The organism is Nocardia sp. CA-151230 (genome assembly GCF_050942175.1).
Lineage (GTDB): Bacteria > Actinomycetota > Actinomycetes > Mycobacteriales > Mycobacteriaceae > Nocardia.
Genome location: NZ_CP192061.1, coordinates 2,337,305 through 2,394,008 on the forward strand (window position 1 = coordinate 2,337,305; position 56,704 = coordinate 2,394,008).

The window sequence follows — 56,704 nt, forward strand, 5'->3', positions numbered from 1 at the left end:
GCTACGGCGAGTCCGTCGGCGCGCACATCGAGGACGCGGATTCCGAACACATCGTGCCGGCCGAGCGACCCGAGCAGGTCGCCGCCGCGGTCCGGCGGCTACTGGGCGGCTGAGACCCACACGCCGCAGCCCCCGCCGGGTGGTTGGATACCGGCGAGGGCTGCGGCTGTGCGCGATCAGGGTGCGACAGAACCCCAATCGGCGAATCCGGTCGGATCGTGGCGACCCATGGTGCCGTGCTCGAACAGTCCCCAGCCCTCGGCGTCGCCGCAGCGCGCCTTGCCGACGTGATCGATGACGCCGAACGGAATGCGTCCGGCAATGGCCGGGTCGGTCAGGTCGTAGAGCTTGCTCTCGGACCAGCCGCGGCCCTTCCATTGGCCGTGCTGCCAATCGGGGTCGCCGCCATAGCCGCAACCGACATTGAGGGCCATGAAGGTTCCGGCCTCGACCTCGACCTCGAGCGGCTTGCCGTCGGGCGTGGTGAGATCCAGGCGCACCCGCGTCGGGATGCGCGTGCCGGACTTGTACGTCAGATGCACACGGGGCCAGCCCAGTTGCTCGACTCGCCCGTCCTTCCAGATCCGGGTGGCGTCGTTGAGCGTGCGGAACCCGTTGGGCTCCTCCTGCACGATGACGATGATGGAGAACTCGTCGAACAGCAGCGGCACGTACAGCCACCAGAAGCCTTCGGACGGTTCGGCCGCCAACCGGCCGGGGTGATCGGATTCGCCGACCGGGCGGATCCCCCAGGAGCGGTCGCGGGTGCCGCACCATGCGGACGGGTCAACGCTGATATCCGTGCCGTCGACATGCAGTGTGCCCGACCAGGTTCCGACCTGGGCGAAGCGCTGCGCGTCGATGATGGGCCGGTGCACGCCGGTGAGGATGGTGTGCGGCTGCTCGGCCATGGCCGGGAAGGAACCCTCCCAGGTCAGGTCGAAGGACAGGTCCTCGTGTTCGCAGAGCACGCGGATCTTCTGCAGCGGTTCGGCGATCTCGATCCGGTAGCCGCCGACCTTGGGCTCGAGGCTGCGCTCGGCCAGGGCGTCGGAGAACCGCACGGCCCGTTGGGTGTCGCCGCGGCGCACGGTCGCGAACGCGTCGGTCACGCCCAGGTTCGGGTACACGCCGAAACCGGTGACCAGGAAGGTGTCACTGCCGGTGTCGAGGGCGTTGAAGTAGTTGCGGTCGTAGAAGTTCCGATCGCTGGTCCCGACCCGCGACATGGACAGCGGGGTCTGATGGATCGGATATTCGTCGAGCGAGTTGATCTGATTCTGCGTCATCTCTCAATCCCACGAGTAGGTGCCGTCGAGCATGGCTTCCAGCAGATGCCGGTGCATCACGTAGTCGTCGCGATCGTCGTTGTCGGCTGCCTCACCGAAGTGGATCATCCGCCGCCGGATGCGGGCCATCACGATGCCGTGCCGCAGCGCGGCGTACATGAGGTACCAGTCCAGGTCGCGCACGGCGTGCCCGCTGGCCTCCTCGTAGAGCTTCTCCACATCGGAACGCCGCATGTAGTCGGCCAGGCCCGGCTGGTCGAACCGCGTGGCGATATCCTGGAAGAACCGGTGGATGAGAATCGTCCAGGCCACGTCGAGTTCCCGCGGGCCGATGGCGGCCATCTCCCAGTCCAGTACCGCGACCGGATCGAAATCGTCGAACATGACATTGCCCGGCCGGGCGTCGCCCCAGCTCAGCACGTCGGATCCGGTATCGGTGGGGAAGTTCTCCTCGAGCCAGTCGAAGGTGCGCTCCAGCAGCGGGATTCGGAAGCCGTCGCGGGCGAGCGCCCAGTCGTACCACGCCCGCTGGGCCTCGAAGTGCCGCCGCAGCGCCGAGCCCTCGCCCGCCAGCATCGGGAACCGCTGCTCCGGATCGGGAATCGAGTGCACCCTGGCGATGATCTCGATGGTCCGGCGGGTCACCTGATAGCGCTGCTCCGGGGTGGCCTCGTGCAGCCAGCCGACGAACACGTACGGCGGATTGTCCTCGGGCACACGACCGTTCACGCGTCGCATGACGAAGAACGGTGCGCCGAGCACATTGTCGGAGCCGGTTTCCAGCCAGCACAGCGGCGGCACCGGCAGGTCGGTGGCCTCGGCGACACCGGCCATGACCGCGAACTGCGTTGCCAGGTCGTAGTTCTCGAATACCGGGAAGGAACTCTGATCGGGCGCGAGCCGCGCCACGAAGGATCCGCCGGCCGCCTGCCCCTGCTCGGTCCACTCGGCGTCGAAGAGCAGCGTGGTGCTGGACATGCCGCCGGCCTGCGGCCGGGTGATCGAGGTGACCTGCGGCGGCTCGTCGGCCTCGACCTTGGTCCCGAGCCACTGCGCGAGTTCGGTCGCGAGTTCGTCGAGGTTCTGGTCGGAGACGGTGAGTTCCATCCGCTGGTTGGGATCGGCGTGGGCCGAAGTCATGGGGTCCTCCCTGCGCGGGTGTAGCGGAGTGCCTGGGGCTACCGGATGCGGCCGAGTCGCCGCTGTGGTAAGTCCGGTCGGCACGTTGGGTGAAATGTAACGCGTTCTAAATAGCTCCGGAAGGGGATCGGCGAGACCCGTTTCACCAGTACCGGTGAACGGGATGTGGCTTGGTCGCCGCGTCGTGGTCGTGCTGACACGTACTCCTCGAGAAGTAGTTCCTATCAGGCATATTCCGGGTCGGCTCAGGGTGATTCCGGAAGCGTGCGGGCCGCCGGACCGCCTACCGTCGAAGCTTCCGAATGGAAGCGAGGGACGGGGCATGAGCGTGCAGACAATCGATACCGCGATCGATCGGGAGGGGAGGGACACCGAACCCGCACGGTCCTGGAATCCGATCGGACGCATTCTTTTCCGCTTCGGATTCCTGTACTTCGGGCTCTTCTGCGTCTTCTACCCGCAAATGTTGATCGACTTCGTGGGACCGCTGCAACGCTGGCTCCCGGACGACTGGCCCCGCCTCTGGATGAGCGTGTCCCTGCCCGTGGTGAAGTGGGTGGGCCACACCGTCTTCGGGACCGATGTGGCGCTGCACACCTCGGGCAGCGGTGACCAGGCGGTCTTCTGGATCCTGGTGTTCTGCCTGCTCGTGATCGCGGCGGTCGGGACCGTGCTCTGGACGATGCTGGACCGCACCCGGACCGGGTACCACCGCCTGTCCGCGTGGTTCCTGTTCTTCATCCGGTTGTGCCTGGCCGGTCAGATGCTCGGATACGGGTTCGCCAAGACGATTCCGACGCAGATGCCCGAGCCCGCGCTCACCACGCTGCTGACCCCGTACGGCGACTTCGCGCCCATGAGTGTGCTGTGGAGTCAGGTCGGCGTGTCACCGGTGTACGAAAGCCTGCTGGGTACCGCCGAGGTGCTGGGCGGTGTGCTCCTGCTGCTGCCGCGCACCCGGTTGGCGGGTGTGCTGCTGAGCCTGGTGAGCATGGCGCAGGTGTGGGTGCTGAACATGACCTTCGATGTGCCGGTGAAGCTGCTGTCGTTCCATCTGATGCTGCTCTGCCTGGTCCTGCTGGTGCCCGAGGCGCCGCGGCTCACCGCGCTGCTGTCCGGCCGGGCCGCCGGTCCGGCCGCCACCCCAGAGCCGTTCCGCACTCGCCGGACGCTGCGCTGGGCGGCCGCCGCGCAGGTGCTGCTGATCATGTGGTTGTCGGCCGGCTACGCCTGGATGGGGGCGGACAACTGGCACGAATACGGCGGTGGCAGCCCGAAATCCGAGCTGTACGGCATCTGGACGGTCACCGACTTCACCCGCGACGGCCAGCCGGTGCCGCCGCTGCTGACCGATGAGAGCCGCTGGCGGCGAGTGGTTTTCGACCAGCCCACGATGGCCGTCGTGCAGCGCATGGACGATGAGTTGATGCCGCTCGGCGCGCAGATCGACACCGGTGCACACCGGTTGGTGCTCCGCGGCGCGCAGGCGACCACGGACCTGGCCGATCTCGGCTACGAGCAACCGACGCCGAACCGGCTGGTGCTCGACGGCCGGCTGGACGGCCACCCGGTCACCATCACGCTCGATCAGGTCGACCTCGGCCAGCTGCCGCTCCGGAAAGGCCGTGGCCTGCACCTGATTCAGGAAGACGCGAACTTCGGCAAGGTCATGGGGTAGTGATGTCGCTGATCTGGTTGGTCCACAGCGGATTCGGGGCGAGGAATTCGCCGGATCCGGCCGCGAACGCCCGCTGGGCGTCGGCCCTGCCGAGCAGCCGGGCGACCAGCCAGGCGGTGGGATAGCCGAGATAGCCGGAGACGCCGGAGGTGCACGGCCAGGAGGCGTCGGCGCAATCCGGTTGGCCCTGAACATCATTGTGATTCGGGCCGACCAGGGTGCCCCACGCCTTCTGGACACCGGCGGGCACCGCGTCGTAGAAGGCTCGTAGTGATTGCAGGCCGACGGCCATCGGCGGCAAGGTCTGCTCGGAGGGTGAGATGACGGTGTCGGCCGAACCGTTCACGAAGAACACCGAGCCGCCGGCCAGTCCGTGGGTATCGGGGCACGAGACCAGCAAGCACGACAGTTGGACGGGCAGTTCGATCGGCACCGCGGTCTTGATCCGGCCGCCCGAACGCATCATGGCATTGAGGACGCCCGTCGCCCCCTGCGAATGCCCCACCGCGCCGATCGCTTCCGGGTCGAGCCGGTCGTGGAAGACGCTGCCCGGGTCCGCGGCCAGGGACAGCAGCGTGTCGACCGCCCCCGCGATGTCGATCCCCGACCCGGTGGCCGAATTCTCGGTGGCGATCACCACGAACCCCCAGGACGCGAAATGCCGCAGCAGATACGCGTATTGGTTCGGATGCGCGTTGGTCCCGTCGCCCCAGGTGATGATCGGATGCCGGAACCCGTTGGCCCCCAGTTCGGTCGGATACCAGATGTCGTAGGCCGCCCCGGTGGAGTCGCAACAGGTGAAGGCGCGCTGTTCGGTCACCGCCCAGGACCCCGGCTGCGCATAGACGGCCTCCACCGGCGGGTCCGCGTGACCGATTCCGAAGGGAATGCCGAGCACCACCAGTGCGGCGAGCAGGCAACAGCGAACAAGCACGGCGGCACTGCGTGTCATAGCTATCGAGCATAGAAATGACCGGCGCGTTCGAGGCGCACGATGACCGCGACCGTTGTGAACTCTGTATCGATTGCCCCCCGGACGCCGGGCGATTGTCGTGCGCCGCCGCCCACGCCGTACCCTGAATCCTTGTGCAGAACCCCGTAGCCACCCCCGATGACCAGCCGGTTCCCGAGTCCCGGGTCGACACTGGCGATCCGAACTACCTGGTCGGCCTCGATCTGAACGGTCGCCGCGTGGTCGTGGTCGGCGGCGGCACGGTGGCGCAGCGGCGGCTCGGGCTGCTCATCGCCTCCGGCGCGGATGTGCACGTGATCAGCCGTGAGGCCACGCCCGCGGTCGAGGGCATGGCCACCTCGGGACAGCTGACCCTGGAGTTGCGCGCCTACGCCGACGGCGATCTCGACGGCGCCTGGTACGCCATGGCCTGCACCGACGAGCCCGAAACCAATGCGGCCGTGGTCGCCGAGGCCACCCGCCGCCGTGTGTTCTGCGTTCGCGCCGACACCGCACGGCTGGGCACCGCGGTCACTCCGGCTACCGCGCGCTACAACGGCATGACGCTGGGCGTGCTGGCCGGCGGTCAGCACCGCCGCTCGGCCGCGGTGCGCAACGCGCTGCTGGAAGCCCTGCAATCCGGTGTGGTGACCGATGATTCGGCCCCCGTAACCCCGGGCGTGGCGCTGGTCGGCGGCGGCCCCGGCGATCCGGATCTCATCACCGTGCGCGGCCGCCGCCTGCTGGCCCGCGCGAATCTCGTTGTCGCCGACCGGCTCGCGCCGCCGGAGCTGCTGGCCGAGCTCGGGCCGGAGGTGGAGGTCATCGACGCGGCCAAGATTCCCTACGGCCGGGCCATGGCGCAGGAGGCCATCAATGCCGCGCTCATCGAGGGCGCGAAGGCGGGCAAGTTCGTGGTGCGGCTCAAGGGCGGCGACAACTATGTCTTCGGGCGCGGCTACGAGGAACTCGAAGCCTGCGTCGACGCCGGTATCCCGGTGACCGTGGTTCCCGGTGTCACCAGCGCGATTTCGGTGCCCGCCCTGGCCGGTATCCCGGTCACCCACCGCGGTGTCACCCACGAGTTCGTGGTCGTCAGCGGCCATGTCGCCCCCGACCACCCGGATTCGCTGGTCGACTGGCCCGCGCTGGCCCGGCTGCGCGGCACCATCGTGCTGCTGATGGCGGTGGAGCGGATCGAGAAGTTCGCCGACGCGCTGATCTCGGGTGGCCGTGCCGCCGATACCCCGGTCACCGTCATCCAGGAGGGCAGCCTGCGCACCCAGCGCATCCTGCGCGCCGATCTGGCAACCGTCGCCGAACGGGTGCGGGCCGAGGGCATTCGCCCACCGGCCATCATCGTCATCGGCCCGACCGCAGGCTTCACGGCGGGCGCGCCGCACCAGGACAACTCCTGACGGCGCGTCATGAGTTCGGTTCGCCGGATAGCGCATCCATTACAGTGGGCGGGTGCTCGATAACCCCGCTGCGACGATGCAGTATCCGGTGACCAAGCGGGCGTTCGGGCTCGCAATTCTCGTCCTCAGCGGGCTTCAGCTGATGGTCGTGCTGGACGGCACCGTCATGATCCTGGCGCTGCCGCGACTACAGGAACAGCTCGGCCTGTCCAGCGCGGGCAGTGCGTGGACGGTCACGGCCTACGGTCTTCCGTTCGCGGGCCTCATGCTCCTGGGTGGGCGTCTCGGCGACTCGTTCGGCCGCAAGCGCATGCTCATCCTCGGCGTCGCGCTGTTCACCGTCGCCTCGGCGCTGTGCGGCACCGCACAGAACGAGGCCTGGCTGATCGCGGCCCGCGCCCTGCAGGGCACGGGCGCGGCCATTGCCGCGCCGACCGCCTTCGCGCTGGTGGCGAGCACCTACGCGCCCGGCCCGGCCCGCAATCAGGCGATCGCCATCTTCGGATCCATGGTCGGTGTCGGCTCGGTCGGCGGTCTGGTCATCGGCGGCGCGCTGACCCAGGTCGACTGGCGCTGGATCTTCTGGATCAATGTGCCGATCGGCATTCTCATCGTCTGGGGCGCGATCTACCAGCTGCGCGACACCGCGCACCACCGCATGTCCATGGATGTGCGCGGCGCCATCCTGGGCACGCTGGCCTGTGTGTCGATCGTCTTCGGCGCGACCGAGGGACCTGAAATGGGTTGGGGCAGCCCGGTCATCCTGGGCGCGGTGATCGGCGGCCTGATCCTGCTGGTGGTGTTCGTCTTCGCCGAGCGCGATGTGGCGAACCCGCTGCTGCCGTGGTCGCTGTTCAAGAGCCGCGATCGCGTGATCACCTTCGCGGCCATCTTCCTGACCTCCGGCGTGCTCGGCGCGACCACCTTCTTCGTGGCGCAGTTCCTGCAGAACGTGTTGCGCTACAACCCCTTGCACGCGGGTCTGGCCAGCATCCCGTTCACCCTCGGCGCGGGCGTCGGCACCGCGGTCGCCTCCAAGGCGTGCATGTATGTTCGGGCGCGCTGGCTGCTGCTGGCGGCGGCGGTGGTGCTGGCGGGCGCGCTGTATTTCGGGTCGACGCTGGACAGTTCGGCCGACTACTTCCCGACGCTGCTGGTCATGATGTCGGTCGTCGGCTTCTGTGTCGGCACCGCCATCGTGATCCTGCCGTTGTGCGTGCTGGTCGGCGTGGACATGGCCCACATCGGCCCGCTGTCCGCGGTGGGGCAGATGTTCATGAACATGGGTACGCCGTTCGCGGTCGGCATTCTGAGCCCGGTAGCCCTGTCGCGCACGCTGTCGCTGGACAAGGGCGCCACGGGCAAGGTGAGCGAGATGTCGCAGCACCAGATCGACGCGCTCGGCAGCGGGTACACCTTCGTCCTGCTGGTGTGCGCCATCGGCACGGCCGTCATGGGCCTGCTTGCGTTGACGTTGCGGTACACGCCGACGCAGCTGGCCCAGGCGCAGCACGCGCAGGACGAGGCTCAGAAGAACTAGGGCACCGCGGTGACCGCGATCGCTGATTCGCTCAGGCTGCCGAGGTAGATCACCCCGTCCTGTTCGGCGACCCCGGTGACCATGGCGTAGTCGGTGCCCTCGCGCTGCAGGTCGTGGACGAGATTCCCGTCGAAGTCGAAAGCCTGCACCCACACGGTGCGCGCCGGTTTCGGTTGCAGCGCTTCGGGAATCGCCCACACCAGCCGGCGCAGTACGCCGGGCAGCGGAAGCAGTATGTCCAGCAGCGGATTTCGCGGCGACACCAGCGCCACCCAGGCCAGCCCGTCGCTGCCGAGGCCCATATTGTCGGGGAAGGCGGGCAGGTTCTCGGCGAAGTAGTCGTGGGTGCCCGCCTTCGGCCCGGTCAGCCAGTAGCGGGTGATGCTGTAGCCGCCGGTCTCGGCGACCAGCACGCACGAGCGGTCCGGGGCGAGCACGATGCCGTTCGCGAATTTCAGCCCGTCGACGAGGGTTTCGACACTGCCGTCGGGATTGCGGCGCAGCAGCCGACCGGTCTCGGAGTGCTCGAGCATGTCGCCCATGTATTCCCCGAGCGACCAGTGCCGGGTGGATTCGGAGAAGTAGACGGTGTCGCCGTCGGCGACCACATTGCTGGTGAAGTTCAGCGGCACGCCGTCGACCTCGGACACCAGCACCTCGACCTGCCCGCCCGGCTTGTCCAGGCGCAACAGCCCACGGTTGGCATCGCAGATCAGCAGCGAGCCATCGGGGTTGGCGTGCAGTCCCAGCGGCCGCCCGCCGGTGTGCCCGATCCGCTCGACCGTGCCGTCGGCCGGGTCGACCGCCACCAGGGTGCCGTCCGCGAGTCCCGCGACGACTCTGCCGTCCGGGGCGATCACCACATCCTCGGGCCCGTCTCCGGGCACCTCGAGTCGCCGCACGGGCGGCATGGGTGGCGCACTGTGGTTTTCGTGGGCGCGGGCCGTCGCCTTGGGCGGCGTCCAGCGCTTGGGCTGCATCGACATGGCTCACTGTAACCCGGCCCTTGGTAGTCAACAGTTGTTGGCCTACACTTGTGGGCATGACTGTGGAGACGGGTCCGCGGCGGTCGGATGCGACCCGCGCGGCGATTCTGGAGGCGGCGCGTCGCCGCTTCGCCGAGGACGGCTACCGGAAGGCGACCATTCGGGCGATCGCGGCCGACGCCGGGATCGACCCGTCGATGGTGATGCGCTACTACGGCAACAAGGACGGATTGTTCGACGCCGCACTGGATATCGACCTGGAGCTGCCGGATCTCGGTGCGGCCGAGCCGGATTCGCTGGGCGCCCTGCTGGCCGCGCGTTTCCTGGAGCTGTGGGAACAGCCGCCGACCAGCGAGATCCTGCTCACCCTCATCCGTTCGTCGCTGACCGACGAGGACGTCGTGGAACGCACCCGGCGCATCTTCGCCCAGCAGCTCATGCCGGCCGTGCTGCGATTCGGTGATCCGGCCGACGCACCGCATCGCGCAGGCCTGATCGCCACCCAGATCCTGGGACTCGCCCTGTGCCGCTACGTCTTACGACTGGAGCCGGTGGTGGCGCTGAGCTCGGAGCAGATCGTCGCCGACATCGGACCCACCATTCAGCGCTACCTCACGCTCGGGAACGCTTGACCTTATGTGCCAGTGGTGAAAACCACGCTGCCGGAGGGGTTTTCACCGGACCGAAGATTGGGCACACTGCCCGGATGGGGATGAGCCTGGACGCGGATCTGCTGGACCGCTGGACGAAATTGGCCGGGCCGCAGGCGCGCGCGGTGGGGGAGGACCTGGTCCGCCGCTACCGTGAGCCGCACCGCCGCTATCACACCGCCGAGCACCTGGCCGCCATGCTGGCGGTCATCGACGATCTCGCCGCCGACGCGGAGGATCTGGACGCGGTGCGCTACGCCGCCTTCTTCCACGACGCGGTCTACGCCGTCGACGGCACCGACAACGAGGAGGCCAGCGCCCGCCTGGCCGAAACCGCCCTGCCCGCACTGGGAGTCGGCGCGGACACGGTGGCGGAGGCCGCTCGGCTGGTCCGGCTGACCGGCGGCCACCACCCGGACCCGTCGGACCGCAACGGCGCGGTGCTCTGTGATGCCGATCTGGCGATCCTCGCGGCCGACGCGGCCGCCTACGCCGCCTACACCGCCGCCGTCCGCGCCGAGTACGCCCACGTCCCCGACCCGCTCTTCCGCTCGGGCCGGGCGGCCGTGCTGGCTGCGCTCGCCGGGCAGCCCGCCCTCTTCCGCACGCCCACCGCCCGGGCCCGCTACGAGTCCGCGGCGCGCGCCAACCTCGCGGCCGAACTCGCCACGCTCACCGCAGAGCCGCCGGCGGGCGCACCCGGAGCCGAGTGAGGGTTCGCGCGCCGGTCAGCGGGTGCCGTACTTGTAGGTCTGCTTTCGCAGCTTGAGGTACACCATGATCTCGGCGTGCCGGACCCCGGCCAGCCCGCGAATCCGGTTGGACACCAGGTCGAGCAGGGCTTCGTCGTCCGGGCACACGGCCTCGCAGAGGATGTCGTAGCGGCCGGCGCACACCACGACATAGTTGATTTCCTCGATGGCTGCCAAGGTGTCGGCCACCTGCTGCACCGGCCCGTCGACGGTGATGGCGATCATGGCCTGCCGGAACAGCCCGACCTGCAGGGGGTCGGTGACCGCCACGATCTGGATCACTCCGGCATCGGCCAGCTTCTGCACGCGCTGGCGGACGGCGGCCTCGGAGAGACCGACGGCCTTGCCGATGGTGGCGTACGCGCGTCGCCCGTCTTCCTGGAGCTGGGCGATGATCCGCTTGGAGATGTCGTCGAGGATCGGCGCTCCCCGGCCGGAGTTCTGGTCGATCACGAGATCATCCTTCCTCATCGCGGCTGGTCGGGCGAACAGCCGACCGGCGGTCGCGAGCGCGCGGGTATGTTGGGATCGGTCGCCGGGTCCGGCGGTTTTCGGTCCGACAAGGATGATCTCCCGTGAAGTACGTTCCGCGCGCGGTTCTGTTCCTCGGCATTCCCGCGCTCCTGTTCGCCCTCCCCTGGTGGCTGCTGGTCTACACGACGATGTCCGGGACAAGGTTCTGGCTCGGGTCGGCGGTGTTCCTGCTCGGCTATCTGGCGCTGCCCGCGGGCATGCTGCTCGGGCACGGCCCGCGGCAGTCCGACGCGGCGTCGCTGGTGGGCGACACCATGCTGGGCGTCATGTGGGTGGTGTTCACCTGGTCGGTGATCGGCGCCGCGGTCCGGGGCGTGCTCGCGGTCGCCGGGGTGGACGATCCGGTGCGCTCGCGCGTGGTGGCCGCCGGGGTGCTGGCGGTGTCGGTCGTGCTGTCCGCCTGGGCGATATACGAGGCGCGCCGGGTGCCCCGCGTGCGCACGGTCGAGGTCGAGATCCCCGGTCTCGGTGCGGGTTTGGACGGTTTCCGGCTCGTGGTCGTCACCGACACCCACTACGCCGCGACCGATCGGTTGCGCTGGTCGGAGCGGGTGGTCGAGGAGGTCAACGCGCTACATCCCGATATCGCCTGTCACGCGGGCGATCTCGCCGACGGCTCGGTGGAGAAGCGGAGGGCGCAGGTCGATCCGCTGGGCAAGGTCGTGGCCGAGTTCGGCCGCTTCTACATCACCGGCAATCACGAATACTTCGGCGACGCCCCGGGCTGGATCGACTACATGTCCGGCCTGGGCTGGCAGCCGCTGCGCAACCAGCACGAGGTCATCACCCGGGAGGGCGACAGCCTCGTGCTGGCGGGCATCGACGACCCCACCGGTAGCGGCCTGCCCGGCCACGGCCCCGATATCACCGCGGCCCTCGCCGGCGCCGATCCGGCACTGCCGGTCGTCCTGCTGGCGCATCAGCCCAAACAGGTCACCGATGCGGTGTCGGCCGGTGTGGCCCTGCAGATTTCGGGCCACACCCACGGCGGGCAGATCTGGCCCTTCCGGTATCTGGTTCGCCTGGATCAGCCCGTGGTGGCCGGGCTCAGCCGCCACGGCGAGCGCACCCAGCTCTACACCAGCCGGGGCACCGGCTTCTGGGGTCCGCAGCTGCGCCTGTTCGCGCCGAGCGAGATCACCGTGCTGATCCTGCGCCGGCCCAACTGATCCCGGCTGCTCAGCTGTCGAAGCCCAGGCCGGTGTAGTCGAGGGTCTTCAGCCACAGATTGCGGCGTCCCTGGTGCGCGTCCGCGCGGGCCAGGGACCAGCGGGTGAGGTGAATTCCCGCGGAACGCAACGGTTCCGGTGGCAGCGGCAGCGGCCGGGAGCGGACCATGCGCAGGCGGGTCCGCTCGGTGTCGCGGCCCCACAGCTGGTCGAGCATGACCTCCGCTCCGAAGCGGGTCGCGCCCACACCGAGCCCGGTGTAGCCGGCGGCGTAGACCAGCCGGCCCTTGTAGGCGGAGCCGAAGAAGGCGCAGAACCGGCCGCAGGTGTCGATGACCCCGCCCCAGCGGTGGGTGAAGCGCAGGCCGTCGAGCTGCGGGAAGATCTGGAAGAAGTGCTGGGCGAGGGTTTCGAAGGTGGCCTCGTTGTATTCCAGGGCGGGGGCGATGCGATTGCCGAAGTGGTAGATGGCGTCGTAGCCGCCGAAGAGGATGCGGTTGTCGCTGGTCAGGCGGTAGTAGTGGAAGCGGTAGGAGGCGTCGCCCAGACCCATGCGGGTGCCCCAGCCGATGCTGTCGAGCTGTTCGGCGGTGAGCGGCTCGGTCATGAGCGCGTAGTCGTAGACCGGCACGACATGGCGTGACACCTTGGGCACCGGGCCCGCGAAAGCGCTGGTGCACAGGGCGACCCGGGGCGCGCGGACCTCACCGTGCGGGGTGTGCAGGGTCAGCGTGCGGCCGTGGGATTTCGAAAGACGTTGCACCGGAGTGCCTTCGAAGATGCGGACGCCGGAATCCAGGCAGGCGCGCCGTAGTCCCCAGGCCAGCCGGGCCGGATCGAGCATGGCGACGCCGTCGCGGTCCCACCAGCCGCCGAGATAGGTGGGAGAGTGCACCATGCCCTGTACCTGGCCGGCGTCGAGCAGTTCGGTGCGGTAGCCGAGGGCTTCGGCGGCATCGTGGCTTTCCTGCAGCCACTCGATCTCGTGGGGCGCGGTGGCGACCTCCATTTCGCCGGTGCGCTCGAAGTCGCAGTCGATGCCGTACCGGAGGATGGCCTTCTCGATGTCGTCCAGGTTGGAGCGGCCGAGGCGTTCGAGCTGGCCGATCTCGTCGGGGAAGCGTTCCATGCCATTGGCCAGGCCGTGGGTCAGGCTGGCGGAGCAGAATCCGCCATTGCGGCCCGAGGCCGCGTGTCCGCAGAGACCGGACTCCAGCAACACCACATCGATGCCGGGATCACGTTCCTTGGCCAGCAGAGCGGTCCAGAGTCCGCTGTAGCCGCCGCCGATGACGGCCAGATCCGCGGTGGTGGCGGTGGTGAGGGGATCGGTGGGGGTCGGCCGCTCGGGCCGGTCGGTCCAGTACGGCGTCGGCGCTGCATCGATGAGTGCCGACGCCCACAGTTTGCTTCCTTTGGCCGACATGGCCGATCAACTCCTTCTCTCTCGTGCCGATACGGCGAACGTTCGCGCCTGCGTGCTCGGGGTACGTGGAAGCCGCCGATGGTCACCCGTGAGGACGGGGACCAGTCGGCGGCTTTCGAGAGAGTCAGCTGGTGGCGGCGCGATCCTCGGAGCGGCGGGGCATGCGCACGGTGGACCGCAATACCTGCGTCGGCGACGTCGGCCGGTCCATTTCCGCCTCCTCCTGTGTCATGAGGATAGCCCAGAAATTCGCGGGCGGGCCCGTTCGGAGCCCGCCCGCGTGATTTAGCTGCCGTTTACCCGGCCCGGAAGATGATGTCGTGCCAGGGCTTGTGCGCCGTGCCGGTGATATCCGACATGACGTGCTTGATATTCGTGTACTCCTCGAATGCGTAGGCGGACATGTCCTTTCCGAATCCGGAGGACTTGTACCCGCCGTGCGGCATTTCGCTGATGATCGGAATATGGTCGTTGATCCACACGCAGCCGGCCTGAATTTCCCGGCTCGCCCGCTGGGTGCGGAACACATCGCGGGACCAGGCGGAGGCGGCCAGCCCGTAGACGGTGTCATTGGCCAGGGCGATGGCCTCGTCGTCGGAGTCGAAGGGCAGCACGACGAGCACCGGGCCGAAGATCTCGTGCTGCACGATCTCGGAGTCCTGGGCCGCGCCGGTGATCAGGGTCGGCTCGAAGTAGGAGCCCGCCGTCGAGGTGTGTTCCGGAATTCGGCCGCCGCGTACGATTTTCGCGCCGGATTCGCGGGCGCGTTCCACCATGCCCAGCACTTTGTCGCGGTGCGCACGCGAAATGAGCGGTCCCATATCGGTTTCCGGGTTCTCGACCGGACCGAGCACCACCCGGTCCATGAGATCGGCTACGCGGCCGACGAATTCCTCGAACAGCGGGCGTTGCACATAGGCGCGGGTGGCGGCCGTGCAATCCTGGCCGGTATTGATGAGCGCGCCCGCGACCGCGCCCCGCGCCGCGGCTTCCGGGTCGGCGTCGTCGAAGACGACGAAGGGGGCCTTGCCGCCGAGTTCGAGATGGACCCGCTTGACCGCACCGGCGGCGGTGGCGGCCACCCGCTTGCCGACCCCGGTGGAGCCGGTGAACGACACCATGGCCACGGCCGGATGCTCCACCAGCGCCTGTCCCGCCTCGCCGCCGGTGCCGGTGAGCACATTGATGACGCCCGGCGGCACGCCCGCGTCGGCGGCGGCCTCCGCGAACAACAGAGAGGACAGCGGGGTCAGCTCGGAAGGCTTGAGCACCACCGTGTTTCCCGCGGCCACAGCGGGCAGGATCTTCCAGGCCGCCATTTGCAGCGGATAGTTCCAGGGCGCGATGGACCCGATGACCCCATGGGGTTCCCGCCGGATCGACGAGGTGTGGTCACCGGAGTATTCGGCCGCCGCCTTGCCTTCCAGGTGCCGGGCGGCGCCGGCGAAGAAGGCCGTGTTGTCGATGGTGCCGGGCACGTCGAATTCCGCGGCGAGGCGAATCGGCTTGCCCGCGTTGACACTTTCGATCGCGGCGAGGTCCCCGGCACGGACACGCAGGATCCGCGCCCATTCGTGCATGAGGTCCGACCGGGCGCCCGGGGTGAGCCCGGCCCAGCCGGGGAAGGCCGCCCGGGCCGCGGTCACCGCCGACTCGACGTCGGCCGCGTTCGCGCCGGCGCCCGAGGCGATGACCGCGCCCGTGGCCGGCGCGATGATCGACAGCCGCGCACCCGACCCGGATCGTCGTGCGCCGCCGATGAATTGCAGTTGTTCCTGACCCACCGCGCTCCTCGCGTTCTCGAAAGTCACCGTCTCCGGGTCACACGGTATGGGCGTCGGCCACCGTGAGCGCCTGGTCGAGGATGGCGAGTCCCTCCTTGGCCTCGGCCTCGCTGATGGTGCAGGGCGGGACCACGTGCAGGCGGTTGAAGTTCACGAACAGCAGCAGTCCGGCGGCCTTGGCGGCGGCGACCGTCTCGTTCATGGCCGGGCTGGTGCCGCCGTAGGGCGCCAGGGGTTCGCGGGTGGCGCGGTCGCGGACCAGTTCCACGGCCCAGAACACGCCGAGTCCGCGGACCTCGCCGACGCTCGGGTGCCGCTCGGCCAGTTCCCGCAGGCCCGGGCCGATGACGCGCTCGCCCATGTCGGCGGCGTTCTCGACGATGCCCTCCTCGCGCATGGCGGTGATGGTCGCGACGGCCGCGGCCGTGGCCAGCGGATGCCCGGAGTAGGTGAGCCCGCCCGGATAGGCGCGGTCGTCGAAGGTGGCCGCGATGTGCGGTGCGATGGCGACACCGCCCAGCGGCACGTAGCCGGAGTTGACGCCCTTGGCGAAGGTGAGCAGGTCCGGCGCCACGTCGAAATGGTCGATGGCGAACCATTCTCCGGTGCGGCCGAAGCCCGCCATCACCTCGTCGGCGATGAACACGATGCCGTACTTGTCGCACAGTTCTCGCACGCCGGCCAGGTATCCCGGGGGCGGCACCATGATTCCGGCCGTGCCCGGCACCGATTCCAGGATGACGGCCGCGATGGTGCTCGGCCCCTCGAACGCGATGGTCTGCTCGAGGTGCTGCAACGCCCGTTCGGTCTCCTCGGCCTCGGTCGTGGCGTGGAACTGCGAGCGGTACAGGAACGGTCCGAAGAAGTGCACGACCCCCGCATTGCCGTGGTCGTTCGGCCAGCGCCGCGGGTCACCGGTCAGATTGACCGCGGTCTCGGTGCCGCCGTGATAGGACCGGTAGCGCGCGAGCACCTTGTACCGCCCGGTGTGCAGCCGGGCCATGCGCACCGCGTGCTCGACCGCGTCCGCGCCGCCATTGGTGAAGAAGATCCGGTTCAACTCACCGGGGGTGCGTTCGGCGATGAGCCGCGCCGCCTCCGAGCGGGCGTCGTTCACGTACGCCGGGCCGATGGTGCACAGCGTGGCCGCCTGCTCCTGGATGGCGGCCACCACCTTCGGATGCTGGTGTCCGATATTGGTGTTCACCATCTGCGAGGAGAAGTCGAGCAGCCGGTTGCCGTCGCCGTCCCACACGTAGCAGCCCTGGGCGGCGGTGATCACCATGGGATCCAGTGACTTCTGTGCGGACCAGGAGTGGAAGACGTGCTCGCGGTCCAATTCGTAGGCGCGGGCGGCTTTTTCGCGGGCCGCCTCCGGGGTCAGCCCATTGGGCAGGGTCATCGCGGACTCCGTTCAGTGGTTCTGGGGGAAGCCGAGGTTCAGGCCGCCGTGGCTGGGATCGAGCCAGCGGGTGGTGACGGCCTTGGTGCGGGTGAAGAAGTGCACGCCGTCGGTGCCGTGCGCATGCGAATCGCCGAACAGGGAGTTCTTCCAGCCTCCGAAACTGTAGTAGGCCATGGGGACCGGAATGGGGACGTTGATGCCGACCATGCCGACCTCGACCTCGTTGTGGAAGCGCCGGGCCGCGCCGCCGTCATTGGTGAACAGGGCGGTGCCGTTGCCGTAGGGGTTGGCGTTGATGAGGGCCAGCGCCTCGTCGTAGCTGTCCACGCGGACCACCGACAGCACCGGGCCGAAGATCTCGTCGGTGTAGACGCTCATGTCGGTGGTGACGTGGTCGAGAATGGTGGGGCCCAGCCAGAATCCGTCGGCAGCGCCGTCGGCGGCCACCACGCGGCCGTCGAGAACCACAGTGGCGCCGGAGGATTCGCCCGCCGCGATGTAGGCGGCCACCTTGTCGCGGTGCGTCTCGGTCACCAGCGGGCCCATATCGGTGCCGCGGGTGCCGTCGCCGGTGCGAATGGTCTTGGCACGCTTGGTGATCCGCGCCACCAGATCGTCGGCGATGTCGCCCACCGCCACCAGCGCGCTGATGGCCATGCAGCGTTCACCGGCCGAGCCGAAGCCCGCGTTCACGGCGGCGTCGGCGGCCAGGTCCAGGTCCGCGTCGGGCAGCACCACCATGTGGTTCTTGGCCCCGCCGAGCGCCTGCACGCGTTTGCCGGCGGCGGTGCCGTGCTCGTAGACGTACTTGGCGATCGGGGTGGAGCCGACGAACGACACCGCCTTGATGGCGGGGTTCGCCAGCAGTTCGTCCACCGCCACCTTGTCGCCCTGGACCACATTGAAGACCCCGTCGGGCAGCCCGGCCTCGCGCCACAGCTCGGCCAGCCACAGCGAGGGCGAGGGGTCCTTCTCGCTCGGCTTGAGCACCACGGTGTTGCCGGCCGCGATGGCGACGGGGAAGAACCACATGGGCACCATGGCCGGGAAATTGAACGGCGAGATGATGGCCACCGGGCCCAGTGCCTGCCGCACGGAGAAGATGTCGACCTTGGTGGAGGCGTTCTCGGTGTAGCCGCCCTTGAGTAGATGCGGTATGCCGCAGGCGAATTCGACGACCTCGAGCCCGCGGGTGACCTCGCCCAGCGCGTCGGCGAGCACCTTGCCGTGTTCGCTGGTGATGAGGGCGGCCAGCTCCTCCTTGCGCTCGTTGAGCAGTTCGCGGAAGCGGAACAGCACCTGGGTGCGCTTGGCCAGTGAGGCGTCGCGCCAGGCGGGGAACGCGGCCGCGGCGGATTCGATCACGGTGCGAACGTCGGCCGCGGAGGCCAGGGTGACCTGCCCGGTCACCACGCCGGTCGCGGGGTTGGTGACCGGTGCGGTCGCTGTGCTGGAACCGGTGAAGGACTTGCCGTCGAGCCAGTGTGCGATGGTCTGCATATCTCCTCGATTCCGTGAGTGTCCGTCCCTACTCTGCGCCATTACCCGCCGGTTGATTCCCGACGTTGTGTATCCATTTTCCAACTTCGTATTACGATTCGTCGGTGCTCCTCTCCGTTGCTGATGTGCTGGCCATGCCGGTCGTGCGGGCCGGGCAGCCGCAGGTCGTGGGCGGCGGTCCGCTGGATCGGCCGGTGCGGTGGGTGCACGTGAGCGAACTGCTGGACGTGGCGAAACTTCTGGTGGGACGGGAATTGATTCTCACCACCGGACAGGCGCTGGCCGGTAGCGACGCGGCCACCGTGGCCTACCTGGAATCGCTGGCCGCGGCCGGGGTGTCCGGGCTGGTCATCGAATTGGGCACCTACGTGCGGGAATTGTCGCCGGTGGTGGCCGAGACCGCCGACCGGGTGGGGTTGCCGATCGTGGCGCTGCACCGGGTGGTGCGGTTCGTGGAGGTCACCGAGGCGGTGCACCGGGTCATCGTGGCCGACCAGTACGCGGAGCTGGAATTCGCGCGCACGGTGCACGAGACGTTCACGGCGCTGAGTGTGCGGCGGGCGTCGCTGGCCGAGATCGTGAAGACGGCTGCCGGGATGCTGGACGCCTCGGTCGTGCTCGAGGACCTGGCGCATCGCGTGCTGGCCCTGACCGCGCGCCACACGGGCACCTCGGCCCTGCTCGAGCACTGGGAGGCCACCTCCCGGCTGCTGCCCGACACCGATCCGAATGTGGTTCCGGTGGGCCCGCATACACAGCGCTGGGGCCGGCTCATCCTGCGTTCCAGCCGGGTGCCCACCACCCGCGCGCGTATGGTGCTCGAACGCGCCGCGCAGACGCTGACCCTGCACCGGATGATCGAGCGCGACCGTTTCGGGCTGCACCGGCAGGCCCAGACCGGGCTCATCGACGATATGGTCAACGGCCGCCTCACCGACGAGCGTGACGCCGTGGCCCTGGCGGCGGCGCTCGGGCTGGCCCGCCGCGCTCGCTATGTCCCGCTCGCGGTGGAGGTCGCGGCGGCGGCCGAAGCGGATCCGGTGGCGCAGCAACGCCGTACGGCCGCACTGCTGGACGCGGCGCTGCACGGGGTGGCGCTGGCCAAGGCCACCGCGCTGGCCGCGCCCGACCACGGCAATCGGGTCACCATCGTGCTGGCTGTCTCCCGGAGCGGCGACCTGGACAGCGCGCTCACCGCGATCTGCTCGGCCATGCTCGCCGAGATCCGCCGCGTGGCGGGTGTGGAGCGCGCGGTCATCGGCGCCGGCGGTGAATCGGACTCCCTCCTCGACACCGCGCGCGAGCTGGCCCAGGCCGCGCACGTCGCCGAAGTCGCTCTCTCCCTGGACCCGTCGGTCCCGCGCCCCTTCTATCGCAGCGGCGACGTCCGGCTGCGCGGCCTGCTGTCGCTGATCCGCGACGAGCCGGGCGTCCAGCGCTTCGCCGAGACCGAGCTGAGCGCCCTGCTCCGGCACGACATCCGCAATGCCACCGACCTCGCCCGCACCCTGCGCCAATTCCTCGACCTGGCGGGCAACAAGACCGAACTCGCCAAGCGCCTCAATATCAGCCGGCCCACCCTCTACGATCGCCTGTCCCGCATCGAACGCATCCTCGACGTCGATCTCGACAACGGCGAGACCCGCACCTCCCTCCACGCCGCCCTGCTCATCCGGGACCTGGTCGCTGCTCCCGAATCCCGCTGACCGCAGCTCGCACGGGATCTCCGACGTGTATTCCGGGTGCGGGCCGAGCCCGAGAAGCACTGTGCGCCAGCACATTCTCAAATGCGGCGATCCGGATCGCCACACCGGATCGCCGCCCCTCATCCAGGTATGCCGTCGCCCGGGCTTCGAGCTGGCGATGCTTCCGGCGGCGGTCGGTGGAGTCCGGACCGAGCGCACCGGAATGACCGGGAGTGGCACAGGTCCGCGCGTTGGGAGCCAGGCTTGGCCAAGGGCATACTGGCCGCGTGGAGTTCGGGATCTTGGGTCCGATCGAGGCGCGGCGGGCCGATGGGGGCCCGTTTCCGATCGGGGGTCCGCAGGTGCGGGCATTGCTGGCGGTGTTGGCGTTGGATGCCGGGCGGGTGGTCGGGCGGGAGCGGCTGATCGACGACCTGTACGGGTCGGAGCCACCGGGGGAGGTGGGACATGCGTTGCAGTCGCAGGTGTCGCGGCTGCGGCGGGCGCTGCGCACCGGTGTCGGGGACGGCGAGTTCGTCGAGTCGGCCGGGGCTGGTTATCGATTGGCGGTCGACCCGGAATCGGTGGATGCGCTCCGATTCGCGCGGCTTGCCGAGCAGGGGCGGAAAGCCCTGCGGGACAGGGATTCCGGCGCGGCGATGACGCTGCTCGACGAGGCGCTCGGATTGTGGCGTGGTCCGGCGCTGGCCGATGTGCGGGACGCGCCCTTCGCCGAGAGTCAGGGCGCGCGGCTGGACGAGGCGCGGCTGGCCGCCGAGGAGGATCGGGCCGAGGCGGCGCTGGCGGTGGGGGATCCGCAGGCGGTGGTGGCGACACTGTCGGAATTGGTTGCGGCACATCCCCTCCGGGAGCGGGCGCGCGCTCTGCTCATGCGTGCCCTGTACGCGGCGGGCCGACAGGCCGAGGCGCTGGAATCCTTCGAAGCGGGACGGCGGCTGCTCGCCGACGAGCTCGGGGCCGATCCCTCGGCCGAGCTCATGGACGCCCACCTGGCGATCCTGCGCGCGGATGAGGTTGCGGCCGTGTCGAATCGGCGGCTGCCCACCCCGCTCACCAGTTTCGTCGGCCGGGAGGACGAACTCGCGCGGCTGGTGCCACTGGTCGCCCAGACCCGCCTCGTCACCCTGATCGGCCCCGGCGGCACCGGGAAGACGCGCCTGGCGCTGGCGGCGGGCAACCGGGTTCGCGGCGACGTCTGTTTCGTCGAACTGGCGCCGCTGGTGGACGGTGTGCAGGCGGCCCAGGCGATCGCGAGCGCCCTGGGCTGTCGCGACCTGTCGGCGCATGCGGCCCCCGGACCACGCGATTTCGAGTCGCAGCTGGTCGCCGTGCTCACCGATCGTCCGCTGCTGCTCATCCTCGACAATTGCGAGCACGTCGTCCTCGATATCGCCCGCCTCGCGCACCGCCTGCTGGTCGCGTGCCCGGGCCTGCGCATTCTCGCCACCAGCCGCGAGGCGCTGCGGGTCACGGGCGAAACGCTGTTCCCCGTCCCCCAATTGCCCATGGCCCCACCGGATTCGGCGCTCGCCGACCAGCTGGCCGCCCCGGCCGTGCGCCTGTTCGCCGACCGGGCCGCCGCGGTCCGTCCCGGCTTCCTCCCGGATGCGGGCAGCATCGCCCTGGTCGCCCGCATCTGCCGCCGCCTCGACGGCCTCCCGCTCGCCATCGAGCTCGCGGCCGCCCGCCTGCGCAGCCTCGATCTCCCCGAGATCGACGCCCGCCTCACCGACCGCTTCCGCCTGCTGGCCCGCGGCGACCGCACCGCCGAACCCCGCCACCAAACCCTGCAGGCCGTAGTGGCCTGGAGCTGGGAACTCCTCGACCACGCCGAACAGCAACTGGCCCAGCGCTTCTCGGTCTTCACGGGCGGCGCGACCGCGGAACAGGCCCGCCGGGTGTGCGACATCGACGATATCGACGACCTCCTCGCCGACCTCACCGACAAATCCCTCCTGGACATCGCCGCCGGCCGCTACCGCATGCTCGAAACCATCCGCGAATTCGCCCGCGCCCGCGCCATCGAATCCGGCGAGCACGAGAAAACCCAACGGGCCCACGCCGAATACTTCGCCGACACAGCCGAGACCACAGACCCCCTGCTCCGCACCGCCACCCAACTACAGCACCTGGCCCGCCTCGCCACCGACCACGACAACCTCCAGTCCGCCCTGCACTGGTCCACCACCGCCGACCCCGCCCTCGCCGCCCGCCTCATCGCCGCCCAAGCCTGGTACTGGTGGCTCACCGGCCACTCCGGCGACGGCCCCGCCCTGGCCAACCGACTGCTCTCCGAACTGTCCCGGCCCGAGTCGCCGATTGCCGTGGACGCCGAGCAATACGCGGTGGCGGTGGCGGTGGCGGCGCGCGGGCGGGATGATCTCGCGACCGAGGTCGAGCGGGCGGCGGCGAGGGTTGCGGCACAGGAGCATCCGATGCGGCAGCCGCATCTGATCTTTCTGCTCGCGCTCGCCGGCGGGATGCTGCCCGGGGAGCCGGCGGAGTTGCGCCGGCTGTTCGGGGCGGATGACTGGTCGCAGGCGTTTCTGCGGCTGGGGGACGGGATGGGGTTGTTCATGTCCGGGCGGATCGACGAGTCCGAGCCGGAGTTCGCGGCGGCGCTGGCGGGGTTCCGGCGGATCGGGGACCGGTGGGCGATCGCGGCCGCATTGGACAAGCTGGCGGCGGTGGCCGAGCGGCGCGGCGATCGGGCCGGCTCGCTGGCTCTGATCGATGAGGCGATCGCGGTGAACACCGAATTGGGTTGGGCCGCGGACACTGCCGACCTCTTGACCCGTCGCGGCGACATCCATCTGGGCGGGGTGGCGGAGCGGGATGCCGAAGCGGCCCGCGCGGATTATCAACGGGCAGTCGAGCTGTCGCGGACCCACGGCGCGATCGACATGTACGCCGGTGCACTTCGCGGCCTGGGGGATATCGCTCGTGCCGAGGACCCGGCCGCAGCGCGGAACCTCTACCGGGCGGTGCTGGAGATCCCGGCAGGTGGCTCGATCGCCGTCACCGAGGCGCACGAGCGGGCGCGGGAGGGTCTCGCACTGTTGGCCGACGCCTGAAATCGCAGGTCAGGGTGTTGGTGAGGGCCGGTGAGCCGACGGTGAGGGGTTGGTGAGCGCCCCGGCCGAAGCTTTGTGACATGACCAGCACACAGCAGTTCGCGAACAAGACCGTCCTCATCTCCGGCGCCAGCGTCGCCGGCCCGGCCCTCGCCTTCTGGCTGAAGAAGTACGGCTTCACCGTCACCGTCGTGGAGCAGGCCCCGGCCCTGCGCGAGGGCGGGTACAAGGTCGATATCCGCGGCGTGGCAATGGAAGTCGTGGAGCGGATGGGGCTCACCGACGAGATCCGCAAGGCCTCCACCGATATGCGCGGCGGTGCGTGGGTGGACGCGACCGGCAAGGCGATCGCCACCCTCGGACCCGACCTGATCGGCATGCGTTCGCCCGGCGACGACGAGGTGCTGCGCGGCGACCTGGCGCGAATCCTGTTCGACGCCGGCAAGAGCGGCGTCGACTACCGGTTCGGCGACGCCATCACCGAGCTGATCGAGCACGCCGACGGCGTCGAGGTGCACTTCCGTCACGCCGCTCCCCAGGTGTTCGACCTGGTGATCGGCGCGGACGGCATGCATTCCACGGTGCGCCGCAGCGTCTTCGGCGCGGAGGAGCAGTTCGCCCGCCACACCGGCATGGCCGCCTGCGTCATCTCGGTGCCGAACCACCTGGACCTCGATCACTGGGAGCTCATCCACGCCGCGCCCGGCAAGGTCGTGCAGGTGTACAGCACGCAGCGCTCGGCGGCCAAGGCGCAGTTCATCTTTCCCGCCCCCGAGCAGCTGCCCGACCGCCGCGACACCGCCGCACAGCAGCGGCTGGTGGCCGATGTCTTCGCCGGCAGCGGCTGGGAGACCTCGACCCTGCTCGACGCCATGCCGGACTCGCCGGACTTCTATTTCGACACGGTGAGCCAGATCCACCTGGAGCGCTGGTCCTCGGGCCGCGTCGCACTGGTCGGCGACGCCGCCTACTGCCCGTCTCCGTTGTCCGGCCAGGGCACCAGCATGGCCCTGGTCGGGGCGTACGTGCTGGCCGGTGAGCTGCGTGCCGCCGCCGGCGACCACCGCGTCGCCTTCGCGGCCTACCAGGAGCGCATGCGCGAGTACGTCGACGAGAATCTGACCCTCGGCTGGAACAACGCCACCCAGATGGTCGCCGCCGACGCCCGCGCCCTGCGCATGCAGATGACCATGATGCGCATGCTGCGCTGGATGCCGTGGAAGGGCATGGCCATGCGCCCGATCATGAAGCCGATCGAGAAGGCCGCCAATGCCATTCGACTCGAGCGGTACTGATGGGGACGCGGTGTCGGCATCGAGTCTGATCCGGGACGGTCAGGGTTCATTCTCCGGGTGGATCCCTGATGCGGGCCGATCCCGTTTGATGGTTATCTCGAACCGGAAGGGAGTCCGACGTGACCATCGCCGTGTACACCACCTGGGCGTGGATGGCATTCGAGATCGCGCTGCGGGTGCGGGATCGCATGCGCGGCACCGGCTCCACCGCCGGAGACGGCCACACCAGGCTCCTCATCTTCGTGCTGGTGGCCGCTGCCATGACGGTCGCCAGCTTCGCCGGCATCCTGCTCCCCGCCGACAGCCCGCTGCGTTTTCCCGGCCCGGTCCTGCCGTGGCAGATCCTCGGCGTCGCCCTCATGTGGCTGGGCCTGGTCGTGCGTGCCTGGGCGATCGCGGTGCTGGGCAAGCACTTTCGCACCACCGTCGAGGTGGACCGAGACCAGCCGGTCATCAGCACCGGCCCCTACCGGTGGATCCGGCACCCCTCCTACACCGGCATCCTGCTGCTGACGTTGGGCTTCGGCCTGGCCGCCGGTAACTACGTGTCCCTGCTGCTCACCACCGTGGTCCCGGTCTACGCGTTCCTGCGCCGGATCACGCTCGAGGAGAAGACGCTGGTGGCGACCCTGGGCGCGCCCTACGAGACCTATCGGCACACGACCAAGCGCCTGGTCCCCGGCGTCTGGTGACCTCAGACGGGATCCGCGCCCATCGGGTTCGGGTAGGGGACCTCGCCGCTGCGGACCACGGCGCGGGCGGCGGGGGTGAGGGCGGACAGCATGTCGAGGATGCCCGGGACGCCGCGGTAGGCGGTCATGGCCAGGGCGTCGGTGCGGGCCTCGAGGTGCGCGCGCAGGGCGCGCCCGGCCTCGGTGATGCCGTCGGCGTTGAGCAGGCCGCGGTCGGTGAGCCGCTCTCGCGCTGCCTTCCAATCGGTTTCGCTCCAGCCGCGATTGTCGCGCCACAGCTGCGCGGGGGTGCCGGTGGACGCCGAGAACAGCACGTGCGCCTCGCAGCCGTCGATGCCCTCGCTCAGCAGGCACGCCACATGGCCGTCGCCGCGGTGTTCGCGCAGCGCCGTGACCGCCTGCCAGAGGGCGTGGACGGAGTCGTCCGGGGTGGGCAGGTCGCGATTGGCGGCGAAGAGCGGGCGGCCCGCCGCCGGCGCGGTGGCGATGGCCTGCTGCAGGCGCGGGACGGCGCGGGTGGCGATGGCGGCGATATCGGGCACGACGGTGCGCAGGACCGCGGCCGCGGCGATGGTGCGGGTGGCGATGATCGCGTCCGGTGCGGCGAATCCCCAGGCGTCCGGAATGGCCCGCCGGACCATGGCCGGATGGAAGTTGTAGAAGGTCGCCTCCACGACCGACGGTCCGACCGCGCCGAGCGGGGCGGAGCGCGACGCGAAGTAGCCCATCCAGAAGCCGCGCAGGCCAACAGCTTTGTTGGCGGCGATGCAGTCGGCGGCGAAATAGGTGACGGCGTGCAGAGGCTCCAGCACGCGCCACACCTCGCGGGCGAGGTCGTTGTCCATGCACCCACCCTAGTGGCTGAATTTAGCGAACTGAAGCTAGATTGTGACGCGACCCGCTGCGGTGCGAATCAAAATGGCTGTGCGCCATACGATCCGTAAAGCGCTGGGCCGTGTTTCCGGCTGACTGTAAGAATAGTGACCTGAGTCACTCCTTTGGTTTCTGCCGGTAACTCCGTTTCATATCGAGGCAACATTCCAGCCCGAACATTCCTCGCAGGTCAGTCGACCAAGATTGAGGAGCTTCACCATGGAATCGAGTGCACCAACCGTACTTTCAGGGGGATCGGACACATCCGCAACGGGGGTGTCGCGGCTCAAACCCAATGTGGTCGGTCTGCTCGGCGTGGTGTTCATGGCCGTCGCGACGGCCGCGCCCATCACCGCCATGACCGGCAATGTGCCGTTCATGATGTCGGCCGGCAGTGGAATCGGCACGCCCGCGGCGTTTTTGATCGCCATGGTGGTGCTGGCCATCTTCACCGTCGGCTACACCACTATGGCCGAGCACATCACCACCACCGGCGCGTTCTACGGATTCATCTCCTACGGCCTGGGCCGCACCGCGGGCCTGTCGGCCGGGTTGCTGGCCACCTTCGCCTACATGGTGTTCGAGCCGTCGCTGATCGGCATCTTCTCCAGTTTCGCGCACAACACCGTCTCCGATCAGGTGGGCGTGAACATTCCGTGGTGGGTGTTCGCCATCCTGATGCTGGCGATCAACGGCCTGGGTACCTGGTTCGGCGTCGCCGTGGCCGAGCGGCTGCTCATCGTGCTGCTGGTCACCGAGGTGACCGTGCTGACGGTCATGGGCCTGTCGGTACTGCTGCACGGCGGCGGCCCGGACGGGTTGTCGCTGGCCCCGATCAATCCGGTCAACGCCTTCCACGGCGCGTCCGCGGGCCTGGGACTGTTCTTCGCTTTCTGGTCGTGGGTCGGGTTCGAATCCACCGCCATATACGGTGAGGAATCCAAGGATCCGAAGCGAATCATCCCGCGCGCCACCATGATCGCCGTTCTCGGTGTCGGCGTGTTCTACCTGTTCATCTCCTGGATGACGATCTCCGGCAACGGGCAGGGCAAGGCCATGGAACTGGCCGCCTCCGACAATCCGATGAATCTCTTCTTCGCGCCCACCGAACGCTATGTCGGGCACTGGGCCGTGGACACCATGCAGTGGCTCATGGTCACCGGTTCGCTGGCCTGCGGCATGGCCTTCCACAACTGCGCCTCCCGCTACCTCTACGCGCTCGGCCGCGAGGACGTGATTCCGGCGTTGAAGCGGACGATCGGAAAGACCCACCCGCAGAACGGATCCCCGTACATCGCAGGTCTGGTGCAGACCGTCTTCTCGGCCGTGCTGGTGCTGGCCTTCGGCCTCGCGGGCAAGGACCCCTACGCGAGCCTCTACACACTGATGGCGGTGCTCGGCACCATGGCGATCCTGATCGTGCAGGCCGTGTGCTCCTTCGCGGTCATCGCCTACTTCCGCAACCACCACCCCGAAACCCGGCACTGGTTCCGCACTCTGGTGGCCCCGCTGGTGGGCGGCGTGGCCATGATCGGAGTGGTGCTGCTGCTGGTCCTCAATATGGACACCGCCGCCGGAAGCGAGGCCGGATCGCTGATTCTGAAGGCGACGCCGTACCTGGTGGCCGCGGTGGCCATCGCCGGTATCGGCTACGCCCTGTACCTGAAGCGCACCGATCCCGGCCGGTACGCGCTGCTGGGCCGGACCGTGCTGGAAGAATCCCACGAGCGCTGAGAGGCCGAAAGCCATGACCGACACCGAGATTCGTCCCGCCTACGGCGACCGCGTGATGGCCGTCGAGCCCGGCGGCGACGACTACATCCCCGAGGATGCCCGGCACGGTACGCCGCGAAAACTGTTCTGGACGTGGATGTCTCCGAACATGGAGTTCGCCACCGTCTTCGTGGGCGTGCTCGCCGTCACCGCGTACGGCATGAACTTCTGGCAGGCGAGCCTGGGCATCGCTGTGGGTACCGGGCTGGGCGCGGCCGCCCACTACCTGCTGTCGGCGCGCGGGCCCCTGCACGGCGTCCCGCAAATGGTGCTGGGGCGAACGGCCTTCGGCTATCGCGGCAACACCCTGCCCGCCGCGTTCATGTCGGTCATGTGCGGGGTCGGCTGGTTCGCCACCAACTCCGTGAGCGGCGCGTTCGCGCTGAATTCCCTGACCGGCATGCCGAAGCCGACCGCGCTGCTGGTGATCGTGGTGGTGCAGACCGCCTTCGCGTTCTTCGGCCACAACCTGGTGCAGGCGGTGGAACGCATCGCCTTCCCGCTGCTGGCCATCGTATTCGCCATCGTCACCGTGGTGATCTTCAGCAAAGCCTCGCTGGGCGCGCCCGCACCGGCCGGGGGCGTGGGCGGCATGGGCGGATTCCTGCTCACCGTCGGCACCGCCTTCGGTTACGGCGCGGGCTGGAATCCCTACGCGGCGGACTACTCCCGCTATCTGCCCGCGACGGTGTCACGGGCCGCGACCGGTGCGTACGCCTCGGCGGGCCTGTTCATTTCCTGTGTCTGGCTGGAGATGGTCGGCGCGGCCTCGGCGACCGTGGCGAGCACCGCGCAGGGCAGCCCCACCGATGTGTTCACCGCCAACCTGCCCAAGCTGCTGGCGGACCTGACCCTGCTGGCCATCGCGGTGGGTGCGGTGGCAGCCAATGCGCTCAATGTCTACTCGGGCGCAATGGCTTTCGTGACCATGGGCTTCACGTTCTCGGTGCGCACGCAGCGGGCGCTGGTGTCGGCGGCCTTCGGCGTGATCGGGTTCCTGGTCGCCTGGTGGGCGCTGCCGGACGCGGCTGCCAGCTACGAGGGCTTCCTGCTCATCGTCGCGTACTGGATCGGACCGTGGCTGGGTGTGGTGTTCGCCGACGAGTACCTGCGTCGCGGTCAGCGCATCGATCATCTGCTCTACGACCGCGACCACCGCAACTGGGCCGGCGTGGCGGCGTTCCTGGCCGGGCTGGTGGTGTCGGTGCTGCTGTTCTCCAATCAGGAGAAGTTCGTCGGCTTCGTCGCCAAGTCGGTGCCGCAGCTGGGCGACATCACCTTCTTCGTCGGCTTCGTGCTCTCCGGCGCTGCCTATCTGATCGTCAACCGGTCCCGGATCCCACGCGCCGCGGTGGCAGCATGATCGGCATGATCAACGCACAGGATCTGCTGGTCACCGCCTACGAAGAGGCGCAACTCGGGCTACGGGAAGGTGGGATTCCCATCGGGGCGGCCCTGTTCGACAGCGCCGGCAACCTGCTCGGCCGCGGCCACAACCGCCGCGTCCAGAACGACGACCCCAGCGTGCACGCCGAGACCGACGCCTTCCGCAATGCCGGCCGCCGCCGCGACTACCGCGACACCATCATGGTCACCACCCTGTCCCCGTGCTGGTACTGCAGCGGCCTGGTCCGCCAGTTCGGCATCGGCGCGGTCATCGTGGGGGAGTCGCGCACCTTCACCGGCGGCCACGACTGGCTTGCCGCACACGGGGTTTCCATCACCGTGCTCGACGACCAGGCCTGCGTGGACATGATGACCCGCTTCATCGCGGAACGGCCCGAACTCTGGAACGAGGACATAGGAGTAGCGGAATGACCCCTATCGCGACCGTCGACCTGGACCGCTGGCACGAAGGCGGCGAGGCCGCGGCCACGGTGCTGCGCGAGGTGGATGCGGGCATGCAGCGCGCCGGATTCCTCCTGGTGCGCGGACACGGTGTGCCGCACGGGCTTCCGGCCGACCTGCGGGCGGCCGCCCGGCGCTTCTTCGCGCTCCCGCCCGAGGTGAAACAGCGGTACGCGGTCTCCGTCGGCGGGCGTGGCTGGATCGGTCCGGGCCTCGAGGCCAACGGCTACGCCGAGGGCACCGAGACCCCGCCCGATCTCAAGGAGACCTTCGCGATCGGCGCGGACACCCGTACCGGCGACGCCCTGATCGACACCGTGTGGTTCCTCGACAACGTCTGGCCCGAGGAGGTGGGCGAACTGCGCGAGCTGTTCCTCGCCTACACCGCGGCCATGCGCACCCTCTCCGATGAACTGCTCGCCCTCTTCGCCGCCGCACTCGACCTGCCGCACAACCCCTTCGAGGGTCTGGCGAGCCGCCCGACCTGGACCTACAATATCAACCGTTACCCGCCGCTGGCCGAGCTCGGCCCGCCCGAACCCGGCCAGTTCCGGATCGGTCCGCACACCGACTTCGGCACCGTCACCGTCCTCGACCGCGAACCCGGTGCGGGCGGATTGCAGGTCTACACCGAGGACGGCGGCTGGGCGGACGCGCCCTACGACCCGTCCGCCCTGACCGTGAACATCGGTGACCTGCTGGCCTATTGGAGCGGTCAGCGCTGGCCCGCGGGCCGCCACCGCGTCCTCCCGCCCCAGGCATCCGCACCCGACGAGGACCTGGTGTCGCTCATCTACTTCTACGAACTCGACCACGATGCCCGGGTGACACCCCTCGAGCCGCCCATCGGCCGGGTCTCCGGCCTGGCGCCGGTCGTCTCCGCCGAGTTCCTGCGCACCCGCCTCGACGCCATCACCCTCGGTTGAGACCACCCGGCGAGCTCCCACGGCCGTCGCGTGCCGGCGGCCGTGGGTGCGACCTGGACCCGCCCACGCGATGACCGTCGGCGGAACTCGCGGGAACATTGCCCGCAGCGACCGCGTTACCAGCGGGCATGACGACGCTCGGATTGATCGGAAGCGGAAATATCGGCGGCACCCTGGCCCGGCTGGCCGTGGCCGCAGGGATCGATGTGGTGCTGAGCAATTCACGAGGGCCGGAGAGCCTGACTGAGCTGGTGGCCGAACTGGGGGAGCGGGCCCGTGCCGCGACCCCGGTCGAGGCGGCCGCCGCGGGAGACATCGTGGTGGTGACGGTACCGCTGAAGGCGTATCAGCAGGTACCGGCCGATCCGCTGGTCGGCAAGGTGGTCATCGATACCAACAACTATTACCCAGGCCGTGACGGCGAATTCGCCGATCTGGACGCGGGTGTGGCCACCAGTTCCGAACTGCTGCAACGGCATCTGCCGCGCTCACGGGTCGTGAAGGCGTTCAACAACATCCTGTTCAAGCATCTGGCCGTGCTGGCCCGCCCCGCCGGTGCGGCCGATCGCACCGCGCTGCCCATCGCCGGTGACGATACCGCGGCGAAAGCCGCTGCGGCGGAACTGATCAGCAGGATCGGCTACGACACCGTCGACATCGGCTCGCTCGCCGACAGCTGGCGCACGCAACCCGACACCCCGGTCTACGGCACGCCCTACGCCGTCGCCGCGCCGTTCTGGGAGAACGAGGCGGCCCCGGCCGATGCGGAGACGGTGCGCAAGGCGGTCGAAGCCGCCGAACGCTGAAGCCCCCGGAAGGGGCTCCAGCGCAAGGACTCCGGGGCCGGCCGACCATGTCAGGGCGGTCGTCCGGCCCCGGTGGTTCAGTCGTTGCAGATGGCCGTGCGCACCAGGTAGGAGTCGGAGTACCACTTGGCGGAGTTCTCGGCGTCGGCCGGCGTCGCGCCGTAGCCGCCGGTGTACTTGTTCATCGAATCCGAGAAGGCCACCGCGCCACAGCCGGTGAAGGTGGTGACGGTAGAGCAGCTCGCCTTGGCGCACTTGTCGACGGCGGCCTGGCTCGCCGAGCCCTCGGTGTCGTAGTTCCAGGACCAGCCCAGGTCGCCGTAGTCGGACACCGCGATCGCGCCCCAGGAGCCGGAGGCGGCCTGTGCCGGGGCCGCGGGCAGCACCGCGGCGGCGGTGGCGAAGGCGAGGCCGGACAGGGCGAACAGAGTCTTGCGCATGTTGTTCCTTGTGTTGATCGAACCGGCGCGCGCATCCCGTGGGTCGGGTGCGCGCGCCACTGTCGAATCAAGATCGGCGATCCTCGAAAGCGCGTTAACCGGCAAGTGATTGGGACACAGCATGTCCGGGGTCACGTCGCATTCGGTCGCGGACTGCGGGCTCACCGAGGATCAGTGAGGTCCGATGCTTCGTCACGCCGACACGATTTCGAAAACCGGATGGGTGCAGGCGTTGTCGAGGAATTGCTGCGGTGACGAGTCCACATCCACATCCAGGTAGGGCAGGACGAAGAACCGCCGATACAGCGCCACAATGGATTTGGGAACGTGTGGCGGCCCCGCCACCAGCGCTGCGTGGAACACCTCGGCCGCTTGATCGGTGGGCAACTCGACGGCCCTCACAGACTCGAGGTGCCGGCCCTGGCGCAGAGACGCCTTCCCCTGCGCCGCACGCAGGTTACGCACCCAGTTCACCGTTCCATAGGACGCGACAAGATATCGCCGGCCGTCTTGTTCGAACACCGCCAGCGGCGTCTGGATGGCGCGGCCGGTGCGCCGTCCGGGCACAGTGAGGACACGGAAGGTCCACATCGGCAACCCGGCGCGTATCACGGTGCGCGTCCACGCGTTGGATGCCCTGACACCCCACCCCGCTCGATACGGCTTGGCCATGATTCCGAGGGTTCACCTGTCCGCGGGTGAAGGCAAGGGCCCGAGAGCAGCCTCGACGAAGTCGGATCGGCCAGACGGGTCGGTCGTCGAGGGCAGCGTCGACGAAACGACTGGACCCCCATCCGGACACCGGATGAGGGCTCACCAGAGTCTCTACCAGCAGCGATACATACACTTCCCTACCTCTTCGCAGACGCTGATCCGCTTCGGACTCACCCGCTCGACTTCAAGCAGGCGTTCTGGGATGTGCAGGCAACCGACAAGATCGGCGCGCGCAACCTGGCCACGCAACTCGAGCACGTGTCCGATGATGTCAAGCTGGTGCTGGCCGGTATTCCGGAGGACGCCGCGCTCAGGGATATTCTCCAGAACTACCAGGTGGACGCGACGAAGTCCGAGATCGTTGTTTGGCCCGACTCGACCCTGCTGAACCTGATCAGGATGTATAAGCCCGACATGCAGCCGGTAGAGATGACGGTCGAGGAAAAGGCCGCGATGGATGAGCTCTGCAACCCGCTCCACGGCGGTAATCCGCTGAACTACATGAAGTTCAACGACATCAAGGAAGAGGCGGAAGAGTTCGGGAAGAACAACAAGTACACCGCGGTGAATCCGGACTCGAAGGATGACGGTCATGGGGACGCGGCCCGGCATGCCTACTGGAACGCGCGTATGACCCAGGAGTTCGGTGCCGACTGGGCGAAGCAGTACGCCACCGCTCATGAGGGCGTCGGCGGAAACGGTCCGCAGCGAGAGGCGATGGACCTCAAGGGAGTGATCAGTTGACGCGGCGCTAGGAGACTGCTGAATAAGCCCGGTTTGGTGGGTGGGCGCGCGTAGCGCGGCCACCCACCACTGGTTTCTGGTGATGGAGTGAGTGGGGCTCTCGGGGGGCTGGGGTGTGCCCTTCGGGAGGGTGTCCGGCCGAGTCTGTCGGGGTCGTGGGCCGGGTCAGGCGATGGCCCAGGTTCCGGCGGTGTTGGTGAGGCCGAGGTTGAGCAGTCGTCGCAGGTTCAGTGCGGCCATGCGCCGATGGAGCCAGTGATCGTTGGCGGATGTGCCGCGGTAGCGCAGTTTTCGGCAGCGGCCTTTCGGGCCGACGAGCCAGGAAATCGATCGCTCGACCATGGGCCGGTGCTGCCGGTAGGTTTCGACCAACTCCGGCTGCTCGTGCCAGTCGCGTCGGGCGTGGCGCAGCAATCGGTGGTGTCGATGCAGGTTCAGGGTGCGGCCGGACTTGCTGGCGGTGCATCGCGCTCGCAGCGGGCAGTCGCGGCACGCGATGCCGAAGACGACTTTGTATTTGGCGGTGATCGAGCGGGTGACCCCGTTCGGGCAGGTCACGGTCGCATCGTTGTGGAAGGTGAACTCGTCGAGAGTGAATCCGCCCTCGACAGCAGGACGCAGCGGGGCGGGTTTGATGATCGCGGTATGGCCGCGCTGGGATAATTCGGCGCGCAGGTCTCCGGTGCCGTATGCGTTGTCGCCCAACACTTCTCGAGGGCCATCCTCGCTCGCGAGCAAACGCAGGCCGACGACGGCTTCGTGGTTGTCGCCGCCCGCGCCCCGGGTGAGGCTGCCATCGGTGAAAAGGCCGGTGTCGGGTTCGACCGCGACGTGGGCCTTGTAGCCGTCCTGGCGGTTGTGCACAGTCTTGTGGACATGGCGGGCCTCGGGATCGACCACCGAGATCACCCGATCCTCGGCGACGCGGCGCGCGATGCGCCAGCGCCCGTCGGTGCCGTCGGAACCCTCGGCCGGTTCCACATCCTGCCCGGCGACCAACGCCAGCAGCGCCAGCGCCTGCGACGCCTTCTCGGCCACTGCGTCGTCGAATCCGGTGCCGGCCAACGCATTCACGACCGCCGTCGCATCGTTGACCAACGCCGACACCAGTGCTTCCCGCGCGGTGGTGTCGTCCCAGGCGATCGCCGGTTTACCGGGATCGTCGTAGTCGTGGGCATGGCATTGCGCGGCGATGACCGCCGCCGCGCCGGGCACCTCGCGGCGCACCCGCCGGATCGCGGCGATCAACTGGGTCACCGTGTCCTGAGTGGCGACCGCGTCGTCGAGCACCACCGAATCCAACGCGCGCCGCGTTTTACCTTGCAGCACACCAGTTTCGGCGACCACGGCGCGGACCGCGTCGAAGATCCGGTTCGGGTTCTGCGATCGCGCCAGCCGCCGACGCCAATAGGTCAGCGTCGACGCATCGAACCCGGCGTCGTCCAACGCCAGCCCGCACGCCACCTTCCACCGCAGGTCACACCGCAACGCGGCCACCGTTTCCCGATCCGACAAATCGTGCAACGCCTGCAACACCATCACCGATGCCGCGACCTCGCCCGGCAGACTCGGCCGCCCGGTCCTGCTCGGAAACAGATCCTCGAACATCGCAGCCGGGAACACCTCCCGGCGATGCTCTGCCAGAAACGCGAACACACTGCCCGCCGGAACCAGATGCCCCACCAGCGCCGCCGCGTCCATCAACTCCGGATTCGACCCACACTCACCCTGCACCCCAATAATTCGTGTCGGCCCGGTCCTTCGGACCGGGCCGACACGCCACGTTATTCAGCAGTCTCCTAGCGGATCTCCAATTGATAGGTGATCTCGACCCAGAAGCCGCCGGGCTCATATTCGCCACCGAAGGTGAGGACGTAGTCGCCAGGCGCGAGATCCTCGAGACGGACCCACAGGCCCCAAGCTTTGGCCTTGAACCGGCCGGTGTGACCGAAGGGACCGCCCGCTGCCGCCGTGATCCGGAATGCCTTGTCGTTGGTCACTGCTCGCACCGGCAGTGGGACTCCGTTCAATGCGGCGTGACCGGACGCCGCGGGCGCAACCGGCACCTCGCCACGCGCGAACAATCCGTCCGGAACCTTCTGGAACATGTTGAAAGCCGGGAAGAAGATCGGCCGGCCGTGCGGAATCGTGCACCGCCGCTCGACTCGTCCACCGAAAGTGCCTGCCAGGAACCAGATATCCGTCGGCTGATCGATCGCGGCGAACTCTCCGGTCTTGTCCACTACCGGATTCTTGGCATTCGGCACCGACATCGCCCACTGCCACCAACGAGCTGCCAGCTCGACGTCGCTACTCGCCATCTCTACCTCATACAAACCATCGACGCGAAGAAGAGCGCGAGCCACGCCGGATCGCCCTCTTCCGAAGTGGACTCGGAGGACGATATACGAACCGACGGGTTTGCGCCGCTGCACGCCACCCAGGTGACGGCTACAGCATCAACCCTTTCCAGACGCGGCAGCAGCCGCTCGTAGCCAACACACTCTCTTGCCGCATACCGCGCTGACCAAAGCGGGCGGTCCGCGCGGGCCTCGGAAGTTCAACCGGCCGTGCCCGATCCGCGGCCCAAGCCGGTTGGGTCGACTACCTCGCAGCTGAGGTTTTCGAAAGTCCTGGTTACGCCGGGTCTTGATCTGAAATCGACGATCAGTGACCCATGCCCATTTCTGATCTTGTACGGTGACCAACCGAGGCCCACATCGACTCGGGGGAATTATCTTGGAACACAGGGGTTTACGACGGCGCACCCTGGCCGTCGCCGTAGCATCGGTGGCGGCCACAGCTGCCGCCGGCGTCGTGGAAGCGAGCCCCGGCGCACCCGCTGATCCGGCTGTCACGATCGCATTGCCCGCTCCGACCGGGCCCGATCCGGTCGGCGTCACCGAATGGCATCTCGTCGATGCCAATCGCGCCGATCCGTGGGATCCCGGCCACCGACGCGAACTGATGGTGCAGATCTGGTATCCAGCTGACGACGCCGGTACCTCGCCCCTGGCACCGTGGATGGCACCGGGCGCCCGAGAAGAACAGCGCGCCGGCCTGACCCAGGCCGGTGTCGCTTCGGACAGTTGGGCGCTCGCGCCGAGTCATGGCCGCAGCGACGAGCCGGCCCGAGTCGGCGGCGGGCGGTTTCCGATCCTGCTGAACTCGCCAGGATTGGACGACACCGCCGGGCTGAACACCTTTCAAGCCGAGGACCTCGCCAGCCACGGCTACGTCGTGGTCGCCGTCAACCACACTCACGAGGCATTCGCGGTTCAATTCCCCGATGGGCACACCGAACACAGTGCGGTGCCGGTGGATTCGCCGCCGAGCGTCCTGTCCGACCAGTTGCTTCCGACCCGAGTCGCCGATATGCGTTTCGTTCTCGACCAGCTCGCCGCCGCGGCCGGACATTCCACCGATGCGGCTGCTGCGCTACCGCAACACCTCGCCGATGAGCTGGACCTGACGAAGGTCGGCATGTTCGGACACTCTCTCGGCGGGTCGACCACCGCTCAAACCATGCACGACGACGCGCGCATAGCCGCCGGCGTCAATCTGGACGGCCCCGTACTCGGCTCCGCTGCCACCGACGGTCTCGATCGTCCGTTGCTGATGCTTGCCAGCGACACCTCGCCGTGGTTCGGGCACGCGGGGTGGGAACCGTATTGGGCAACCAACACCGGACTGAAGCTGCCCCTGTGCGTCGCAGGCACCCGCCACATGTCCTTCACCGACGAACAGGTGATCGTCGCAGGAGTAGCCGCAGCGGGCCTTCTCCCCGAAGACGTGAAGAACCTTGCGATCGGCTCGATCGATCCAAGCCGCTCGGTCGACCTCCAACGCTCCTACCTGCTGGCCTACTTCGACGCTGTTTTCGGTCGCAGCGATACGAACCCTGCGGAAACCATCAACCGACTCGCGCAGCCCGAAATGCTTCCACATCTGTGACCCTCTGCCATTCGTGTCTCGACAACCGTTGCCCCACTCCGTGACCGGACCGCGCTGCAAGCCCCCATCACCATCGCGCCGGAATACTGCACGACACTAGTTCGATAAACATCGAACGTCCTGAAATGCCGCATATCCGTCGCCGTGCTGGTCGAGAGGGCGGCGGAAGCCGGTGTGTTATGTCATTTGCTGGAGCCGATGCCGCCGAGGAGGGAGCTGAGGCTGTCCAGGAGGGAGCCGAGGCCGCCGGTGCCACTGCCGGTGGTGGTGCTGCCGCCGGGGGTGATCTGGTTGCAGGAGGAACTGCGCAGCCGCCGGCTTCGTGGCGAGCAGCTTGAATCCGCGGGCGATCCCCTCGGGGTGGATCTCACACACGGCGTCGTACACCTAGTGGCCGCGAATCATCGGATAGGCCAATCGAATTCGCCTTCGTCGTGACTGGAGCCATGCCAGTGAGGCGGCCGAAGGCGGGGTAACCCCGGTGCGTCTGGGCAGCGGGCGCGCGATCAGCTCTCGTGCCGGGTCGCGTCCGCGATCCACGCCGCGATCTGGGCGCGAGAGGTGAACCCGAGCTTGGCCAGGATGTGCTCGACGTGGGCATCTGCGGTGCGCTGGGAGATCACCAGCCGGGATGCTATCTGCTTGTTGGTGAGCCCTTCGGCGACCAGGTCCGCGACCTGGCCTTCACGTTTGGTCAATGTCGTCGGGCCGGCGGGTGGTCTGGCGGCCGGTTGTTCTTCGTTCAGCGCGTAGGCGACCGCGGTGTTGATGCCCATGGCCAGGCCGCGTCGCCACGCCGCATCGAAGCGCGGTTCACCGAGCGCGCGACGCACGACTCTCTCAGAGTGGAGGTGGGCCTCGACCATCTGCGGGAAGTAGACCTCTGTCCCGGGGGCGGTCTGCATCATGTTTGCCGCAGCGCCCATCAGTACGGCGGCTCGCTGGTCGTCGGTGCCGGCCGCGGTCCACGCCAGTACTTCCAGATTGATGCCCGCGGCGATCGGGCTGCGTAGGCGTCGGCTGAGCCGCAGCGATTCCCGCAGCAATTCCTGTGCGCGGGAGCTCTCACCCTGAGCCCACGCCGCGATCGCGGTCCCCCACAGTGCGGCCGACCGGAAGGAGGACTCACCGCACGCCTCGGTGATGGACAGGATCCGCTGATAACACTCGAGAGCCGGTCCGATGTCGCCGTGTCGTGCATATGCCAAACCGAGCCCCACCAGCGCAGAAATGTGCAGGCCGGTGCGTGGGTCGGAGCTCAGCAACTCGACGGCCCGACTGGCATACGACACCGCACGCGCGGGCTGGTCGAGGTAGAGAGCCAGATGCCCCTCCGAGTAGGCGATCAACGCTTGATTGATGGGAGTGGGGTCCTGCTCGGCGAGGGCACGCCCCTGCGAGAGCAGGATGGCTGCCGATCGTAGGTCCCGCTGCACGGCGGAGATGAAGGTGTCGGCGTGCAGTGCCCGGAGGCGGTCGGTTGTCGAGCGTGCGTGGGGGTGGGCCAGGGCGAGGTCGAGCCAGCGGCGGCCTTCACCGAACAGGCCACGGAAATTCCAGTACAGAAGAAGGGCGGCGCAGATGTGGAGTCCGGTTTCGGCCGAGGGCTGGGTCGGGTCGGATATGCAGAATTCGAGCGCTGCACGGATGTTCGGCTGCTCGCGGTCGAGTCGGGCCATCCAGTCGAGTTGCCGGTCGCTGATCCAGTCGGCCTCGGCGTCGAGCACCAGCCGTCGGTAGAAGTCCCGGTGCCGACGCTGCAGATCCTCGCCCGCACCGGCCTCGCGCAGCTTGTCCTGCCCGTAGTCCCGTACGGTGTCGAGCATCCGGAAGCGGACCGCGCCCTCGGGTTCTTCCCTGATCACCACCGATTTGTCCACCAGCCCCGACAGCACATCGAGCAGATGTGCGGCCTCGGTATCGGAATCGGTACCGCATACCGCCTCGAGGGCGTCGAGTTCGAAACCACCGGCGAACACCGACAACCGGGCCCACAGCCGCTGCTCGGCCGGGGTGCACAGCTGATAGCTCCAGTCGATGCAATACCGCAGGGCCTGCTGCCGGGTCGGCGCGGTGCGGTGACCCCGGGTGAGCAGCGCGAACCGGTCGGTGAGCCGCTGCAGAATCTGGTCCGGCGACATGCTGCGCATTCGAGCGGCCGCGAGTTCGATCGCCAGTGGCAATCCGTCCAGCTCGGAACAAATCGCGACCACTGCGGCTTTGTTCTCCTCGGTCAGCGCGAAGCCGGGTACGACTGCCGCAGCGCGATCCGCGAACAAGGTCACCGCATCGTATTTGCGTAGTTCTCGCAGCGTCGGCACGCGGCCGGCGGCAGGAACGCTCAACGGCGACAGCCGCCGCACCGCTTCCCCGCCGATATCCAGCGGCTCGCGACTGGTGACCAGGATCCGCAACCTTGGACACGCCGGCAACAACGTTTCGGCCAGGCTTGCCATCGACTGGGCAACCTGCTCGCAGTTGTCCACGACGAGCAGGGTTTCGCGGGACCGCAGAAACTCGACCAGTACCTCGTGGACCGGTCGCCCCGACTCGTTACGCATTCCCAGCGCGGCCGCGACGAGGGGGGCGACCAGCGACGGATCATGCACGTCGGCCAGATCGATCGCCCACACTCCATCGGCGAAGTCGCGTCGAGCAGCCGGGGCCGCTTGCCTCGCCAGTCGGGTCTTGCCCACGCCGCCCATCCCGGCCAGCGTCACCAGCCTCGACTCGGTCAGCAGATTTTTGAGTTCGGTCAGCTCGGCATGCCTGCCCACGAAACTGGTCAGCCCGGTGGGAAGGCTGTCATCTGCGGCGGTTCGTGGCCCGGCCTTGTGCATCATCTGCCGCTCGCGGGCCGCTGCCGGATCGGCCCGCAGTGCAGGCCCGCCCACCGGATTCCCGCGGCGTTGTTGCACCTGCCCGATGGCGGCCCTCAGCTCGGCGGCCGAAGGCCGTTGCTGCGGGTCGCGGTGCATCGCCGATTCCACGATGGCGCACACGTCCGCAGGGATGCCGTGCTCGCGCAGGTCGGGCACCGGCTCTCGGCTGATCCGCACGAACTGGGCCACCAGTTGCTCGCCGCTGCGCCGCTCGTAGGCGGCGTGCCCGGACAACGCGCAGAACAGGGTGGCACCGAGCCCGTAGACATCCGCGGCCGGGGACGGAGTGCGGCCCTCGAGCACCTCCGGCGCGGTGAACGCCGGCGACGCGGTCACGACGCCCGTGGTCGTTTCGAACCCGCCGGGGACGCGCGCGATTCCGAAGTCGGTCAAGGCCGGTTCACCGTGATCGGTGAAGAGAATGTTGCCCGGTTTCACGTCGCGGTGCAGGATGCCCAGCCGATGGGCGGACTCGAGTGCCCTGGCGATTCCGGCCCCGATCCGCAGCACGTCATCCACCGCAAGCGGACCGTGCTGCCGGATCCGCGCATCCAGTGAGTCCGAGGGGTAGTACGGCATGACCAGATAGGGCCGCCCGCCACTGGTGACACCGGCCTCCAGCACGGTGGCGATATTGGGATGCCCGGTCAGCCGGCCCATCGCCTGCTGCTCGCGCACGAACCGCGCCCGGTTCTCCTCGTCCAATTCCCCGGTCAGGACCTTCACCGCCACTACGCGGTCCAGCTCCGCCTGCCGGCAGCGATACACCGCGCCGAAACCGCCATGCCCGATCTCTTCGATCTCCTCGAAGCCGAGCGCACGCAACTCCTCCGCTACCGTCAGGCTCACGTCACGGCGGGCACGGTTCGCGGCGTCGTCGATCATCAGCCGCGCGCAATCCTTATGGGATTGCTGTGAGCATCGGACATGATCGACTCACCTTTCGACAATGCTTGCCCAGCCTATCGCCCATGACGAGCGGACATCCAGCTATTCGACGGGTGCGGCACAGCTGCCCACGGGTGCCTCCACACCGACCGCGAACACCGGCAAGCAATCCCATGACGTCGATATCCGAGGCCCTCACTACCGACCTGGTACATCGCGACCACGACCGGTAGATGACGCGGTGGCCACCGACGTCGGCATGGCCGTATTCCGCACAACGGCCCTGAACGTCCGCTATTGCCGCATACCGCGCTGACCGAACCGGCCAGCGGTGGTGCGTGGAAGATCAACGGGCAGGAGGCATCTGAGCCCACAACCGGATGTCGCCAGTGCACGCTTAAGTAGGCGAATTTCGTGCGAATGCGCCGCGCCGGTAAGCCGCCAACAGCGCACCGACAGTGACGTCGGCTCGGGCATGTCCAGCAACACGAATTGTCGAACATATGTTCTATGTTGGGGTAGGCTAGCTCGGGTGACCATACATTCGACAGCGCTGGCGCCGGATGCTCCAGCACCAGGATGGCCGGAACTGGCCGATGTCGACTTGCTGCGCACCCTCGTCGAAACCGAACGCCGCAGGAGACGACTGGATGCTGCCATGCGCGCGGCCGTCGCCGAAGCCGAACGTCGTGGACTCGCCGCAGACACCGGCTATCGGGACACCGTGGAGCTACTGACCGATCTGCTGCGGATCAGTGCCCACGAAGCGCGTCGGCGAATCGAATACGCGGCTCCGCAGGCCCGCTCGCGTTCCAGAAAGGTGTGGAGAGTGCTGGCGGCAGCCAGTTGAGGCCGATCCCGGGTGCCTCGACCTCTCGGAGGGCCGCGAGGACCGACTGTCCGTTCAGCGTGTAACCGCCAGCGCGGGCCGCGTCCACTGCGGCTCGTTTCGAATGGCGCTGTATTGCCGGTGGCGGCCGGTTCGAAACGCCCACGCGGCACGACTGAAAGTTCAACGAGCCGAGCTCATCTCGACCGGACGAACGCACTGATCTGCCGAGTTTCGTACACGAATCTTCGGGTTTGGAGCCGCTACACCGTTGCGTTGGGTGGCAGGTAGGGTGCCGCCATGGTGGAGTTCGTAGATGATGAAATGGCAAGCCCTTCAAGATCCCTCGCTCTTGGTTGATCCCATTCGGGGTCTCAGGTCGAAGATCGGCCGCCAGCTCACTCTTCAGCCGCAGAATCCCAGCAGGGTTCATCCAGGCGAGGAGTTGGTCTATGCAGGTCTGGTGATCCTCAACTCCGGCAGTGAACCAGTTGGGAGAGAGACTGTCAGAATTACTGTGCCAGAGACAGTGTCGCTGCATACGCCCGTTGCGAGCAGGTGGCTTTGGGACGACCTGGCCGGGGGTGGGTGCCAGGGAGTGCTGTCGGATGATCGGCTCACCTGGATCGGCGAGGTGAATCTCAATGTTTCGCCAGGTGGGTTGAAACTGTTCTCCACGGGAATCAGCGTCGCCGACGACGCAGCGCCGGGACTGGTCGAAATCATCGTGGAGGTGGGAGCGCCGGCCTTCGCTGAGGGTTTGGCGTTTGTCGAGATTGCCGCTGGCTCAGGCGCCTAATCGCGACCGTTTTCCCCGCTCGTATCAGCCGATAGCCACCGCAGCGGGAAACGCACGCTATTGCCGCATGTCGCGCTGGCCGATTCGGCCAGCGCGGGGCATCGGAAGATCAACTGGCCGTGTCGATCCGAGGCCGGCGAAACGTCCGCTGTTGCCGATTTCAGGGCGATCGACGCTTGACCGCAATGTGTTTCAGTTGCTGGCTTGGCCACAGATGCCACTGCCGCGGCCATCCCGCCTCGCGCCGCGCCACCGCAAGGCTGGAACCGTCGACGTCGTGGGTGCTGACGGCGAGGCCCTTCGGGCCGAGGACAACTCCTGCATCGCGGTCCAGCGAGGATGACCGCAAAGGAAGGATCGAGGGAGTTCACGCCTGGCATGCGTAGCCCGTTTCGCATGCCTCAATCCGTGCGACGGTCACTCTGAAATGAGTGTCGGTCACTCGCGATAGTCTGCGCCAGTCCCCTTGATACATGGGGATTTTCGACCGCTGGAGAAGGAAGTATGAACATGTCGGTCCTTGCTCGTTCGACCGTCGGTATCGCCGCAGCTGCGGCGATGGGGGTGGCCACCATCGTCTCGGCTACGACCGCATCAGCAGCCATGACCATTCAACCGTCGCAAGCCTATTGCGTCGGCACGGCGTACACGATCACCATTCCAGCCGCTGACGCGGCAGCGTTGGAGACGGACCCTTCGTACAACACAATCAATTTCAACTACGAGCTTCCGTCCGGCAGCAATCCTTCGGCCGGTGCCATCGGCATTGTGCCCTGGACCAGCGGCAAGGACGTGACAGTGCAATGGACGCCCTCGCAGGCAGTGCCGACGTCCATCAGGGCCGTTAACTTCAATGGGACCTACCCGGGCAACGCGCAGCTGACCACGGCGCCGATCAACATTGTCGCGAGCGCTCCAGCTGGCGCGAGCTGCACGCCCACTCCGGCTTCTCCGGCGGGAACCGGTAGTGCGAGTTCCATTCCGGTGATCGGCGGTCTCCTCAGCAGCCTCTCGGCTCAGAAGTAGTACAACCCTGCCGAAAGCCCTGGCGTGCCAGGGTTTTCGGCAGTTTTCAGCGTCCGTACTAGTTCAACTTGATCACGAATCGAAGGGACGAACTTCACTTGAAGACGAATCGAATCCGTCGGGTGGGCTCGGCAATGGCCGGATTCGCAGTCGCCGCCGCTAGCTGCGCACTCGTCGCGCCTGGCGCATCGGCGGATATCACCGGCACCACGTGGACACCCGGTGTCGGCGGCGATCCGAATGTCTACACGCTCTCGGCAACGGTCACCGACGCGAACGCCAACGTCTATTTCTATGACTACCAGTTGGATGGCGGGACTACTACGCCCTACATCCTCGTCGGCGGTGGCCCGCGGACCGTCAGCGGTGGTACCGCCCAGGTGAGCTTCTACCCGACCACCACCGGCCAGCATTTCATCTACGTTGTGGAGCGGTCGGCGACGGGCGAGTTCATCACAGCGGGCGGTGGGCCCGCGATTCAGGTCTCGACCTTGCCGAAGTCACCGGGCCCCGCCCCCTGCGAGCCCACCGGCGGCAGTCTGTCCAATGGCGAGATGTCGATCAACAGCCAGGTGCCCCACCCGAACTCCACATACACGTTGACGTTCACACTGGGCTCCGACCAGTCTGCGTTCGCTGGCAACGACGTCTATATCGAAGAGAGCACGGGCGGCTTCCAGGGCACCGTCATCGGTAAGACGACGTTCACCAACGGCGTGGCGACCGTTCAGTACACCCCCAAGAGCTCCGGGCAGTTCGATCTGCGGGCCCACACCGGCGCTCCCGACGGCATGATCTTGGGGCACAAGCAGTTCCTGGTCCAGATCAGCAGCGCGCCGACCGGCCCAAGCGGCTGTGCCACCGGAGGCGGAACCGGCAGCGCGGACGGTATCCCGTTGGTCGGCGGCGTGCTGAAGGCCCTCGGCATCTGAACTCCCGACTGAGGGAAGTCTTTCAGCTCGAGCAGGCACCCCTCTGATCGGCCAAACGCGCGGGCGCAGGGTCTTAAGAAATCGATACCCGGCGCCCGTGCGGATCCCGCTGTGCGAGCTCCAATCCATTGAGATTGTCGGTGTACGCGCCGTGACGACTCCCTCCACCGCACGTTACAAGAGCTGGTTCGCTTCTTCGGATACACCGTCTCGAACAATCCACGGCAACCCAAAACCTGCGCTTACCAACGCACTGTCAAGCCGCATACCGCGCTGACCGACGCGGCCAGCGCGGGGCGCCGACGGCTAGAACCCGTTGCGGTGCAGAACGTCTATGCCGATGAGCGTGCTGTTCGCTTCAGTCACTTCCGGTTCGCGCACTCGGGGCCTGCCGGCGCCGGGCGGTATCGACGTGGTGATGGCAGGCTGTGGCGGTGAGCATGCCGGAGGATGTCAGCGGGTCCCAGTCGGAACCGACCGAGGACGCAATCGAGGTGAGCTTCGTCGTGCGTCAGGATTCGTTGCGGATCAAGTATTGGGCGGACGACAGCACGAGCGACATCCTGTGGGATGACCTCAGTACTCGCACAAAGCGTTTGGGCAATGGCGCGTTCATCGATGACGATATGGGACTGACCGGACCGCCGGAACCGGTCATGGAACTCACCGCGCTGGTGCTCGGGACCCTGGGGGCAGGCGGGGCGGTCAAGATGCTGGTGGAAATCCTGCGGGATTGGGTTGCCCGCTACCGGATCAAGGGTCTCCTCGTCGATCTACCCGACGGCACCAGGATCCAGATGGCCGACACGTCAATAGAATCGGTGGAGCGCTTTCTTGCCGCGATCGATGCCCATCGTGACGAGACGGCCACGCCGGCGCCGCTCTCGGCGCCAGACACTGCTCGTGAGGTGGTAGATGGCGGCGAAGCAGCATCTAGCGAATGATCCTGCGCGCCCTGCTTCGACACGTGGGTCGAAGTGGCACAGGCGTCCGAAGGTGGACAGACCAGAGTCATCGTGGTTGTCGTGCCTTCGGGAGTGCCCGCTGTTGCCGTGGACCGCGCTGACCGAACTGGTCGGCGCGGTCGACGGCGGAAGATCAACCGGCCGTGCCGATTCGAGGCTGACGCAACGCACTATCCTGCCGAGTTGAGCGTGGTCCGAACTGGTCACGCCGCGGCCGGACATCCGCGCCGATAACCGGTATCGGGCCGCATGCGTTGCGGGGGCAGGTGGCTCTCTGTTCTCGGTCCTGCTCGGTTATCCGAACGTCTTGTGCGGCACGCCGGCAATCAGCCCGCCGTCGATGACGTGTTCGGCACCTGTGGTGTAACTGGATTCGTCGCTCGCCAGGTAGACGATGAGGTTCGCGACTTCGTCGGAGTCGGCGGCACGTCCGAGCGGGATCTGCAGGAAGTCCTCGGGGATGCCCTGTGTCATCGGTGTTCGCACCATGCCGGGATGGACCGAGTTCACCCGAATGTTGTGCGGGGCCAGTTCAAGTGCGGCTGATTTGGTCAGGCCTCGCACGGCGAACTTGGTGGCGGTGTAGCCGTGCAGTCCAGGGCTTCCACGCAGGCCTTCCACCGAGGATATATTGATGATCGAGCCGACGCCGGCGTCCATCATCGCCTTGGCCGACGCCTGAATGCCGAGGAAAGTGCCGGTCAGGTTGACGTCGACGATCTGTCGCCAGGCCGCGAGTTCGTAGTCGATGATGGTGTTGCCGTTGACGATTCCGGCATTGTTCACGAGGACCGTCAGCGAACCGAACTCCTCGACGGCCGCGCCTACAGCCTGCTTCCAGCTGCTGGGATCGGTCACATCGAGATGCGCGAAGCGGGCCGCCGAACCCAGTTCGCCTGCCAGCGCCTTCCCTTCGGCTTCCAGTAGATCGGCGATCACCACACTGGCGCCGTGCTCGACCAGCGCACGGGCGTGTGCTGCGCCCATTCCGCGCGCGCCACCGCTGATGAGAGCAACTTTGCCGGCTACTCGCTTGTTCATGCTCGGACCTCCGGGAGAGTGGTGATGATCAGGCAACGGTTCGGCTGCCGCTGGGACGTCTCATGGGCGCAATTCGAACGCACGGAAAACGCGTCATGGGTCTCGGTCGGCAACAAGCCTCCTGCCGCGGTGAGCGATCGAACGCGGGTGTCCGACGAGAGTTTCTCGGTCATGGGAGCAGTTAACCATGCTTTCAATCACTGATTGAATCATTGTTTGAATCAATAGCGGGGGCGCGACCGGCTCCGGCGTCGCCGCCGTCAATGCCCGGCAGCACCCACCGCAAGGGGGCGGCCATGCCTCGTGCGGGGGATGGGAGACGGTGTCACCCTCGCCGTGTCGGCACCGATGAGAACACCAGGTCGTAGCCACAGTCTGCGAAGACCTGGGGGTGGGAACGGCGCTGGTCCAGAGGTCGCCGGGCGGCCCGATTCGGTCACCACCGCGGGCCCGCGGTTCAGGGGTCGCGATTGTGCTGGCTTACTTCTGAATGCGACCTTCGGCACAGTCGAGGGGTGTGCGTGACGGGCCTCACTCGGGCAAGCTGCGAATGTTCGCGTAATCGGATTCGAGGACTTGATTCATGACCAATGCTGTTGATCTGCAGGCGCTGGCCGCGCAGGTGGCCGGGAAGCTGACCGGGCCGGGTGGGCCGTTCGAGATGGCGGTCGAGCCGGTGCTGGGTGTGTCGTTGCCGGTGTTCAAGCATCGTCACGGTTCGCTGCTGGAGTTGCTGGAAGCCTCCCGTGAGCTGGGCGATCTCGAGTATCTGGTGTCGGCGCGGACCCGCTACAGCTTCGCCGAGCACTACGCCGCCGCGGGCGCGCTGGCCGCGGCTTTGGCCGAACGCTATGGCGTGGGCAAGGGTGACCGGATCGGGATTCTGGCCGCGAACGCTCCGGAGTGGGTGTTGACGTTCTGGGCCGCGCAGCGGCTGGGTGCGATCCCGGTCGGCTACAACGCGTGGTGGGTGCCGCGTGAGATCGCCTACGGTCTCGAGCATTCGGCTCCGAAGGTGGTGATCGCCGACGCCAAACGGGCTGGGCTGGCCGCGGAGACCGGCACCGACATCCCGGTGCTGACCATGGAAACCGACCTGCCCGCGTTGATCGCGGAATTCGCCGGCGGTAACCCGAGTGTGGAGGTGGGCGAGGACGATCCGGCGATCATCCTCTACACCTCCGGGACCACGGGTCGTCCGAAGGGTGTGGTGCACACCCAGCAGAACATGGTCGCGGTGGCCGACTATCACCGGTTCATGGACGCCCTGGCTGCCGGTTTCCGTGGCCAGGGGTGGGACGGCTCCCCGGCGGGCCGCCGCTATCTGGCGACGATGCCGTTGTTCCATATCGCGAGCCTGCACAACCTGTCGGTCCCGCGTTTGGCCACCGGTGACGCGGTGGTGTTCCCGACCTCGGGTGAGTTCGACGCCGAATCGCTGTTGAGGTTGGTCGAGACGGAGAAGGTCACCAATTGGGCGGCGGTGCCGACGTTGGCCAGTCGCATTCTGGGCGTGGATATCTCGAAGTACGATCTGTCGTCGTTGACGGCGTTCTCGCTCAATTCCGCGCCGTCGTCGCCGGTTCTGGTGCAGCGGCTGCGTGAGCGGTTCCCGGTCGCGTTGCAGGGCCTGACCACCAGTTACGGGTGCACCGAGTCCGGTACGGCCGCGACCGTGGCGACCCCGCCGGAACTGGCCGCCGACAACGAAACCGTGGGCCGGGCCGTGGTCGGTGTCTCGATCGAGGTCCGCGGCCCCGACGGCAAGCCGGTGCCCGACGGTGAAGAGGGCGAGATCTGTATCCGCAGCCCGTACGTGATGCTCGGCTACTGGAACAACGAGGACGCCACCAATGCCGCCATCGACGAGAATCGTTGGCTGCGCACCGGCGACTACGGCACCCTGCGCGGTGGCAAGCTCTACATCTGCGGTCGTCGTTCGGATCTGATCCTGCGTGGCGGGGAGAACGTCTACCCGCAGGAGATCGAGAACGTCCTCGACGAGCACCCGCTGGTGCGGGAGTCGGCCGTGATCGGTGTCCCGCACGAGGACCTCGGCCAGGAAGTCGCCGCGATCGTGGTGGTCGACGACCCGGAGTCGTTGTCGGAGGACGAGTTGCGTGATCACGTGGCCAAGCAGCTGGCCTACTTCAAGGTGCCCGCCCGCTGGCTGGTCACCGCGGATCCCTTGCCGCGCAATGCCACCGGCAAGGTGCTGCGCCGCGACCTCTCCCTGGGAAAGATAACCGCCTGAGCCCGCACCGCTGACCGCGCTGACCGATCCGGCCAGCGCGGCACCTCGAAAGATCCACGGGCCGTAGGCATCCCGGACGGCTGCGTCATCGGATGCTCGTCCGGGGGATTTCGCCGTCCACGATCCCGATGGCATTGGCGAGGTGGAGTGCGAGCTCGGTTGCCGAGCGGCGCTCTCCAACCGGTCTGCCGATCGCGAGTTCCGCTTGTCCGGCCCTGCGACGACCAGGGCCGGCTGGTCGGCGAGGACGTGTGGGAGATCGACGAATCCCAGCGCGAGATCATCATGCTGGATCCCGCGGAGGTCCTCACCGCCGAGCGTTCGGGAGAACTGCTCGCCCCGCCCATCGAGCCGCTGCCGCCCCGCCCTTCTGATCGCCTCCGGCAGGCGATGCCGCGCCCTCGGCCGGTGCGGACTGCGTCAGCCCTGCTGGGGTTCGGCGGCCGGGGCCCAGCGGTTGGCGGTGAGGGCGTAGCCGGGCAGCGCGTCGGTGGACATCTTGGATTCGTAGATGCGCTGGTAGCCGGTGCTCGCGATGCGCCAGACGCCGTCCTCGCGGCGGTAGGTGTCGTGGTAGTAGGCCGCGCCGCGGATCAGCAGGCCGTAGTCGGCGGCGATCACGGTGTCCTCCAGACACCAACTGCCGGAAGCGGTATCGCCGTCGACCGTGATTTCCGGGTGGTTGGCGACGTGCACGGTGATGATGTTCCCGCTGAGCGCGCCGCGCATGAAATCCACGATCTGGTCGCGGCTGGTGAACTGGGCCGGCAGTCCGCCCGACGGCGATCCGTAGGACCCGACGATGTCCGCGCAGAGCGTGTCCCCGAACTCGTCCCACTGCTTCAGGTCCAACGTGCGCAGGTAGCGATACTTGAGTGCGCGAATCGATTCGAGAGCTGCAAAATCCATACCGCAATGTAGCCGAATCGGACATCTACCTACCAAGCATTTGCTACGTTTCGGACATGATTTCCACCCTGGTCTGGGGCACGGGCAATGTCGGCCGTGCCGCCATCCGGGCCGTTGCGGCGCATCCCGGCCTGGAGCTGACCGGCGTCCTGGTCCACAACCCGGCCAAGGTCGGCCGCGACGCCGGTGATCTGGCCGGGCTGGACACCGCGGTAGGGATCGCGGCGACCGCCGATGTCGACGCCGCGCTCGCGGCCGGACCCCGCGCCATCGTGTACGCCGCCTCCGGCGACATCCGTCCCGACGACGCCCTCGCCGATATCGAACGCGCCCTGCGCACCGGGGCCGTGGTGGTCACGCCCGCGCTCTACGCGCTCTACGACCACCGCAGCGCCCCGATCGAACTGCAGGACCGGGTGTCGGCGGCCATCGCGGAGGGTGGCGGCGCCCTGTTCGTCTCCGGCATCGACCCCGGCTGGGGCAACGATGTCCTGCCGCTGCTCATGAGCGGCCTCGGCAGCAGCGTGGATGTGCTGCGCTGCCAGGAGATCTTCGACTACTCCACCTACGACCAGCCCGACTCGGTGCGCTACCTGGTCGGCATGGGCCAGCCTCTGGACTATCAGCCACCGATGCTCGCGCCCACCATCCCGACCATGGTGTGGGGCGGTCAGATTCGGATGATCGCGCGCGGACTGGGCGTGGCGCTCACCGACATTCGCGAGGTGGTGGAGCGGCGCGCGCTGGACGAGACCGTCGAAACCGAGCGCATGGGCAAATTCGAGGCGGGCACCCAGGGCGCGGTGCGCTTCGAGGTGCAGGGCATCGTCGACGGCAGCCCACGGATCGTCATCGAGCACATCACCCGCATCCATGCGAGCTGCGCCCCCGACTGGCCGCACCCGCCCAGCGGTGCGGGCGCGCACCGCGTGCTCATCGAGGGCCGCCCGCGCATCGAGATCACCGTCCAGGCCACCGACGAGGACGGCAACCACTCGGCGGGCGGAAACGCCACCGCCGTGGGCAGATTGGTGAACGCCATCCCGTGGCTGGCCGACGCCGAGCCCGGCCTCTACGACGCCCTCGACGTCCCGCTGCCGTTCGGCACTCTCGGAAGGAACCCATCGGCATGATCATCGACATTCCCGAGGGCAAGGACCCCATCGGCTACGTGTGGGGCGAAATGGTGCCCGGCATCGGCGTGGCGGCCTCCAACTTCTCCCTCGCCGTCTACTCGCACAGCACCCTGGGACTGCGCGAATTCGAGGCCGCGCGGTTGCGCATCGCCCAGATCAACGGCTGCCTGTTCTGCCTGGACTGGCGCACCGATCGCAATGGCGAGAAGGTCGAGGAGTCCTTCGCCGACGACGTGACCGAGTGGCGCACCACCGAATCCTTCGACGACCGCACCCGGATGGCCGCCGAGTACGCCGAGCGCTACGCCCTCGACCACCACAACCTCGACGACGAGTTCTTCGAGCGGATGAAGACGCTCTACTCCGACGCCGAGATCGTCGAGTTGTCGATGTGCCTCGGCTCCTGGCTGGCCTTCGGCCGCCTCAATCACGTGCTCGGCCTCGACGCCGTCTGCGTGCTGCCGGGACATACCGCGCAGCAGTAGCGCAACGGCCGGGGTGCTGCCCGCCCCTGCTCGGCAGCACCCCGGCCGGCGGCCGCGTCAGTTCCTCCGGTTGAACACGTCGGTTCCGAAGCGCGGCAGACCCGGTGCGGCGGCATAGCCCAGATACGGCAGGCCGAATCGATCCTCGATGCTCGCCAGCAGCGAATAGTGGTTGTACGGCGTGTCACTGAAGGTGCCCGGCGTCACCGACTTGGGTGAGATGACCAGGGCGCCGACCCGGCCGCCGCCCAGGCCGGCGATACCCGGCAGGGCACTGTTCGGGCCGGGACCCTCGCCACAGCACGCCGAGGAATCCTGTTGCGGCCCATCGGATTCGTCGAAGGTGATGATCAGGATCCCGTTCTGCTGGAAGGCCGGCGCCGAGGTGATCACCGGAACCCACTCCCGCAGCCAGAGATCCGCCGATGCAAGCCCGCCCGGAGCGCCTGTGACGCAGGGGGAGTCGTGCCCGTCGTCGCACAGGTCCGGGGTGATGTAGGCGAAGTTCGGCGTCGTATCCGGCTGTGCCAGATCGCTCTTCAGCGCACCGAGATCGACCACCTGCTGCTGGCAGGCGGGCGAGTCGATGATCTCGTGGAAGTACACGAACGGGTTGTGCCGGGCCGCGTACTGGCTCGCGACGCTCGCCTTCTGGGTGGTGTCCTGGCTGTTCAGGGCCGGATGGCGGCAGGGCGTGCCCATATCCTCCATGTAGCCCTTCCAGCTGCGGCCCGCCCCCGTCAGCTGCCCGGCGAGCGTCGGCACCGACGCGGGGTACACGCAGCCCTGACCGACCGCCTGGCCGGGCGGAACCGTTCCGGCGCCGGCGAAGTCGCTGTAGATCTGGCAGTCGGCCTGCGTCTCGGCATTCGGTCCCTGACCGGACAGCTGGGCGATGTAATTGTCCAGACTGTTGTGCCCGATGCCGTAGTACTGGCTCAGCAGCACCCCCTCCGACCGCAGGGTCTTGCTCAGATACGGTGCGGCCGACGCCGGTCCCCAGGTCTCGTCGTATCCCTTGTTCTCCAGCTGGATCACGAAGATGTGCGGCGCGCCGGGATCAGCGGTCGCGTGCGGGCCGTAGCCGACGGCCAGCGCGGCGATCGTGAACACCAGCACCACGATGAGTTGGCCGAGCCGGCGCATCACAGACTCCATCCCGTCGATGCGGCCACGGCGCGCAGGGTATTCCACTGCTCGAAGTCGGCGACCACGGCCGGGGCGCACACTCCCGGCGGCGCGGGCGGCACATTCCATTGCGGCGCAGCGAGATTCGGGGCGCTGCCGAAGTCGAGCACCTCGGCGATATTGCGTGCGGCGGCGTCGCGCGGGGTGAGGGACGGCAGCCCCCATCGCCATTCGATCGCCTTGAGCACCGAGGTGTGGTCGTAGACCTCGTGGGCCACGTGCCCGCGCCGCGCCAGCGGCGAGATCACCAGGCACGGCACCCGGAATCCGCGCAGCCCCCAGTCCGGGTTGGCATCCGGCGCGACCTGCGGCGGCACGTGGTCGAAGAAGCCGCCCCACTCGTCGTAGTTGATGATCAGCAGGGTGCGCGACCAGGCCGGGCTGTTGGCGACGGCCTGATAGACCTGGTTCAGGAACGCCTGTCCGGCACGGATATCGGCGTGCGGATGATCGTCGGCCGAGGTGCCGGTGTCCTCGTCGAGGAACTTGGGATCGACGAAGGAGACCGCGGGCAGCGTCCCGGCCGCGCAATCGGTCAGGAAGGTCGCGAACGGTCGCGAGATGGACAGGTACTTGCTGCCCCACAGCGCCAGGAACGGTGCGTCGTAGAAGTAGTAGCGGCCCTGAATACCGGCCGCCGCCAGGCGATCCCAGATGGTCGGCAGGGTCGAGATGGTCGTCGAATTGTGAATGCGGTCCGTTTGCGCGGCATGCTGATAGAAGCGGTTCGGATAGGTTTCGGCCATGATCGCCGAGAAGTAGTTGTCGCACACCGTCCACGCGGGCGCGGCATTTCCGTAGAAGCCGAGATCGCCCCGCTCGTAATAGCCGATCGAGAATTCGTCGTTGGTTCCCGCGCGCAGCCAGCCGTCGCACTTGCCGTCGTTGTACTCGACGCGGCCGCCCTCGAAGGAGTGGTCGGGATCGTTGTACTGGCAGCCCTGCGTGGTCGCCAGGTGGAAGGTGTTGTGTGCCACCCCGTTACGGTCGGTGAAGGTCAACCCGGCCTGCCTGCCGTTCGCTCCGGGCAGCCAGCCCAGGTAGTGGTCGAACGAGCGGTTCTCCATCATCACCACGATGATGTGGTCGATACCGGAATCCGCGGGCGCGGGCAGCGGGGCGGCGGAGGCGCGTGGGGCCGTCGATCCGAGGGCCGCGCCGACCGCGAGGGCTCCCGCTCCGGCGAGGACCGTTCGGCGGCTGGTGGTACTTCGAAGAAAATCTGTCACGGTTATGCATCGCGCGGGGGATTACCGGTGAGTAACCAGTGTGGCGAAATTGAATGAGAAATAGATGAACGCGTCAACTATTGGACGTGCGACCAATTGAGCACGGCATGTCCGGCATTTTCTGCTCGTCCCACATTCCGTCCTTGCTGGGCCGTTGGCGGGGGAGTACTCTGGCCAGAGTAAGCAATACTCTGATCAGAGTAATCGGGGTGAGTATGGCCGGGACGCGGGCGTTCCGACGGGTCAATCCCCTGGCGCTGGCCGTACTCGTGCAGCTCTGGGAGCGGCCGATGCACCCGTATCAGATCTCGCAGACCCTCAAACAGCGCGGCAAGGACGGCAGCGTGCGGATCAATTACGGCGCGCTGTACCCGGTGGTCGAATCGCTGCTGAACCAAGGCTTCCTCGAGGTCGTGGGCGCCGAACAGGACGGCAACCGGCCCGCGCGGACCGTGTACCGCATCACCCCCGACGGTGTCGTCGAGATGCGGAACTGGTTGCGCGCCTGGATATCCGAACCCGAGAAGGAATACCCGCGGTTCATGGCCGCGCTGTCGTTCCTGCCCGCGCTCGGACCCGACGAGGCCGCGGCCCTGCTGCGGCGGCGAGTCGCGGTGCTGGACAAGCAGATCGCCGAGATCCGCGCCGCCACCGACGCCGTCGTCTCCTGGCTGCCCGAAGTGCTGCTCATCGAGGGCAACTACGAGATGTACATGCTCACCGCCGACCGCGACTTCACCGCCGCCCTGGCCGCCCGCATCGAATCCGATGACCTGGGCGGCATCGAGGGCTGGCGCACCATGGCCGACCTGGCCGCCCGATACCCCGCCGGCCGGGTGCCCCCGGACATCGGCGACAAGCTGCTCGAGGAATGGGGGTTGCCGACACCGCCGACGTGAGCCGGGCAATCGGCCCGGTAACAACGACGGCCCGGGTGCGCCAACACCCGAGCCGTCGCCGAATCCGAACGACCGACGGCGAACCGCCGGATGCTCGAACCGCATTCCCAGCATATCCACCGGTCCCGTGGTCGTTCGCCACACCTGACGAGGAACGAACAACCATGTCCGTCACACCCATGCCCTCGGCCGCGGTCGAGGTGCACGACCTGGTCAAAACCTATCCCGGCGGCCGCCGCAGGCCCGATGTGCGGGCCCTCGACGGCCTGAGTTTCAGCATTGCCGCCGGCACCGTCTACGGCATGCTCGGCCCCAACGGGGCGGGCAAGTCCACCACCACCAAGATCTGCACCACCCTGTCGCGGGCCGATTCCGGGACCGCGCGGGTGGCCGGATTCGATGTCACCGCGGACGCGGCCGCCATCCGGCATCGCATCGGCTACGTCTCGCAGGGCTCGGGCGCCGACCCGCGGCAGACGCCCTTCGAGAATCTGGTCATGGCCGCGCGCCTGCACGGCCTGACCCGCCACGACGCGGTGACCCGGGCCAACGGGCTGCTCGATCAGTTCCAGCTCACCGAGGCGCGAAACCGCAAGGTGTCCAAGCTCTCCGGCGGCATGCGGCGCAAACTCGACGTCGCCGTTGGACTGGTGCACACGCCGTCGGTGCTGTTCCTGGACGAGCCGACCACCGGCCTGGACCCGCAGGCCCGGGCCGAGATGTGGTCGGAGATCCGGCGATTGTCCACCGAGGCGGCCCTCACCGTGGTGCTCACCACCCACTATCTGGAGGAGGCCGACGAACTGGCCGATCGCCTGGTCATCATCGATCACGGGCGCGCGGTCATCGAAGGCACACCGGCGCAACTGAAGTCGACTCTCGACGGCGACACCCTCACCGTCGAACTCATCGCGCCGGATGTGGCCGCCGTGCGCGCGATCGGGGAATCCATTCCGGCACTGCGGGATATCGTCGTCGAGCGGGACGGGCCCAACGGCAAGCTCATCGCCCGCACCGACGACCCCTCCGGTATCGTCGGCCGGGTCATCTCCGAATTCGATGCCGCCGCCATCGGTTTCGGCGCGGTCTCCATCTCCCGGCCCACCCTCGACGATGTGTACCTGCACTACGCGGGCCGCTCGTACCGGGCCGACAACAACCGCGACCGGGCGGAGGTGGCGGCATGACCGCGCTCACCTGCGATCTGCCGCTCACCCGCGAAAACCCCACGGCTGCTTGGCCGGTGGCGGCCGGGCAGATCTTCCGGCGCTGGATGGTGAACACCCTGCGGGAATCCTGGGGCGTGTTCGCGGCGCTGCTGCAGCCCATCGTGTGGATCCTGCTGTTCGGGCAGGTCTTCGAATCCGTCGGCGACATCCCGGGATTCGGGGCGGCCAACTACATCACCTTCCTGGCGCCCGGCGTGCTCATGATGACCGTGCTCTACTCGGGCGTCTGGGCGGGGACCGGATACATCGAGGACATCGACAACGGCGTGATGAATCAGCTGCTCACCGCACCGATTTCGCGCAGTGCGGTGGTGGCGGGCCAGCTCGGCGTGCAGCTCACCATCGGCCTGGTCCAGTCCGCGCTGGTCCTGCTCATCGGATTCGCCGGCGGCGCACGCTATCCCGGCGGCGTGACCGGCATCGCGCTGGCACTGATCGCGGCCACCCTGCTGGCGGCCGTCTTCTGCGCGGGCTCGGTGGCCCTGGCCCTGATCTCCCGCAGCCAGATCGCCCTGATCGGAATGTCCCAGCTCATCATCCTGCCCCTGACCTTCCTGTCCTCGGGCATGATGGCCACCTCCCTCATGCCGGGCTGGGTCCAGGCCATCTCCAAGTTCAACCCGGTGACCTGGGCGGTCGACATCGGCCGCACCGGCCTGGCGGGCACCGCCGACGCAGGCTTCGTGACCGCCCACCTCGGCTACCTGACCGCCCTGGCAGCGCTCGCCTTCCTCTGGGCGCTGTCGGCCTTCCGCACTTACCAGCGGACCCAGTAACGGGTCGGAACCCGCGAGAGTCCGGCCTGCGTCGCGAACTTGTCCGCAGGCCGGACGTCGCGCCTTCGAAGGGGTTCGGGGGCGGAGCCCCCGAAATTCTCCTGGTGGTTCGGGGCGAAGCCCCTGAGAGCTACGAGAGTTGGTTCGAACTACTTGTCGAACAGCGCCA

At 67.8% G+C, this 56,704-nt stretch carries 50 protein-coding genes (2 of these 50 cut by a window edge); 30 read left to right on the forward strand and 20 right to left on the reverse strand.

The genetic code is table 11. The annotated features are described in order from the left end of the window. Window positions 1–113: the end of an alpha/beta fold hydrolase gene (locus ACQP1O_RS10530; RefSeq protein WP_433565628.1), read on the forward strand. 727 nt of this gene lie to the left of the window's left edge; 113 of the gene's 840 nt are visible here — the last part of the coding sequence; its start codon lies off the left edge, out of view; the stop codon is at window positions 111–113. Between the two features lie 63 nt (window positions 114–176). Here ACQP1O_RS10530 and ACQP1O_RS10535 read toward each other — a convergent pair whose 3' ends face one another. Both ACQP1O_RS10535 and ACQP1O_RS10540 read right to left on the reverse strand, forming a co-directional pair. Further along, a complete protein-coding gene (locus ACQP1O_RS10535) occupies window positions 177–1,289 on the reverse strand; it encodes a hypothetical protein (RefSeq protein ID WP_433565629.1) in 1,113 nt (370 codons plus the stop codon). 3 nt (window positions 1,290–1,292) lie between these two features. Continuing rightward, window positions 1,293–2,429 carry a phosphotransferase family protein gene (locus ACQP1O_RS10540; RefSeq protein ID WP_433565630.1) on the reverse strand — a complete coding sequence of 379 codons (1,137 nt, stop codon included), beginning with the start codon at window positions 2,427–2,429 and terminating at the stop codon, window positions 1,293–1,295. A 322-nt stretch (window positions 2,430–2,751) separates the two neighbouring features. Between ACQP1O_RS10540 and ACQP1O_RS10545 the strand changes: the two genes are divergently transcribed. Next, window positions 2,752–4,107: a DoxX family protein gene (locus ACQP1O_RS10545; RefSeq protein WP_433565631.1), complete on the forward strand. Its 1,356-nt coding sequence runs from the start codon at window positions 2,752–2,754 to the stop codon at window positions 4,105–4,107. Here the strand turns inward: ACQP1O_RS10545 and ACQP1O_RS10550 are convergent. Next, the gene (locus ACQP1O_RS10550) at window positions 4,097–5,059 is read right to left on the reverse strand and encodes a hypothetical protein (protein ID WP_433565632.1); all 963 of its coding nucleotides are present in this window, start codon (window positions 5,057–5,059) and stop codon (window positions 4,097–4,099) included. The genes ACQP1O_RS10545 and ACQP1O_RS10550 overlap by 11 nt on opposite strands. 209 nt (window positions 5,060–5,268) lie before the next feature. Here ACQP1O_RS10550 and cobA point away from each other — a divergent pair, with 209 nt between their 5' ends. Both cobA and ACQP1O_RS10560 read left to right on the forward strand, forming a co-directional pair. After that, window positions 5,269–6,477: a uroporphyrinogen-III C-methyltransferase gene (cobA, locus tag ACQP1O_RS10555; protein WP_433567645.1), complete on the forward strand. Its 1,209-nt coding sequence runs from the start codon at window positions 5,269–5,271 to the stop codon at window positions 6,475–6,477. A 52-nt stretch (window positions 6,478–6,529) separates the two neighbouring features. Next, complete coding sequence (locus tag ACQP1O_RS10560) at window positions 6,530–8,017, forward strand: MFS transporter (protein WP_433565633.1); 1,488 nt, start codon at window positions 6,530–6,532, stop codon at window positions 8,015–8,017. Here ACQP1O_RS10560 and ACQP1O_RS10565 read toward each other — a convergent pair. After that, on the reverse strand, window positions 8,014–9,003 hold the full coding sequence (locus ACQP1O_RS10565; RefSeq protein WP_433565634.1) for an SMP-30/gluconolactonase/LRE family protein: 990 nt from the start codon (window positions 9,001–9,003) through the stop codon (window positions 8,014–8,016). The genes ACQP1O_RS10560 and ACQP1O_RS10565 overlap by 4 nt on opposite strands. 56 nt (window positions 9,004–9,059) lie before the next feature. Here ACQP1O_RS10565 and ACQP1O_RS10570 point away from each other — a divergent pair, with 56 nt between their 5' ends. Both ACQP1O_RS10570 and ACQP1O_RS10575 read left to right on the forward strand, forming a co-directional pair. Next, window positions 9,060–9,635, forward strand: a complete 576-nt coding sequence (locus ACQP1O_RS10570; protein WP_433565635.1) for a TetR family transcriptional regulator — start codon at window positions 9,060–9,062, stop codon at window positions 9,633–9,635. 74 nt (window positions 9,636–9,709) lie between these two features. Continuing rightward, on the forward strand, window positions 9,710–10,366 hold the full coding sequence (locus tag ACQP1O_RS10575; protein ID WP_433565636.1) for an HD domain-containing protein: 657 nt from the start codon (window positions 9,710–9,712) through the stop codon (window positions 10,364–10,366). A 15-nt stretch (window positions 10,367–10,381) separates the two neighbouring features. Here ACQP1O_RS10575 and ACQP1O_RS10580 read toward each other — a convergent pair whose 3' ends face one another. Further along, entirely contained in the window at window positions 10,382–10,876 is a 495-nt protein-coding gene (locus ACQP1O_RS10580) for an Lrp/AsnC family transcriptional regulator (protein ID WP_433565637.1), read from the reverse strand. Between the two features lie 104 nt (window positions 10,877–10,980). On the opposite strand from ACQP1O_RS10580, the gene ACQP1O_RS10585 reads away from it, so the two are divergent. Then, window positions 10,981–12,108 carry a metallophosphoesterase gene (locus ACQP1O_RS10585; RefSeq protein ID WP_433565638.1) on the forward strand — a complete coding sequence of 376 codons (1,128 nt, stop codon included), beginning with the start codon at window positions 10,981–10,983 and terminating at the stop codon, window positions 12,106–12,108. 10 nt (window positions 12,109–12,118) lie between these two features. Here ACQP1O_RS10585 and ACQP1O_RS10590 read toward each other — a convergent pair whose 3' ends face one another. The 4 genes from ACQP1O_RS10590 to ACQP1O_RS10605 all read right to left on the reverse strand — a co-directional run bounded on the left by ACQP1O_RS10590 (window position 12,119) and on the right by ACQP1O_RS10605 (window position 18,223). Continuing rightward, on the reverse strand, window positions 12,119–13,534 hold the full coding sequence (locus ACQP1O_RS10590; protein ID WP_433565639.1) for an NAD(P)/FAD-dependent oxidoreductase: 1,416 nt from the start codon (window positions 13,532–13,534) through the stop codon (window positions 12,119–12,121). A gap of 296 nt (window positions 13,535–13,830) precedes the next feature. Beyond that, entirely contained in the window at window positions 13,831–15,318 is a 1,488-nt protein-coding gene (locus ACQP1O_RS10595) for a gamma-aminobutyraldehyde dehydrogenase (RefSeq protein ID WP_433565640.1), read from the reverse strand. Between the two features lie 37 nt (window positions 15,319–15,355). Continuing rightward, entirely contained in the window at window positions 15,356–16,720 is a 1,365-nt protein-coding gene (locus ACQP1O_RS10600) for an aspartate aminotransferase family protein (RefSeq protein ID WP_433565641.1), read from the reverse strand. A 12-nt stretch (window positions 16,721–16,732) separates the two neighbouring features. Further along, window positions 16,733–18,223: a CoA-acylating methylmalonate-semialdehyde dehydrogenase gene (locus ACQP1O_RS10605; RefSeq protein WP_433565642.1), complete on the reverse strand. Its 1,491-nt coding sequence runs from the start codon at window positions 18,221–18,223 to the stop codon at window positions 16,733–16,735. Between the two features lie 104 nt (window positions 18,224–18,327). On the opposite strand from ACQP1O_RS10605, the gene ACQP1O_RS10610 reads away from it, so the two are divergent. The 4 genes from ACQP1O_RS10610 (at window position 18,328) to ACQP1O_RS10625 (ending at window position 24,990) form a co-directional block, all read left to right on the forward strand. After that, on the forward strand, window positions 18,328–19,929 hold the full coding sequence (locus ACQP1O_RS10610; RefSeq protein ID WP_433565643.1) for a PucR family transcriptional regulator: 1,602 nt from the start codon (window positions 18,328–18,330) through the stop codon (window positions 19,927–19,929). Window positions 19,930–20,195: 266 nt separating this feature from the next. Continuing rightward, window positions 20,196–23,003 carry a BTAD domain-containing putative transcriptional regulator gene (locus ACQP1O_RS10615; RefSeq protein WP_433565644.1) on the forward strand — a complete coding sequence of 936 codons (2,808 nt, stop codon included), beginning with the start codon at window positions 20,196–20,198 and terminating at the stop codon, window positions 23,001–23,003. A gap of 80 nt (window positions 23,004–23,083) precedes the next feature. Then, on the forward strand, window positions 23,084–24,298 hold the full coding sequence (locus tag ACQP1O_RS10620) for an FAD-dependent monooxygenase (RefSeq protein ID WP_433565645.1): 1,215 nt from the start codon (window positions 23,084–23,086) through the stop codon (window positions 24,296–24,298). Window positions 24,299–24,417: 119 nt separating this feature from the next. Further along, on the forward strand, window positions 24,418–24,990 hold the full coding sequence (locus ACQP1O_RS10625; protein ID WP_379386497.1) for a methyltransferase family protein: 573 nt from the start codon (window positions 24,418–24,420) through the stop codon (window positions 24,988–24,990). Between the two features lie 2 nt (window positions 24,991–24,992). Here the strand turns inward: ACQP1O_RS10625 and ACQP1O_RS10630 are convergent, their stop codons facing one another. Continuing rightward, window positions 24,993–25,835: an SCO6745 family protein gene (locus ACQP1O_RS10630; protein ID WP_433565646.1), complete on the reverse strand. Its 843-nt coding sequence runs from the start codon at window positions 25,833–25,835 to the stop codon at window positions 24,993–24,995. A 247-nt stretch (window positions 25,836–26,082) separates the two neighbouring features. On the opposite strand from ACQP1O_RS10630, the gene ACQP1O_RS10635 reads away from it, so the two are divergent. The 5 genes from ACQP1O_RS10635 (at window position 26,083) to ACQP1O_RS10655 (ending at window position 31,216) form a co-directional block, all read left to right on the forward strand. Continuing rightward, entirely contained in the window at window positions 26,083–27,597 is a 1,515-nt protein-coding gene (locus ACQP1O_RS10635; RefSeq protein WP_433565647.1) for an APC family permease, read from the forward strand. A gap of 13 nt (window positions 27,598–27,610) precedes the next feature. Then, window positions 27,611–28,999 carry a purine-cytosine permease family protein gene (locus ACQP1O_RS10640; protein WP_433565648.1) on the forward strand — a complete coding sequence of 463 codons (1,389 nt, stop codon included), beginning with the start codon at window positions 27,611–27,613 and terminating at the stop codon, window positions 28,997–28,999. Between the two features lie 5 nt (window positions 29,000–29,004). Further along, window positions 29,005–29,454, forward strand: a complete 450-nt coding sequence (locus tag ACQP1O_RS10645) for a nucleoside deaminase (RefSeq protein WP_433565649.1) — start codon at window positions 29,005–29,007, stop codon at window positions 29,452–29,454. Next, window positions 29,451–30,410, forward strand: coding sequence for an isopenicillin N synthase family dioxygenase (locus tag ACQP1O_RS10650; protein ID WP_433565650.1), 960 nt, complete (start codon window positions 29,451–29,453; stop codon window positions 30,408–30,410). Before ACQP1O_RS10645 ends, ACQP1O_RS10650 begins: the two co-directional genes overlap by 4 nt. A gap of 128 nt (window positions 30,411–30,538) precedes the next feature. After that, on the forward strand, window positions 30,539–31,216 hold the full coding sequence (locus ACQP1O_RS10655) for an NADPH-dependent F420 reductase (RefSeq protein WP_433565651.1): 678 nt from the start codon (window positions 30,539–30,541) through the stop codon (window positions 31,214–31,216). 77 nt (window positions 31,217–31,293) lie between these two features. Here ACQP1O_RS10655 and ACQP1O_RS10660 read toward each other — a convergent pair whose 3' ends face one another. After that, a complete protein-coding gene (locus ACQP1O_RS10660; protein WP_433565652.1) occupies window positions 31,294–31,656 on the reverse strand; it encodes a DUF4189 domain-containing protein in 363 nt (120 codons plus the stop codon). Window positions 31,657–31,848: 192 nt separating this feature from the next. After that, window positions 31,849–32,328: a nitroreductase family deazaflavin-dependent oxidoreductase gene (locus ACQP1O_RS10665; RefSeq protein ID WP_433565653.1), complete on the reverse strand. Its 480-nt coding sequence runs from the start codon at window positions 32,326–32,328 to the stop codon at window positions 31,849–31,851. 246 nt (window positions 32,329–32,574) lie between these two features. Between ACQP1O_RS10665 and ACQP1O_RS10670 the strand changes: the two genes are divergently transcribed. After that, entirely contained in the window at window positions 32,575–33,114 is a 540-nt protein-coding gene (locus ACQP1O_RS10670) for a DUF6973 domain-containing protein (protein ID WP_433565654.1), read from the forward strand. A gap of 165 nt (window positions 33,115–33,279) precedes the next feature. Here the strand turns inward: ACQP1O_RS10670 and ACQP1O_RS10675 are convergent, their stop codons facing one another. Together ACQP1O_RS10675 and ACQP1O_RS10680 are read right to left on the reverse strand one after the other, a co-directional pair. Further along, window positions 33,280–34,848 carry an IS1182 family transposase gene (locus ACQP1O_RS10675; RefSeq protein ID WP_433565655.1) on the reverse strand — a complete coding sequence of 523 codons (1,569 nt, stop codon included), beginning with the start codon at window positions 34,846–34,848 and terminating at the stop codon, window positions 33,280–33,282. Between the two features lie 65 nt (window positions 34,849–34,913). Further along, the gene (locus ACQP1O_RS10680; RefSeq protein WP_433565656.1) at window positions 34,914–35,435 is read right to left on the reverse strand and encodes a hypothetical protein; all 522 of its coding nucleotides are present in this window, start codon (window positions 35,433–35,435) and stop codon (window positions 34,914–34,916) included. Window positions 35,436–35,853: 418 nt separating this feature from the next. On the opposite strand from ACQP1O_RS10680, the gene ACQP1O_RS10685 reads away from it, so the two are divergent. Continuing rightward, window positions 35,854–37,068: an alpha/beta hydrolase family protein gene (locus ACQP1O_RS10685; RefSeq protein WP_433565657.1), complete on the forward strand. Its 1,215-nt coding sequence runs from the start codon at window positions 35,854–35,856 to the stop codon at window positions 37,066–37,068. Between the two features lie 506 nt (window positions 37,069–37,574). On the opposite strand, the gene ACQP1O_RS10690 is transcribed toward ACQP1O_RS10685, so the two are convergent. Continuing rightward, complete coding sequence (locus ACQP1O_RS10690) at window positions 37,575–40,835, reverse strand: protein kinase domain-containing protein (RefSeq protein WP_433565658.1); 3,261 nt, start codon at window positions 40,833–40,835, stop codon at window positions 37,575–37,577. Window positions 40,836–41,370: 535 nt separating this feature from the next. Here ACQP1O_RS10690 and ACQP1O_RS10695 point away from each other — a divergent pair. From ACQP1O_RS10695 to ACQP1O_RS10715, 5 genes are all read left to right on the forward strand, one after another. After that, on the forward strand, window positions 41,371–41,688 hold the full coding sequence (locus ACQP1O_RS10695) for a DUF222 domain-containing protein (protein WP_433565659.1): 318 nt from the start codon (window positions 41,371–41,373) through the stop codon (window positions 41,686–41,688). Between the two features lie 295 nt (window positions 41,689–41,983). Further along, window positions 41,984–42,466 (forward strand): hypothetical protein, encoded by a 483-nt coding sequence (locus ACQP1O_RS10700; protein WP_433565660.1) that lies wholly within the window; start codon window positions 41,984–41,986, stop codon window positions 42,464–42,466. A 504-nt stretch (window positions 42,467–42,970) separates the two neighbouring features. Then, window positions 42,971–43,492 (forward strand): hypothetical protein, encoded by a 522-nt coding sequence (locus ACQP1O_RS10705; protein WP_433565661.1) that lies wholly within the window; start codon window positions 42,971–42,973, stop codon window positions 43,490–43,492. Between the two features lie 134 nt (window positions 43,493–43,626). After that, window positions 43,627–44,424 (forward strand): hypothetical protein, encoded by a 798-nt coding sequence (locus ACQP1O_RS10710; RefSeq protein ID WP_433565662.1) that lies wholly within the window; start codon window positions 43,627–43,629, stop codon window positions 44,422–44,424. A 434-nt stretch (window positions 44,425–44,858) separates the two neighbouring features. After that, window positions 44,859–45,368 carry a hypothetical protein gene (locus ACQP1O_RS10715; protein WP_433565663.1) on the forward strand — a complete coding sequence of 170 codons (510 nt, stop codon included), beginning with the start codon at window positions 44,859–44,861 and terminating at the stop codon, window positions 45,366–45,368. Between the two features lie 315 nt (window positions 45,369–45,683). Here the strand turns inward: ACQP1O_RS10715 and ACQP1O_RS10720 are convergent, their stop codons facing one another. Next, the gene (locus tag ACQP1O_RS10720; protein WP_433565664.1) at window positions 45,684–46,430 is read right to left on the reverse strand and encodes a glucose 1-dehydrogenase; all 747 of its coding nucleotides are present in this window, start codon (window positions 46,428–46,430) and stop codon (window positions 45,684–45,686) included. On the opposite strand from ACQP1O_RS10720, the gene ACQP1O_RS10725 reads away from it, so the two are divergent. Both ACQP1O_RS10725 and ACQP1O_RS10730 read left to right on the forward strand, forming a co-directional pair. After that, entirely contained in the window at window positions 46,341–46,634 is a 294-nt protein-coding gene (locus tag ACQP1O_RS10725; protein WP_433568027.1) for a hypothetical protein, read from the forward strand. The two genes, ACQP1O_RS10720 and ACQP1O_RS10725, sit on opposite strands and share 90 nt — an antisense overlap. Before the next feature lie 379 nt (window positions 46,635–47,013). Then, on the forward strand, window positions 47,014–48,684 hold the full coding sequence (locus ACQP1O_RS10730; protein ID WP_433565665.1) for a class I adenylate-forming enzyme family protein: 1,671 nt from the start codon (window positions 47,014–47,016) through the stop codon (window positions 48,682–48,684). 420 nt (window positions 48,685–49,104) lie between these two features. Here the strand turns inward: ACQP1O_RS10730 and ACQP1O_RS10735 are convergent, their stop codons facing one another. Beyond that, the gene (locus ACQP1O_RS10735; protein ID WP_354850854.1) at window positions 49,105–49,593 is read right to left on the reverse strand and encodes a nuclear transport factor 2 family protein; all 489 of its coding nucleotides are present in this window, start codon (window positions 49,591–49,593) and stop codon (window positions 49,105–49,107) included. A gap of 56 nt (window positions 49,594–49,649) precedes the next feature. On the opposite strand from ACQP1O_RS10735, the gene ACQP1O_RS10740 reads away from it, so the two are divergent. Beyond that, window positions 49,650–50,726, forward strand: a complete 1,077-nt coding sequence (locus ACQP1O_RS10740) for an NAD(P)H-dependent amine dehydrogenase family protein (protein ID WP_379439505.1) — start codon at window positions 49,650–49,652, stop codon at window positions 50,724–50,726. Beyond that, window positions 50,723–51,214, forward strand: a complete 492-nt coding sequence (locus ACQP1O_RS10745; RefSeq protein WP_364625892.1) for a carboxymuconolactone decarboxylase family protein — start codon at window positions 50,723–50,725, stop codon at window positions 51,212–51,214. The genes ACQP1O_RS10740 and ACQP1O_RS10745 overlap by 4 nt, the downstream gene beginning before the upstream one ends. Window positions 51,215–51,271: 57 nt before the next feature. Here ACQP1O_RS10745 and ACQP1O_RS10750 read toward each other — a convergent pair whose 3' ends face one another. Both ACQP1O_RS10750 and ACQP1O_RS10755 read right to left on the reverse strand, forming a co-directional pair. Beyond that, a complete protein-coding gene (locus tag ACQP1O_RS10750) occupies window positions 51,272–52,360 on the reverse strand; it encodes an alkaline phosphatase family protein (protein WP_433565666.1) in 1,089 nt (362 codons plus the stop codon). Further along, window positions 52,360–53,631: an alkaline phosphatase family protein gene (locus tag ACQP1O_RS10755; protein ID WP_433565667.1), complete on the reverse strand. Its 1,272-nt coding sequence runs from the start codon at window positions 53,629–53,631 to the stop codon at window positions 52,360–52,362. The genes ACQP1O_RS10750 and ACQP1O_RS10755 overlap by 1 nt, the downstream gene beginning before the upstream one ends. Window positions 53,632–53,846: 215 nt before the next feature. Here ACQP1O_RS10755 and ACQP1O_RS10760 point away from each other — a divergent pair, with 215 nt between their 5' ends. From ACQP1O_RS10760 to ACQP1O_RS10770, 3 genes are all read left to right on the forward strand, one after another. Beyond that, the gene (locus ACQP1O_RS10760) at window positions 53,847–54,530 is read left to right on the forward strand and encodes a PadR family transcriptional regulator (protein WP_433567646.1); all 684 of its coding nucleotides are present in this window, start codon (window positions 53,847–53,849) and stop codon (window positions 54,528–54,530) included. Window positions 54,531–54,694: 164 nt separating this feature from the next. Continuing rightward, window positions 54,695–55,717, forward strand: coding sequence for an ABC transporter ATP-binding protein (locus tag ACQP1O_RS10765; RefSeq protein WP_433565668.1), 1,023 nt, complete (start codon window positions 54,695–54,697; stop codon window positions 55,715–55,717). Beyond that, entirely contained in the window at window positions 55,714–56,535 is an 822-nt protein-coding gene (locus ACQP1O_RS10770) for an ABC transporter permease (RefSeq protein ID WP_433565669.1), read from the forward strand. Before ACQP1O_RS10765 ends, ACQP1O_RS10770 begins: the two co-directional genes overlap by 4 nt. Before the next feature lie 149 nt (window positions 56,536–56,684). Here the strand turns inward: ACQP1O_RS10770 and ACQP1O_RS10775 are convergent, their stop codons facing one another. After that, on the reverse strand, window positions 56,685–56,704 hold the 3' end of the coding sequence (locus ACQP1O_RS10775; protein WP_433565670.1) for an ankyrin repeat domain-containing protein. It continues 373 nt past the right edge of the window; only the last 20 of its 393 coding nucleotides appear in the window; the start codon falls outside the window, past its right edge; its stop codon occupies window positions 56,685–56,687.

Excerpts from the sequence above, each read along its gene's own strand:
- ACQP1O_RS10535 (WP_433565629.1), bottom strand. The coding sequence starts at position 1,289 with ATGACGCAGAATCAGATCAACTCGCTCGACGAATATCCGATCCATCAG.
- ACQP1O_RS10540 (WP_433565630.1), bottom strand. The coding sequence starts at position 2,429 with ATGACTTCGGCCCACGCCGATCCCAACCAGCGGATGGAACTCACCGTC.
- ACQP1O_RS10545 (WP_433565631.1), top strand. The coding sequence starts at position 2,752 with ATGAGCGTGCAGACAATCGATACCGCGATCGATCGGGAGGGGAGGGAC.
- ACQP1O_RS10550 (WP_433565632.1), bottom strand. The coding sequence starts at position 5,059 with ATGACACGCAGTGCCGCCGTGCTTGTTCGCTGTTGCCTGCTCGCCGCA.
- ACQP1O_RS10565 (WP_433565634.1), bottom strand. The coding sequence starts at position 9,003 with ATGTCGATGCAGCCCAAGCGCTGGACGCCGCCCAAGGCGACGGCCCGC.
- ACQP1O_RS10570 (WP_433565635.1), top strand. The coding sequence starts at position 9,060 with ATGACTGTGGAGACGGGTCCGCGGCGGTCGGATGCGACCCGCGCGGCG.
- ACQP1O_RS10575 (WP_433565636.1), top strand. The coding sequence starts at position 9,710 with ATGGGGATGAGCCTGGACGCGGATCTGCTGGACCGCTGGACGAAATTG.
- ACQP1O_RS10580 (WP_433565637.1), bottom strand. The coding sequence starts at position 10,876 with ATGAGGAAGGATGATCTCGTGATCGACCAGAACTCCGGCCGGGGAGCG.
- ACQP1O_RS10590 (WP_433565639.1), bottom strand. The coding sequence starts at position 13,534 with ATGTCGGCCAAAGGAAGCAAACTGTGGGCGTCGGCACTCATCGATGCA.
- ACQP1O_RS10600 (WP_433565641.1), bottom strand. The coding sequence starts at position 16,720 with ATGACCCTGCCCAATGGGCTGACCCCGGAGGCGGCCCGCGAAAAAGCC.
- ACQP1O_RS10605 (WP_433565642.1), bottom strand. The coding sequence starts at position 18,223 with ATGCAGACCATCGCACACTGGCTCGACGGCAAGTCCTTCACCGGTTCC.
- ACQP1O_RS10620 (WP_433565645.1), top strand. The coding sequence starts at position 23,084 with ATGACCAGCACACAGCAGTTCGCGAACAAGACCGTCCTCATCTCCGGC.
- ACQP1O_RS10630 (WP_433565646.1), bottom strand. The coding sequence starts at position 25,835 with ATGGACAACGACCTCGCCCGCGAGGTGTGGCGCGTGCTGGAGCCTCTG.
- ACQP1O_RS10635 (WP_433565647.1), top strand. The coding sequence starts at position 26,083 with ATGGAATCGAGTGCACCAACCGTACTTTCAGGGGGATCGGACACATCC.
- ACQP1O_RS10640 (WP_433565648.1), top strand. The coding sequence starts at position 27,611 with ATGACCGACACCGAGATTCGTCCCGCCTACGGCGACCGCGTGATGGCC.
- ACQP1O_RS10645 (WP_433565649.1), top strand. The coding sequence starts at position 29,005 with ATGATCAACGCACAGGATCTGCTGGTCACCGCCTACGAAGAGGCGCAA.
- ACQP1O_RS10650 (WP_433565650.1), top strand. The coding sequence starts at position 29,451 with ATGACCCCTATCGCGACCGTCGACCTGGACCGCTGGCACGAAGGCGGC.
- ACQP1O_RS10655 (WP_433565651.1), top strand. The coding sequence starts at position 30,539 with ATGACGACGCTCGGATTGATCGGAAGCGGAAATATCGGCGGCACCCTG.
- ACQP1O_RS10660 (WP_433565652.1), bottom strand. The coding sequence starts at position 31,656 with ATGCGCAAGACTCTGTTCGCCCTGTCCGGCCTCGCCTTCGCCACCGCC.
- ACQP1O_RS10665 (WP_433565653.1), bottom strand. The coding sequence starts at position 32,328 with ATGGCCAAGCCGTATCGAGCGGGGTGGGGTGTCAGGGCATCCAACGCG.
- ACQP1O_RS10680 (WP_433565656.1), bottom strand. The coding sequence starts at position 35,435 with ATGGCGAGTAGCGACGTCGAGCTGGCAGCTCGTTGGTGGCAGTGGGCG.
- ACQP1O_RS10690 (WP_433565658.1), bottom strand. The coding sequence starts at position 40,835 with ATGATCGACGACGCCGCGAACCGTGCCCGCCGTGACGTGAGCCTGACG.
- ACQP1O_RS10700 (WP_433565660.1), top strand. The coding sequence starts at position 41,984 with ATGATGAAATGGCAAGCCCTTCAAGATCCCTCGCTCTTGGTTGATCCC.
- ACQP1O_RS10705 (WP_433565661.1), top strand. The coding sequence starts at position 42,971 with ATGAACATGTCGGTCCTTGCTCGTTCGACCGTCGGTATCGCCGCAGCT.
- ACQP1O_RS10710 (WP_433565662.1), top strand. The coding sequence starts at position 43,627 with ATGGCCGGATTCGCAGTCGCCGCCGCTAGCTGCGCACTCGTCGCGCCT.
- ACQP1O_RS10720 (WP_433565664.1), bottom strand. The coding sequence starts at position 46,430 with ATGAACAAGCGAGTAGCCGGCAAAGTTGCTCTCATCAGCGGTGGCGCG.
- ACQP1O_RS10730 (WP_433565665.1), top strand. The coding sequence starts at position 47,014 with ATGACCAATGCTGTTGATCTGCAGGCGCTGGCCGCGCAGGTGGCCGGG.
- ACQP1O_RS10735 (WP_354850854.1), bottom strand. The coding sequence starts at position 49,593 with ATGGATTTTGCAGCTCTCGAATCGATTCGCGCACTCAAGTATCGCTAC.
- ACQP1O_RS10740 (WP_379439505.1), top strand. The coding sequence starts at position 49,650 with ATGATTTCCACCCTGGTCTGGGGCACGGGCAATGTCGGCCGTGCCGCC.
- ACQP1O_RS10745 (WP_364625892.1), top strand. The coding sequence starts at position 50,723 with ATGATCATCGACATTCCCGAGGGCAAGGACCCCATCGGCTACGTGTGG.
- ACQP1O_RS10750 (WP_433565666.1), bottom strand. The coding sequence starts at position 52,360 with ATGCGCCGGCTCGGCCAACTCATCGTGGTGCTGGTGTTCACGATCGCC.
- ACQP1O_RS10760 (WP_433567646.1), top strand. The coding sequence starts at position 53,847 with ATGGCCGGGACGCGGGCGTTCCGACGGGTCAATCCCCTGGCGCTGGCC.
- ACQP1O_RS10765 (WP_433565668.1), top strand. The coding sequence starts at position 54,695 with ATGTCCGTCACACCCATGCCCTCGGCCGCGGTCGAGGTGCACGACCTG.
- ACQP1O_RS10770 (WP_433565669.1), top strand. The coding sequence starts at position 55,714 with ATGACCGCGCTCACCTGCGATCTGCCGCTCACCCGCGAAAACCCCACG.